Source organism: Gordonibacter pamelaeae (assembly GCF_003340385.1).
GTDB lineage: Bacteria > Actinomycetota > Coriobacteriia > Coriobacteriales > Eggerthellaceae > Gordonibacter > Gordonibacter pamelaeae.
Window position 1 is genome coordinate 229,406 of the sequence record NZ_PPTS01000006.1, and the last position, 51,455, is coordinate 280,860.

54 protein-coding genes and 2 tRNA genes (1 of these 56 cut by a window edge) are annotated in these 51,455 nt (G+C 66.5%); 20 read left to right on the forward strand and 36 right to left on the reverse strand.

Annotated elements, in window-relative coordinates; translation table 11 throughout:
* Positions 1 to 954: the 5' portion of a molybdopterin molybdotransferase MoeA gene (locus C1877_RS10855; protein ID WP_114569164.1), read on the reverse strand. Its footprint begins 303 nt before the window's first position; 954 of the gene's 1,257 nt are visible here — the first part of the coding sequence; it begins with the start codon at positions 952 to 954; its stop codon lies off the left edge, out of view.
* A 214-nt stretch (positions 955 to 1,168) separates the two neighbouring features.
* Between C1877_RS10855 and C1877_RS10860 the strand changes: the two genes are divergently transcribed.
* A complete protein-coding gene (locus C1877_RS10860) occupies positions 1,169 to 1,738 on the forward strand; it encodes a gamma carbonic anhydrase family protein (protein ID WP_015539494.1) in 570 nt (189 codons plus the stop codon).
* A gap of 41 nt (positions 1,739 to 1,779) precedes the next feature.
* On the opposite strand, the gene C1877_RS10865 is transcribed toward C1877_RS10860, so the two are convergent.
* The 5 genes from C1877_RS10865 to C1877_RS10885 all read right to left on the reverse strand — a co-directional run bounded on the left by C1877_RS10865 (position 1,780) and on the right by C1877_RS10885 (position 7,074).
* Entirely contained in the window at positions 1,780 to 2,358 is a 579-nt protein-coding gene (locus tag C1877_RS10865; RefSeq protein WP_114569165.1) for a GNAT family N-acetyltransferase, read from the reverse strand.
* Positions 2,359 to 2,455: 97 nt separating this feature from the next.
* Positions 2,456 to 3,748, reverse strand: coding sequence for a phosphopyruvate hydratase (gene eno / locus C1877_RS10870; protein WP_114569166.1), 1,293 nt, complete (start codon positions 3,746 to 3,748; stop codon positions 2,456 to 2,458).
* A 217-nt stretch (positions 3,749 to 3,965) separates the two neighbouring features.
* Positions 3,966 to 4,445 carry an SAM-dependent methyltransferase gene (locus tag C1877_RS10875; protein ID WP_015539491.1) on the reverse strand — a complete coding sequence of 160 codons (480 nt, stop codon included), beginning with the start codon at positions 4,443 to 4,445 and terminating at the stop codon, positions 3,966 to 3,968.
* 75 nt (positions 4,446 to 4,520) lie between these two features.
* Positions 4,521 to 5,369 carry a MerR family transcriptional regulator gene (locus tag C1877_RS10880; protein WP_015539490.1) on the reverse strand — a complete coding sequence of 283 codons (849 nt, stop codon included), beginning with the start codon at positions 5,367 to 5,369 and terminating at the stop codon, positions 4,521 to 4,523.
* A gap of 61 nt (positions 5,370 to 5,430) precedes the next feature.
* On the reverse strand, positions 5,431 to 7,074 hold the full coding sequence (locus C1877_RS10885; protein ID WP_181813839.1) for a response regulator transcription factor: 1,644 nt from the start codon (positions 7,072 to 7,074) through the stop codon (positions 5,431 to 5,433).
* Positions 7,075 to 7,323: 249 nt separating this feature from the next.
* On the opposite strand from C1877_RS10885, the gene C1877_RS10890 reads away from it, so the two are divergent.
* Positions 7,324 to 9,054: an FAD-dependent oxidoreductase gene (locus C1877_RS10890; protein ID WP_114569168.1), complete on the forward strand. Its 1,731-nt coding sequence runs from the start codon at positions 7,324 to 7,326 to the stop codon at positions 9,052 to 9,054.
* 129 nt (positions 9,055 to 9,183) lie between these two features.
* On the opposite strand, the gene C1877_RS10895 is transcribed toward C1877_RS10890, so the two are convergent.
* The 13 genes from C1877_RS10895 to C1877_RS10955 form a co-directional block, all read right to left on the reverse strand.
* On the reverse strand, positions 9,184 to 10,035 hold the full coding sequence (locus C1877_RS10895) for an energy-coupling factor transporter transmembrane component T family protein (protein WP_114569169.1): 852 nt from the start codon (positions 10,033 to 10,035) through the stop codon (positions 9,184 to 9,186).
* Positions 10,036 to 10,177: 142 nt separating this feature from the next.
* The gene (locus C1877_RS10900) at positions 10,178 to 11,902 is read right to left on the reverse strand and encodes an MFS transporter (RefSeq protein WP_083808978.1); all 1,725 of its coding nucleotides are present in this window, start codon (positions 11,900 to 11,902) and stop codon (positions 10,178 to 10,180) included.
* A 95-nt stretch (positions 11,903 to 11,997) separates the two neighbouring features.
* Positions 11,998 to 12,363 carry a hypothetical protein gene (locus C1877_RS10905; protein WP_015539488.1) on the reverse strand — a complete coding sequence of 122 codons (366 nt, stop codon included), beginning with the start codon at positions 12,361 to 12,363 and terminating at the stop codon, positions 11,998 to 12,000.
* Between the two features lie 118 nt (positions 12,364 to 12,481).
* Positions 12,482 to 12,733 (reverse strand): BAG1 BAG family molecular chaperone regulator 1, encoded by a 252-nt coding sequence (locus C1877_RS10910; protein ID WP_114569170.1) that lies wholly within the window; start codon positions 12,731 to 12,733, stop codon positions 12,482 to 12,484.
* 197 nt (positions 12,734 to 12,930) lie between these two features.
* Positions 12,931 to 13,209: a hypothetical protein gene (locus C1877_RS10915; RefSeq protein ID WP_015539486.1), complete on the reverse strand. Its 279-nt coding sequence runs from the start codon at positions 13,207 to 13,209 to the stop codon at positions 12,931 to 12,933.
* A gap of 211 nt (positions 13,210 to 13,420) precedes the next feature.
* Positions 13,421 to 13,990, reverse strand: a complete 570-nt coding sequence (gene rplQ, locus C1877_RS15965) for a 50S ribosomal protein L17 (protein ID WP_015539485.1) — start codon at positions 13,988 to 13,990, stop codon at positions 13,421 to 13,423.
* Between the two features lie 13 nt (positions 13,991 to 14,003).
* On the reverse strand, positions 14,004 to 14,954 hold the full coding sequence (locus C1877_RS10925) for a DNA-directed RNA polymerase subunit alpha (RefSeq protein ID WP_114569171.1): 951 nt from the start codon (positions 14,952 to 14,954) through the stop codon (positions 14,004 to 14,006).
* 29 nt (positions 14,955 to 14,983) lie between these two features.
* Complete coding sequence (gene rpsD / locus C1877_RS10930; RefSeq protein WP_041239257.1) at positions 14,984 to 15,610, reverse strand: 30S ribosomal protein S4; 627 nt, start codon at positions 15,608 to 15,610, stop codon at positions 14,984 to 14,986.
* A 19-nt stretch (positions 15,611 to 15,629) separates the two neighbouring features.
* Positions 15,630 to 16,028 (reverse strand): 30S ribosomal protein S11, encoded by a 399-nt coding sequence (gene rpsK, locus C1877_RS10935; protein ID WP_041239256.1) that lies wholly within the window; start codon positions 16,026 to 16,028, stop codon positions 15,630 to 15,632.
* A 10-nt stretch (positions 16,029 to 16,038) separates the two neighbouring features.
* The gene (gene rpsM, locus C1877_RS10940) at positions 16,039 to 16,407 is read right to left on the reverse strand and encodes a 30S ribosomal protein S13 (RefSeq protein WP_041239254.1); all 369 of its coding nucleotides are present in this window, start codon (positions 16,405 to 16,407) and stop codon (positions 16,039 to 16,041) included.
* A gap of 18 nt (positions 16,408 to 16,425) precedes the next feature.
* Positions 16,426 to 16,539: a 50S ribosomal protein L36 gene (gene rpmJ / locus C1877_RS10945; protein WP_006363204.1), complete on the reverse strand. Its 114-nt coding sequence runs from the start codon at positions 16,537 to 16,539 to the stop codon at positions 16,426 to 16,428.
* Positions 16,540 to 16,676: 137 nt separating this feature from the next.
* Positions 16,677 to 16,895 carry a translation initiation factor IF-1 gene (infA, locus tag C1877_RS10950; RefSeq protein WP_009306918.1) on the reverse strand — a complete coding sequence of 73 codons (219 nt, stop codon included), beginning with the start codon at positions 16,893 to 16,895 and terminating at the stop codon, positions 16,677 to 16,679.
* A gap of 396 nt (positions 16,896 to 17,291) precedes the next feature.
* Complete coding sequence (locus C1877_RS10955; protein WP_015539484.1) at positions 17,292 to 17,939, reverse strand: LexA family protein; 648 nt, start codon at positions 17,937 to 17,939, stop codon at positions 17,292 to 17,294.
* A 161-nt stretch (positions 17,940 to 18,100) separates the two neighbouring features.
* On the opposite strand from C1877_RS10955, the gene C1877_RS10960 reads away from it, so the two are divergent.
* The 14 genes from C1877_RS10960 to C1877_RS15190 all read left to right on the forward strand — a co-directional run bounded on the left by C1877_RS10960 (position 18,101) and on the right by C1877_RS15190 (position 28,934).
* Positions 18,101 to 18,688, forward strand: a complete 588-nt coding sequence (locus tag C1877_RS10960; protein WP_015539483.1) for a hypothetical protein — start codon at positions 18,101 to 18,103, stop codon at positions 18,686 to 18,688.
* 81 nt (positions 18,689 to 18,769) lie between these two features.
* Positions 18,770 to 19,219: a hypothetical protein gene (locus tag C1877_RS10965; RefSeq protein ID WP_147274549.1), complete on the forward strand. Its 450-nt coding sequence runs from the start codon at positions 18,770 to 18,772 to the stop codon at positions 19,217 to 19,219.
* A gap of 13 nt (positions 19,220 to 19,232) precedes the next feature.
* Entirely contained in the window at positions 19,233 to 19,730 is a 498-nt protein-coding gene (locus C1877_RS10970) for a hypothetical protein (RefSeq protein ID WP_114569172.1), read from the forward strand.
* A gap of 74 nt (positions 19,731 to 19,804) precedes the next feature.
* Positions 19,805 to 20,179, forward strand: coding sequence for a hypothetical protein (locus C1877_RS10975; protein ID WP_041239248.1), 375 nt, complete (start codon positions 19,805 to 19,807; stop codon positions 20,177 to 20,179).
* Positions 20,180 to 20,183: 4 nt separating this feature from the next.
* Complete coding sequence (locus tag C1877_RS10980; RefSeq protein ID WP_015539481.1) at positions 20,184 to 20,816, forward strand: Gp15 family bacteriophage protein; 633 nt, start codon at positions 20,184 to 20,186, stop codon at positions 20,814 to 20,816.
* Between the two features lie 180 nt (positions 20,817 to 20,996).
* Positions 20,997 to 22,829 (forward strand): phage tail protein, encoded by a 1,833-nt coding sequence (locus C1877_RS10985; RefSeq protein ID WP_041239247.1) that lies wholly within the window; start codon positions 20,997 to 20,999, stop codon positions 22,827 to 22,829.
* A gap of 1 nt (position 22,830) precedes the next feature.
* Complete coding sequence (locus tag C1877_RS10990; protein WP_015539478.1) at positions 22,831 to 23,391, forward strand: hypothetical protein; 561 nt, start codon at positions 22,831 to 22,833, stop codon at positions 23,389 to 23,391.
* An 81-nt stretch (positions 23,392 to 23,472) separates the two neighbouring features.
* A complete protein-coding gene (locus C1877_RS10995; RefSeq protein ID WP_114569173.1) occupies positions 23,473 to 25,122 on the forward strand; it encodes a hypothetical protein in 1,650 nt (549 codons plus the stop codon).
* Entirely contained in the window at positions 25,106 to 26,167 is a 1,062-nt protein-coding gene (locus C1877_RS11000) for a hypothetical protein (protein WP_049784061.1), read from the forward strand. The genes C1877_RS10995 and C1877_RS11000 overlap by 17 nt, the downstream gene beginning before the upstream one ends.
* A gap of 5 nt (positions 26,168 to 26,172) precedes the next feature.
* The gene (locus C1877_RS11005) at positions 26,173 to 26,766 is read left to right on the forward strand and encodes a hypothetical protein (protein ID WP_147274550.1); all 594 of its coding nucleotides are present in this window, start codon (positions 26,173 to 26,175) and stop codon (positions 26,764 to 26,766) included.
* Between the two features lie 22 nt (positions 26,767 to 26,788).
* Positions 26,789 to 27,067 carry a hypothetical protein gene (locus C1877_RS11010; protein ID WP_015539477.1) on the forward strand — a complete coding sequence of 93 codons (279 nt, stop codon included), beginning with the start codon at positions 26,789 to 26,791 and terminating at the stop codon, positions 27,065 to 27,067.
* Between the two features lie 9 nt (positions 27,068 to 27,076).
* Complete coding sequence (locus tag C1877_RS11015; RefSeq protein ID WP_015539476.1) at positions 27,077 to 27,313, forward strand: holin; 237 nt, start codon at positions 27,077 to 27,079, stop codon at positions 27,311 to 27,313.
* 1 nt (position 27,314) lies between these two features.
* Positions 27,315 to 28,295, forward strand: a complete 981-nt coding sequence (locus C1877_RS11020) for an endolysin-like domain-containing protein (protein WP_015539475.1) — start codon at positions 27,315 to 27,317, stop codon at positions 28,293 to 28,295.
* A 6-nt stretch (positions 28,296 to 28,301) separates the two neighbouring features.
* A complete protein-coding gene (locus tag C1877_RS15190; RefSeq protein ID WP_015539474.1) occupies positions 28,302 to 28,934 on the forward strand; it encodes a phage baseplate protein in 633 nt (210 codons plus the stop codon).
* Positions 28,935 to 28,940: 6 nt separating this feature from the next.
* Here C1877_RS15190 and C1877_RS11025 read toward each other — a convergent pair.
* The 3 genes from C1877_RS11025 to C1877_RS11035 form a co-directional block, all read right to left on the reverse strand.
* Positions 28,941 to 29,014 (reverse strand) — tRNA-Gln (locus C1877_RS11025).
* A 178-nt stretch (positions 29,015 to 29,192) separates the two neighbouring features.
* On the reverse strand, positions 29,193 to 29,651 hold the full coding sequence (locus tag C1877_RS11030; protein WP_015539473.1) for a hypothetical protein: 459 nt from the start codon (positions 29,649 to 29,651) through the stop codon (positions 29,193 to 29,195).
* A gap of 190 nt (positions 29,652 to 29,841) precedes the next feature.
* Positions 29,842 to 29,917, reverse strand: a tRNA-Lys gene (locus C1877_RS11035).
* A gap of 305 nt (positions 29,918 to 30,222) precedes the next feature.
* Here C1877_RS11035 and C1877_RS11040 point away from each other — a divergent pair.
* Together C1877_RS11040 and C1877_RS11045 are read left to right on the forward strand one after the other, a co-directional pair.
* Entirely contained in the window at positions 30,223 to 30,744 is a 522-nt protein-coding gene (locus C1877_RS11040; protein ID WP_015539472.1) for a universal stress protein, read from the forward strand.
* Position 30,745: 1 nt separating this feature from the next.
* Positions 30,746 to 32,014: an MFS transporter gene (locus C1877_RS11045; RefSeq protein WP_114569175.1), complete on the forward strand. Its 1,269-nt coding sequence runs from the start codon at positions 30,746 to 30,748 to the stop codon at positions 32,012 to 32,014.
* Between the two features lie 143 nt (positions 32,015 to 32,157).
* Here the strand turns inward: C1877_RS11045 and C1877_RS11050 are convergent, their stop codons facing one another.
* The 6 genes from C1877_RS11050 to C1877_RS11075 form a co-directional block, all read right to left on the reverse strand.
* Positions 32,158 to 32,763: an HD domain-containing protein gene (locus tag C1877_RS11050; protein ID WP_015539470.1), complete on the reverse strand. Its 606-nt coding sequence runs from the start codon at positions 32,761 to 32,763 to the stop codon at positions 32,158 to 32,160.
* A gap of 240 nt (positions 32,764 to 33,003) precedes the next feature.
* Complete coding sequence (locus C1877_RS11055; protein WP_015539469.1) at positions 33,004 to 33,885, reverse strand: putative manganese transporter; 882 nt, start codon at positions 33,883 to 33,885, stop codon at positions 33,004 to 33,006.
* A 247-nt stretch (positions 33,886 to 34,132) separates the two neighbouring features.
* Complete coding sequence (groL, locus tag C1877_RS11060) at positions 34,133 to 35,773, reverse strand: chaperonin GroEL (RefSeq protein WP_015539468.1); 1,641 nt, start codon at positions 35,771 to 35,773, stop codon at positions 34,133 to 34,135.
* 42 nt (positions 35,774 to 35,815) lie between these two features.
* The gene (locus C1877_RS11065) at positions 35,816 to 36,103 is read right to left on the reverse strand and encodes a co-chaperone GroES (RefSeq protein ID WP_041239244.1); all 288 of its coding nucleotides are present in this window, start codon (positions 36,101 to 36,103) and stop codon (positions 35,816 to 35,818) included.
* A gap of 297 nt (positions 36,104 to 36,400) precedes the next feature.
* Positions 36,401 to 37,855 carry a helix-turn-helix transcriptional regulator gene (locus tag C1877_RS11070; protein WP_147274551.1) on the reverse strand — a complete coding sequence of 485 codons (1,455 nt, stop codon included), beginning with the start codon at positions 37,853 to 37,855 and terminating at the stop codon, positions 36,401 to 36,403.
* Between the two features lie 72 nt (positions 37,856 to 37,927).
* Positions 37,928 to 39,472 (reverse strand): helix-turn-helix transcriptional regulator, encoded by a 1,545-nt coding sequence (locus C1877_RS11075; protein ID WP_244909850.1) that lies wholly within the window; start codon positions 39,470 to 39,472, stop codon positions 37,928 to 37,930.
* Positions 39,473 to 39,779: 307 nt separating this feature from the next.
* Here C1877_RS11075 and C1877_RS11080 point away from each other — a divergent pair, with 307 nt between their 5' ends.
* The gene (locus C1877_RS11080) at positions 39,780 to 41,279 is read left to right on the forward strand and encodes an FAD-dependent oxidoreductase (protein WP_114569177.1); all 1,500 of its coding nucleotides are present in this window, start codon (positions 39,780 to 39,782) and stop codon (positions 41,277 to 41,279) included.
* 97 nt (positions 41,280 to 41,376) lie between these two features.
* On the opposite strand, the gene C1877_RS11085 is transcribed toward C1877_RS11080, so the two are convergent.
* From C1877_RS11085 to C1877_RS11120, 8 genes are all read right to left on the reverse strand, one after another.
* Positions 41,377 to 42,888 (reverse strand): FAD-dependent oxidoreductase, encoded by a 1,512-nt coding sequence (locus C1877_RS11085; RefSeq protein ID WP_114569178.1) that lies wholly within the window; start codon positions 42,886 to 42,888, stop codon positions 41,377 to 41,379.
* A gap of 174 nt (positions 42,889 to 43,062) precedes the next feature.
* Entirely contained in the window at positions 43,063 to 43,881 is an 819-nt protein-coding gene (gene nadE / locus C1877_RS11090; protein ID WP_015539467.1) for an NAD(+) synthase, read from the reverse strand.
* An 80-nt stretch (positions 43,882 to 43,961) separates the two neighbouring features.
* Positions 43,962 to 44,615, reverse strand: a complete 654-nt coding sequence (hypB, locus tag C1877_RS11095) for a hydrogenase nickel incorporation protein HypB (protein WP_015539466.1) — start codon at positions 44,613 to 44,615, stop codon at positions 43,962 to 43,964.
* Between the two features lie 36 nt (positions 44,616 to 44,651).
* Positions 44,652 to 45,059, reverse strand: a complete 408-nt coding sequence (locus tag C1877_RS11100) for a hydrogenase maturation nickel metallochaperone HypA/HybF (RefSeq protein ID WP_015539465.1) — start codon at positions 45,057 to 45,059, stop codon at positions 44,652 to 44,654.
* A 59-nt stretch (positions 45,060 to 45,118) separates the two neighbouring features.
* Positions 45,119 to 45,958, reverse strand: coding sequence for a twin-arginine translocase subunit TatC (gene tatC, locus C1877_RS11105; RefSeq protein ID WP_114569179.1), 840 nt, complete (start codon positions 45,956 to 45,958; stop codon positions 45,119 to 45,121).
* 3 nt (positions 45,959 to 45,961) lie between these two features.
* Positions 45,962 to 46,765: a Sec-independent protein translocase subunit TatA/TatB gene (locus tag C1877_RS11110; RefSeq protein ID WP_114569180.1), complete on the reverse strand. Its 804-nt coding sequence runs from the start codon at positions 46,763 to 46,765 to the stop codon at positions 45,962 to 45,964.
* Between the two features lie 227 nt (positions 46,766 to 46,992).
* Positions 46,993 to 47,193, reverse strand: coding sequence for a hypothetical protein (locus tag C1877_RS11115; RefSeq protein WP_015539463.1), 201 nt, complete (start codon positions 47,191 to 47,193; stop codon positions 46,993 to 46,995).
* Between the two features lie 4 nt (positions 47,194 to 47,197).
* Positions 47,198 to 48,553, reverse strand: coding sequence for an amidohydrolase family protein (locus tag C1877_RS11120; RefSeq protein ID WP_114569181.1), 1,356 nt, complete (start codon positions 48,551 to 48,553; stop codon positions 47,198 to 47,200).
* Between the two features lie 335 nt (positions 48,554 to 48,888).
* Between C1877_RS11120 and C1877_RS11125 the strand changes: the two genes are divergently transcribed.
* Complete coding sequence (locus C1877_RS11125) at positions 48,889 to 51,147, forward strand: TIGR04190 family B12-binding domain/radical SAM domain protein (RefSeq protein ID WP_181813840.1); 2,259 nt, start codon at positions 48,889 to 48,891, stop codon at positions 51,145 to 51,147.
* Positions 51,148 to 51,455 lie beyond the last annotated feature (308 nt).

Below are 51,455 nucleotides of genomic sequence, written 5' to 3' on the forward strand. Positions count from 1 at the left end.
GATCATCTCGAAGCCCACGTAGGCGGCCGCCGGGTTGCCGGGCAGGCCGAACACGGGCGTGTCCTCCACCACGCCGAACGTCTGGGCCTTGCCGGGACGCATGTTCACGGTGGTCATGAGCAGCTCGCCCAGCTCTTCCACCACGGGCTTGATGAAGTCGAAGTCGCCGTTGGAGGCGCCGCCGCTCGTCACCACGAAGTCGTACTCGCGGGCCGCGGCGGACACGGCGGCCGCAAGGGCCTCCAGCGTGTCCTCCACGATGGGCAGGATGGTGGGCGCGGCACCCGCAGCCTGCGCGCACGCGGCCAGCGCATAGCTGTTCGAGTTGCGGATCTTGCCGGGCGTGGGAACCTCGGTGGGGTCTACCAGCTCGCTGCCGATGGAGATGATGGCCACGCGCGGGCGTCGGTGCGTGGGCACCTCCACCACGCCGCAGCCGGCCAAAAATCCGACGCCGGCCGAGCCGATAACCTCGCCGGCCTCCACCACGACCTCGCCGGCCTTGGCCTCCTCGCCCGCCTCGCGCACGTTGTTGCGCTCCTTCACGGGGGCAGTGAACGCCACGCGGCTGCCCGGCTTGCCGTCACCGTCCACCACGTCCACGATCTCGTACTTCACCACGGCATCGGCGTCGTCGGGAACCGGCGCGCCCGTCATGATGCGCACGCACTGGCCCTCCCCGATGGAGCCCTCGTACACGTCGCCGGCCGCAACCTCCGCGATCACATCCATCTCCACCGGCGCCTCGACGCTCGCGGAAGCCAGCTCGGCCGCGCGCACCGCGAAGCCGTCCATGGCCGAATGCGCGAACGGGGCGATGTCGATGTCGCTGCGCAGGTCCTCGGCTGCCACCCGGCCCACCGCCTCCAGCACCGGCACCGTCTCCTGCGGCAGCGGATCCACGTTCGCGAGTACGAGCTCGCGGGCCTCTTCGAGCGAGATCATTTCCTTCATCGGTTCGTCCCCTTCCTGAAAAAGCGCGCCCCGCCCCTCCGCCTTCGCCGACGCAGGCCGTTGCGCACCTTCGATATACCATGCCCACTATTATAGCGCTGAAAGTATAGTTGCGGACGGCGACTTTACCGGCCGCACCTGCGCCCGCCAATGCCAGCCGACAACTTCCGAGCGCCGCTATAATGGCAAGGGAAACGACTGAAAGGAACTCCTTATGACCCACGCCGAAGCCAAGCCCTCCCTCTACCGCAACGTTCGCATCCACCAAAGCGCGCGCCTCTCCCCCGCCGCCGGCATCGTGGGCGACGTGACCATCGGCCGCGACTCCTGCGTGCTGGCCGGTGCCCAGATTCGCGCCGACGACGCGCCCGTCATCATCGGCGACGAGGTGAACATCCAGGAGAACGCCGTCGTCCACGTGGATCACGATCATCCCGCCATCCTCCACGATCACTGCACCATAGGGCACGGCGCCATCATACACGGCTGCGAGATAGGGCCGAACGCGCTCGTGGGCATGGGCGCCATCGTCATGAACGGGGCGAAGGTGGGCGCGAATTGCGTGGTGGCCGCCGGCGCGCTGGTGTCCGAGGGCAAAGAGCTTCCCGCCGGCAGCCTGGTTATGGGCATGCCCGCGCGCGTGAAGCGCACGTTGTCGGATGAGGAGATCGCGCACTTGTGCACCGCGGCGGGCGACGAGTACCTGGCCGTGGGCGCCCGCATGCTGGAGGAGGGCCTGCTGCACAACCCCGAGCCGGGCACGGACGTGCATCCGAGCTTCTAGGAAAACGCCAGCGCAATACCGTCCAGGGTCTCCCTAGCCGGTTATCGGGCAGCGAGAAGCAGGTCCGCGTAGGCTGGCGCGACGTCCTCGATGCGCGCGAGCGTCTTGTCCTCGCCTTCAGGCAGCTCGTTGACCAGCGTGAGGAAACGGCCCGGATCAAAGCCCGGCCCCTTCGCGAGCACTTCGTACGCATCGCCCTCGAAGCAGTTCGCAAAGCCGGTGGGGGCGAAGCCGTTGCGCAGGTAGAAGTCGCGACGCCTCCTCCGCTGGAGGGCGTTCGACGCCGCATCGTCGAGCGGCTCGATGTCAAGCGTGATGGTTTTGCCCGGGAAGCGGCGCCCGATATCCTCGAGCATGCGGGCTCCATAGCCTCGCGACCGAGCCGCCTGGCCCACGGCGAGAAAGAGCACGTACGCCAGATCGGCGCCCTCGATCATGAAGGCGAATCCGCAGAACAGCCCTTCGTCGCGGTACGCGAGCAGCGACACTTCCTCGCGTTCGGCCTGTTCCAACAAGAATGAGAACGGCGCCTGCTCGTTCGGCGGGAAGGCGGCCTCCAGCAGCCGCTTGACCTCCCGCGCATCCTCGGTCCCCTCTTCAACGGTACATGCCGACAACATCAGCAGCCCCTCCCCTGTTAGAAGCTCTGTTTCCCCTTTTATGAAGCGGAGCCGGGCCGCCCCCTTAGACGGTCCGGCTCCGCAAAACGCGCAGTCGTTAGCGCTTGATGTTGTAGAATGCGCTCATCCCGGCGTACTGGGCGGCGGTGTCCAGCTCCTCCTCGATGCGCAGCAGCTGGTTGTACTTCGCCACGCGGTCGGAGCGGCAGGGCGCGCCGGTCTTGATCTGGCCGGTGTTGCATGCCACGGACAGGTCGGCGATGGTGGTGTCCTCGGTCTCGCCGGAACGGTGGCTCATGACGCAGGCGTAGCCGGCCTGCTTCGCCATCTCGATGGCCTCAAGCGTCTCGGTGAGGCTGCCGATCTGGTTCACCTTGATGAGGATGGCGTTCGCGCAGCTCATCTCGATGCCCTTGGCCAGGCGCTTGGAGTTCGTGGCGAACAGGTCGTCGCCCACCAGCTGCACGCGGTCGCCGATGCGCTCGGTGAGCGCCTTCCAGCCGTCCCAGTCCTCCTCGGCCATGCCGTCCTCGATGGAGATGATGGGGTACTTGTTCACGAGGGCTTCCCAGTAGTCCACCATCTCGGCGCTCGTGAGCTCGCGGCCCTCGCCGGCCAGCACGTAGCGCTGCTTGTCGGCATCGTAGAACTCGGTCGAAGCCGGGTCCATGGCGAACATGATGTCGCTGCCCGGCTTGTAGCCGGCGGCCTCGCAGGCGCGCACGATGTACTCGAGCGGCTCCTCGTTCGTGGTGAAGTTGGGGGCGAAGCCGCCCTCGTCGCCCACGCCGCCGCCCAGGCCCGCGTCGTGCAGCACCTTCTTCAGCGTGTGGTAGATCTCGGCGCACCAGCGCAGCGCCTCGGCGAAGGAGTCCGCGCCCACCGGCATGATCATGAACTCCTGGAAGTCCACGTTGTTGTCGGCATGCACGCCGCCGTTGAGGATGTTCATCATGGGCGTGGGCAGCAGGTGCGCGTTCGCGCCGCCCACGTACTTGTACAACGGCAGCTCGGCGGACTCGGCCGCAGCCTTCGCGCAGGCCAGCGACGCGCCCAGGATGGCGTTCGCGCCCAGGGCGCCCTTGTTGTCGGTGCCGTCCACCTCGAGCATGATGTCGTCGATGGTGCGCTGGTCGTCGGCCTCCAGGCCGATGAGCGCCTCGGCGATCTCCTCGTTCACGTGGGCCACCGCGTCGAGCGTGCCCTTGCCGAGGTAGCGGCCCTTGTCGCAGTCGCGCAGCTCCACGGCCTCGAACGCGCCGGTCGAAGCGCCCGACGGCACGGCGGCACGGCCGAACGCCCCGTCCTCCAGCACGACCTCCACCTCCACGGTCGGGTTGCCGCGCGAGTCCAGGATCTCGCGACCGAACACATCGATGATGACGCTCATGAATGCCTCCTCGTAAGTCTGTTCAATCCGCTTCGCCGGACCGTTCCGCCGAAGCGTGACCTTCCCGGCAATCATAGCACGTAGGAAGCGCAATCCCCCATTCTGCGAGCGTTTCCCACAACACCGGCGACGAACGGTTGACGATGGGAGGGGCCGAGGATTCGGTGCCGAAGCTCTAATTACAGCCCCATATCGTCCAAACTCACCAACGTTGCCCCTAGAAGCGGAACTCGGACGGCCAGTCGAAATCGGCGGAGGCTTCTGCGCTTTCAGGCCAGTGGGCGCACCAGGCGGGGACGATGGGGTGCTCGATGCGGTCGATGCTCGGGGTGTAGGGCTTGAGGTCGAGGACGGGGGTGCCGTCAGCCGCGTCGAGGTAGGGCGTCTCCACGAGGCCGACATCCGCGTCCACAGCAGCCAGCTCGATGACCGTGAGGGCCAGCGGGTTGGGGCGCAGCGGGCTCCGTGTGGCGAAAATGCCCAGGTCGTGGTCGAGGCGCGCATAGGGGCGCCCCGCGTCGACGAGCGCGCGCAGCTCGGGGTCGTCCACCTCGTGGGCCCACCAGGTTACGACAGCATGGCCGAAGCCCTCGAGGCCGCGCAGGCCGTCCCGGTACGCCGGGTCGATGCGCAGCTGCGCAGGTCCTTCCCCTCCCCCATTCACGACGCCGACGGGATGCACGGTAAACGTTTGCATGGATCGCTCCTCTCACGATGGCCGCCCCTGCGGCGGCACCTGGTGAGGAGCATAGGGGCTGACACCGTGGGAGGGTCAAGCGGTCTTCCGGACGGGAACCAAAAACTCCGTGAGGTAGTCCTGCGGGTCGTCCGCATTCCATGGGCCGCGGTGGGCCACCTCGCACGTAGGGCCGGCCATGCGCAGCGCGGGATGGTCCTCCAGCCACCGCGCGAACGACGCGTACACAGGCGCGATGTTCTCGTAGGGGCCGTACACCTTGATGCTCGCGGCAAGCGGCAGCGCGGCACTGCGGTAGAAACACAGCGGCCCGTCGTCCTCGCCGTGCGCGTCGGTGGCCACGGCCACCTCCACCACGACGGCCGTATCGTCTCCGGCGCGCCCGGACGAGCCGGACCCCGCCCCCTCGTTGCAGAACTCGCAGTACTCCGTGTAGGGCTCGGACGGCGTTATCCCCCGCTCCCCCATGAGCGCGCCCAGCCGCTCCCACGCCCGCCGCTCCTCGTCGTAGTCCGCCAGCTCCATGCGCAGCGCCACCACCTGATAGGGGGGAACCGACACGAGCGTCACCTCGCAGCTGACGGCCGCCCCGCCGGCCTCCACCTCCTGCCTGAAACGGCGCAGGTCGGCGAGTCGGCGCTGCTCGCGTCCGATGCCCTCCTCGAGCTCCCGTGCGCGATCGTCCAAGGCGCGCGCCAGCTCCCCGTCGTCCGCATGCGCCAGCCGCCCGATCTCCCGGATGGGGAACCCCAGGTCGCGCAAGACGGTGATGCGGTTCGCCTCCGCCAGCTGGGACACGGCGTAGCGGCGGTACCCCGTCTGGGCGTCCTGTTCGGCGGGCTTGAGCAGCCCCACCTGGTCGTAGTGGCGCAGCATGCGCACCGATATGCGCGAGAGCCGGGAGAACTCGCCTATCTGCAACATGGGAAACCTCCTTGGAGCCGGTCGGTCGACGCAGCATAGCATGGAAGGCCGCGCGAGGGCCTCACGCCTCCAACGGATGCTCGGAGCCGTCGGCGGCCAGGTCCTCCCGCTCGCGCGCCAGGTAGTCGACGAGCTCCTGCTGGGAGTGCACGGCGAGCTTGCGGTAGATGCTGCGCACGTGCGTCTTCACCGTGTCGGGCGACACGGACAGCGCCTCGCACACGGCGCGCCGCGACTTACCCTCGGCCAGCAGCAGCATGACCTCGCTCTCGCGCTGAGTGACCTCGCGCTCCGTGGCCACGAAGCGCACGACGGCGGCAAGGTCGCCGGTCGCGAGGCCGCCCTCGCCGGGGCGGACCGTCCCCCATCCGTACTTCAGGTTACTGCCGCTGCACAGGAACAGCGCAGCCGCCAGCACGATGCACGCGACGAGGCAGGCGAGCAGCGCTGGATCCTCGACCGGGGCCACGCCGACGGCCGGGACGGCAGGGCCGCCGGCAAGGAAGGCGCACGCTGCAAGGCCGCCCACCACGGCCCCGCTGAACAGCGCCGCGCCCGGACAGCTGGCGATCCACGTGGCAGGCAGGCCCATGTTCTTCATAAGGCAGGCGCCCAGACTCCACAGCACCAGGTCGAGGTAGCAGAACGCGCCGGCCAGCACGGCATCGCCCGCAGGCGTCACGCCGGCCGCTGCCACGAACGCGAACCCGGCGGCCACAAGGGGAAACGCCACCTTGTACACCAGCCGATTGAAGTCGAGGCGCAGGAACACGAGCGTGGCAAACAGCAGCGCCACGGCCGCCGCCTGGCCGAGCGAGCTCATGGCCGCGCCATCCGGCAGCCACAGGGCGCCGGCAGCCGCCGCGGCGCCGCCGGCCGAAGCTGACCCCGCAAGCCCGCCGGCAGCCTGCACGCCATGCACGAACATGCCCATGAACAGCGCGCCTGCCGCCAGGCCCTGCACGCACGACGTGGCCACGAACTTCGCGGGGAACGGCAGCGGCACGTCGCGACCGTGCCCGTAGTAGCGCGCCTTCGGGAACCCGCGCACGATGGCGCGCACGAGCGCAGCGCTCGCGAACGGTAGCACGAGGGCCGCCACCAGCAGGGGCACGCCCCGCGCCCCGAGCGCATCGCCTAAGGCCGAGCAGGCCGAGAGCAGCGCCGCCGCGGCCACGGTCCCCAGCATGACCTGGTAAAGCGTCTCCTGCGTGCCCACCCAGCCGAGCACGCGGTCCACCTCCACGCGGAAGAGCGCGCCGCCCGCACCCGTCGCCGCGCTCGCCAGCGCATAGAGCGCGAGGCGCGCGCCCGCGGGCAGCCCGACGTCGAGCGCCCACACCAGGTGCAGTGCCGAAGCGAGCGTCATGAGCGAGGCAAGGCCCAGCAGCCACGACGGAGCGCTCGGCACCTTCCTCGTGCGCCTGAACCACACGGCAATCGCGATGCTCGCCACGGCCATGCAGGCAAGCGGGCCCGTCCAGGCGGGCAGCAGCCACCCCGCGGCGCCCGAGACGGCACCCGCAGCGCCGACCCCGCCCAGCTCCACGGCCGGGCCCGAGCAGCATGCGACGATCCACGCGCTGTAGCACGCCAAGGCCAGCGCGATGCGCGGGCGCCCCGTCGCGGCGCGCGCGAAGCCCGCGCGCACGCGACGACGGTCGCCCGGCTCGTTGAACAGGTGGCGAACGTGGCTCTCCTTCATAGACCCTCCCCTCGCCATCATACCACGCGCCCGGTGCCATGGGGACGGCCGGCGGGAGGCAGAAGGCCGCCAGCCCCTCCCTCCCGCCTCACCCTACAGGGTGAAAACGCGCGATTCGGCTTTTTCCCTGCGATGGGCGAGGCGGGGAGCGCACTGCGCGTGCTAGGGTGCGGACAACGCGCGGCGCGGAGGGCGCCGGGCACGGAGCGGGTCGCGCTGGCCGCACCCGCTGGAGGGAAGGGGTTCCATATGAATAACGAGAAGACGAGCATGGACCGCCGCAGCTTCCTCAAGGGCGCGTTCGCCACGGGCGCCGTGGCCACTGCCGCCGTCACGGGCGTGGGGACGCTCGCCGGCTGCGCCGCGCAGCCGAAAGAGGGCAAGGCGGGCGCATCGGCCTCCGACAGCAAGGCCGCGGGCGGCGCCTACGAATTCGAGACGGCGCCCGATCCTATCCCCGAGGGCGACATCAAGGAGACGGTGGACGCCGACGTCGTGGTCATCGGCGCCGGTTTCTCCGGCCTGTGCTGCGCGCTCGCAGCCGCCGAGAACGGCGCGAACGTAGTCATGCTCGAGCGCATGGACCACGTCATCGGGCGCGGCGGCTCCATCTATGCCATGAACTCGAAGCTCACGAAGGAGAAGGGCTACGAGTGCTCCGTCGAGGAGGTGGCCCAGCGCTACAAGCGCATGATGGGCTACCACTCCTACCGCGTGGACGGCCGGAAATGGATGCTGCACTTCAACCGCTCGGGCGAGGCCATGGACTGGCTCATCGACCGCATGACCACGGCCAGCTCCGTGGGCGGCGACGACCTCACCCCCGTCATGGAGCACTGGTACGAAGACCCGGAGAACATCAACGGCGAGTTCCCCGGCACGCACGAGTTCCTCGACGGCCCCAACGGCAAGGGCCCCGACGACAACCCGCAGCAGGACGTGTGCGCGAACATGGCGCTGTACTGCGAGAAAGCCGGCGTGGACATCCGCTACGAGACCGAGGCGCAGCAGCTCGCGAAGGACGGCGACAAGGTGGTGGGCGTCGTGGCGAAGGGTAAGGACGGCTACGTGCGGTTCAACGGAAAGAACGGCGTGGTCATCGCCACAGGCGACTTCGGCCAGGACAAGGACATGCTGGAGAAGTTCATCCCCTGGGCGGCGCACCAGACCGAGTTCGGCGGCATCTGGAACGGCTCAGGCCACAAGATGGCGTACTGGGCCGGCGCTGCCGTCGACAAGAGCGAGACGCCCGCGCCCATGATCTTCTGCTTCCAGTGGCGCTCCATCACGCGCCAGGTGCGCGCATTCCAGGGCCTCATGGTGAACGAGGACGGCCGCCGCTACGACAACGAGGACAACGTCATCTCGCACGGCGGCTTGGCGCTCATGCACCAGAAGGGCAATCACGCGTTCGCCATCTGGGATGACGACTACGCGAACGAGCCGGGCTGGCAGAATCACCGCTACGTGGACGGCCCGAAGGTGTTCGACACGCCCGATGACGTGCGCGCCTACTGGCAGACCGTGGTGGACGGACCCGGCACCATCAACATGAACGGCTCGGGCGACATCCCGGTGAAGATGATCAAGGCCGACACCGTGGAGGAGCTCGTGGAGAAGCTCGGCCTGCCGAGGGACGAGACGCTCAAGACCATCGAGGCGTACAACGGCTACTGCGACGCAGGCGTCGACGAGGAGTTCGGCAAGCGCAAGGAGCTGCTGCCCATCAAGAAGGGTCCGTTCTACGGCATAGAGTGCACGCCGTGGTTCCTGTCCACCACCGGCGGCATCCGCTGCAACGAGGATCTGCAGGTCATGAACGCCGACGACGAGGTCATCGACGGCCTGTACTGTCTGGGCTCCACGGTGGGCGATATGTACACCAACTGCTACTCCACGCACTTCCCCGGCCATAACCTGGGCGGCACGTGCCTCACGTTCGGCTACGTGACCGGCCGCAAGCTGGCCGGCGCCGAGTAGGCCGGCCCGTTCGGCCCGGACGCCCCCTCCCTCCCCGGCGTCCGGGCCCTCGAAAACGAGGGATGCAGCCGCACGACGGCCGCATCCTTCGTTTTTTTTGGCGGCGAACGCTCTTGGAGGCAGCTCCCTCTACAGCGCCACGGCTACCGCCGCGCACAACGCGAGGCCGGCAGCGAGCACGGCCAGGCTGGGACCCGCAAGGCGGCGGTCGTGCAGAGAGGTGCGACGCGGCTCGGCGCCGTAGCAGCGGGCGTCCATGGCCACGGCCAGCGCGTCGGCGCGGCGGAACAGGCCCACGAACAGGGGGATGAGCACGGTCTGCCACGCGCGCAGGCGCTCCCACAGGCCGCCCTCGGAAAACGACGCGCCGCGCGCCTGCTGCGCGTCGTGCACGCGCCCGAGCTCCTCGGCCGTGACCGGGATGAAGCGCAGCGCCAGCGAGAACACCATGGCGATGTCGTCCACCGGCACGCGCAGCCGTCGCAGCGGGCGCAGGAAGCCCGAAAGCGCATCGGTGAGCGCGGTGGACGTGGTGGTGTACGTGACCACGAGGCTGGCCGTTACCAGCAGCACGATGCGCGCCGCGAAGAAGCACCCGCGCGCGAGGCCTGCGGGCACGAGACCGAACGACCCGACGAGCGCCACCGGCGGCAGGCTGCCGAAGGGCCCCGGCTCGTGTCCCAGCAAGGGCGGCGGCGCCCCCGGAGCCGCCTGGCCCACATCGAAGGCGAACCCGTTGAACACGACCGCGAACGCCGCGAGCACGTACACGGGCACGAGCAGCGCGAAGAACCGCCGCAGGGGAATGCCCGACGAAGCCGCTGCCGACGCGAACAGCGCGGCGCACAGCACCAGCCCCGCCCATGTGTCCACGAGGAACAGCGTGACCGAGTACGCCGCGAGCAGCACGATCTTCACGCGCGCATCGCACGCGTGGACAACAGAGGTTCCGGGGATGTAGGAGCTGACGTTGATGCGCATGCTGGCAGTATGCCACAAGTGCCGGCCGCCCGCCGCGCATGGGGTGACAATTCCGCGCGTTCAACGGAAGGCGCCGTCAGCAGCCGCGTCGCTCCTCCGCACGCTCGCCGCTCCCGCGCCCGCTCCCGCGCCCATGCCCGCGCTAACCGCGGTCCTCCCGATAGAGCGCGAGCAGCGCCAAGCCAACCAGCGAGCACGCTCCCACCAGCAGAAACGCCCCGCGGAATCCCTCGTCCAGCGTGCTCTGGAACGTGTCCTCGATGGTCCCCGCCCGCTCGTCGATGGCGGCAAGGTACTGGTCCTCGGCGGCATCGACCGCCTCGGACGGCATCCCGGCGGCCGTCGCCTCCTGCTCGATCTCGGTCTTCGCCAGCGTCTTCACGTTGCCGACGATCGTCGTCACGTCCGAATTCTCCATCAGCTGCTGCAGGTCGGCCGGCAGTCCCGCTCCCCCGCCCTCCCCGCTGGCCAACTGCGCCATCGAGGGCCCGTTCGGCACGTCGGGCAGCACGCCCATGATGCGGTCGGGCACCGCCATGCCCGCATGCGCGATGAACGCCACCAACACCGCAGGCGCCACCGCCGTCCCCACCGAGCGCACGAGCGACAGAGTTGCGAGCGCCGAGTTCGACTCGCTCTCCTTCGTCTTCGCCAACATCATGTAGTTGAGCGGCGTGCCGATGGTGAACCCCATCCCGATGCCGATGGCCACCAGGCTGACGATAAGCGTCACCAGGTTCGCGAACCGCGTGGCCACGAGCGCCAGGAACAGCGCGACGGCGGCCGAGGCGGCAAGCCCGAAGGCCAGGACCGCCTTCACGCCGAACCGATCGATGAGCTTGCCCGATACCGGGGCTCCCACGCCCGCGAACGCCGCGAGGACGATCACCACGTAGCCGCCGCTGCCCGAGGGCAGCTTCAGCACGTTCTCGGCGAACTGGGGGATGAAGATGATCCCCATCAGGATGACGCCCGTGATCACCGACAGCACGAGCGTGACGAGGATGTCGCGGTTCCGGAAGTACGACAGGTTCAGCACCGGGTCGGCCGCCCTCCGCTCGATGAGCACGAACAGCGGCAGCAACACGACGAAGGCCAGCAGGAACGGCCATACGTCCGTCGACGCGACGGAAGCGCCCACGTCGAAGAAATCGAGGTTCTTCAGGCCGTACAGCAGCGCGAGCACCATCGTCACGAGCACCGCGATGCCAAAGCCGTCGATGGGCTTCACCTCCTCGGCACGCGTGTTCGGCAGCACGAACACCCCCACGGCGACGATGGCCGCGCAGATGGGAACGTTCACGTAGAAGATGAACTGCCAGTTCGTCTGGCCGAACAGCGAGAGCATCAAGCTGCCGGCCGATGCGCCGAAGATGTTGGCGATGCCGTAGACGCCGCCCACCAGGCCCAGCGCCAACCCGCGCTTCTCGGGAGGGAACGTGGTTCCGAACTCCGCGGTGGCCACCGGCACGATGCCGCCTCCGCCGACCGCCTGCACGGCTCGCGCGCCCAACAGCATCCAGAAGCTTCCCACGTCCTGCGCAAGGCCGCACAAAAGCGACCCCGCACCGAACAGCGCGATGCTGACCAGGTATATGCGCTTGCGCCCCGAGCGGTCGGCCAGCTTGCCCATCACCGGGATGGCCGCGGCGTAAGCCAGCGTGTAGACGGTGATGATCCACACGCTCATCTGGTCGGTGATGCCGAGGTCGCCCTGGATGACGGTGCGCGCGGGCGTGACGATGCCGGTGTCGAGCGCGCCGATGAACAGGCCCAGCAGGTACACGACGGCGATCAGGACGAATCCCTTGCCATGCCCGGCCCGAACGGCCCGGCTCGGGGAGGGAGATGCAGCGGAAGAACCCATGGAACTGCCTTTCAGACGGTGCGGCCGAACGGATGGAAAAGAGAAGCCCGCAGCTCATGCTACGGGCTTCGGAGGGGCAAGGGCGCGCGTGGGCGCTACATGCGTTCCTTCATGTTCTCGGCACCCTGCTTCACGTTGTCCTTGGCGTCGACGGCAGCCTCCTTGATGGCCTCGCCGGCCTTGCCGAGCGATTCCTTGACGGACTCCATGAAGCCCTCGGACTTCTGGTCCTTGCGGTTCTCGTGCTGCTGCGCGCGAATGGCGCCGTCGGTGCTGCCCGTCTGCTGCGCCACCTGGTGCTCGCGGTCGGCGGCGGCGTCCTCGGCGCGGCGCTCGTTCACGCCCGCCTTCGCCTCGTGGAAGGCATCCTTCACGTTGTTCTTCACGTCGTGGGCCATGTCCTTCGCACCGTTCTTCATATCGACGGACGCGTCGCCCGTCTTGTAAGCCTGATCGACCATGTTGGTCTCCTTTCGGGAAGGTTCTGTGTCATCCCCATTCTAGGGATGGGATGCGCGGCGTCGGCTTCCGGGGGAAAACGGCGCCGCAACAGTTCGCGCACAGAGGTGCCGGCTCCCCCTAGTCGCGCTCGGACGCGTCGTTGGCCAGGCGCTCCGTCTCGCCTTCGGCCTCGTCGAAGTCGAACGCGGTGGCGGCGGCCTCCACGGACTCCTTCTCGTTGCCGTCGCCATCGACGGCCTCGACGTACTCCTCGGCCTCCTGCTTGACGGCACGCTCGATGCTCTCGAGGTCGTCGGCCGCCTCGCGGTTCAGCTCGTCCGCTTCGTCCGCGTCGATGCGGATATCCTCTTTCGTCGTGGTCTCGGCCATGGTACGGCTCCTTTCGTCGGGAATCCCGCCAGGGGAAGATTAGCTGTCCAGCCTATTGTAGCCACCGCCCCGACAGGGCCGGTTTCCGCGCGCTGACGAACGCGCAACGCTTGGATTCGTGGCAAGAGACGGCGTCCGATGCATCGGCTGGGCAGCGGTGCGGCGCTACCGAGGCACGCCAGCGGGCGGCAAGCCCGTCACTTCCGCGTCGCGCCGTGGCGCACGTTGCCGAACAGGTTGATCACGGTATCCCTCACGTGCTCGATGAGCACGGGTATCTCATGGCGCACTTCGACCGCAGCCTGCTGGGAGTGGTGCGCCACCTCGCCGGCAAGCCCCTGCGCATGGTCGCCCACGTCGCTGAACGCGTCCTGCGTGTGCTGCTGCAGTTCGCCCGCCATGTCCTTCATGTGCCATGCCACGTTCATCTTGCCGTCGGTTGCCGGTTTCCCGTCTGCGGTTCCACGGTCTTCCATAAGAGCCTCTTTCCTTGCTGCGGATTACCGGCGGGCCGAGTCGCATGCCCGCTCCCCCTATGGTAGTCCAGTGCGCGGAACCGCCGTGCAACCGCGGGAAAACGCGTCCTTGACGCGTTGGTGGCGGCGCTTGCCCAAGCGCCGCCACATGCAAAACGGGAGCCCGTGGGCTCCCGTTCGAATACGTGCTTATGTGCAGGTTGGGGAAAGGCTACTCGGCCTTCTCCTTCTCCACAGCCTCGGCCTCGGCGGCCTCCGCGTTCTCGGCGGCGGCTTCCTCGGCCTGGTCGGCAGCCTCCTCGGCTTCGACCTTGGTCTCCTCGGCCTTCGCCTCGTCGTCGGCCTTCTCGACCTTCTTCGGGGCGGCCTTCTTCACAGCCTTCTTGGCGGCGGGCTTGGCCTCGTCCTTCTTCGCCTTCACCGGCTCGGTCACCAACTCCATGATGACCATGGGGGCGTCGTCGCCCTTGCGGGGGCCCAGCTTCATGATGCGGGTGTAGCCGCCCTGGCGGTCCTGGAACATGCCCTGCGCGACCTTCTCGAAGATCTCGCGCACGAGTTCCTTGTCGCCCAGCGCCGCGATGGCAAGGCGGCGGGAATGCAGGTCGCCGCGCTTGGCCCACGTGATGATCTTGTCAACGTCGGGGCGGATCTCCTTGGCGCGCGAGTCGATCGTCTTGATGCGGTCGTTCGCCAGCAGCGCGCACACCAGGCTCTTCTTCATGGCCTTGGTATGGCTGGTGTCGGTGCCCAGCTTGCGCCCCTTCTTGTAGTGTCTCATGATCTCGTATCTCCTAAAGCTTCAAATTGAGGTCCATGGAAATGAGCTTGTCCTTCACTTCCTCGATGGACTTCGCACCAAAGTTCCTAATGTTCAGCAAGTCGTTTTCGGAGAACTCGACGAGCTGGCGGACGGAATGGATGCCGGCGCGCTTCAGGCAGTTGTAGGAGCGGACGGAAAGGTCCAGGTCCTCGATCTGCTTGTCCAGCTCGGCATTGGACTCCTGCCCCTCGGGAGCGAAGATGGAAGGAACCTCGCCTTCCTCCTCGTCCACGATGTCGGACAGGCCCAAAAACGCCCCCATGTACTGGTTGATGATGTTGGCGGCACGGCACACGGCCTCGGAAGGCGCGATGGAGCCGTCGGTCTCAACCTCCAGCACGAGCTTGTCGTAGTCGGTGCGCTGACCCACACGGGTGTCGGTGACGTTCAGCGTGCACCGGCGGACCGGCGAGAACAACGAGTCAACGTGGATGACGCCGATGGGGTCCTCGGTGCGCTTGTTGCGCTCCGCGGACACGTAGCCGCGACCCACCCCGATGCGGATCGTCATGTCCAGCTGGCCGCCATCGGCGACCGTGGCAATGACGTGCTCGGGGTTCACCAGCGTGAACTCGGTGGGGATGTCCAGGTCGGCACCCGTCACCGTGCAGGGACCCTCGGCGGACACATGGGCCGTGGCCTCCTCGATATCCTCGCTGAGTGCCGAGAACACGAGGCCCTTCACGTTCAAGACGATGTCCGTGATGTCCTCGATGACGCCCTCGGCCGTCGTGAACTCATGCTGCACGCCCTCGATCTGGATAGCGGTGGCTTTCGCCCCGTCCAGCGACGAGAGCAGCACGCGGCGCATGCAGTTGCCCAGCGTGTAGCCGTACCCACGCTCGAGCGGTTCCACGACGAAACGCGCGACAGTTTCGTTGACTTCTTCCGTTGTTACCGTAGGCCTCATGAACTCTGTCATGTTGTGTAAGCCTCCTTACTATGCCGCGATTATTTCGAGTAAAGTTCGACGATGAGCTGTTCGCGAATGTCCAGATCGATTTGATCGCGTTGCGGGAGAGCAAGCACGTTGCCTTGCAGTTTCTCGATGTCGACCTCGAGCCAGGCCGGCACCTGCACGCGCTCGTTGGAGATGAGCGCGCTCTTGATGACCAGCAGGTCCTTGGCCTTGGGGGCCACGGCCACCAGGTCGCCCGCCTTCACGCGGAACGACGGGATGTCCACGCGGCGGCCGTTCACGGTGATATGGCCGTGACGCACCTGCTGACGAGCCTCGGCGCGCGACTTCGCGAAGCCAAGACGGTACACCACGTTGTCCAGACGGCTCTCGAGGATGCGCAGCAGGTTCTCGCCCGTGACGCCCTGCTGGCGGCCGGCGATCTCGTAGTAGTGATGGAACTGCTTCTCCAGAACGCCGTAGATGCGCTTGGTCTTCTGCTTCTCACGCAGCTGCAGACGGTATTCGCTTTCCTTGATACGCTTCTTGCCGGCCTCGCCGGGCGCGTAGTTGCGGCGCTCGATCGCGCACTTGTCCGTGTAGCAGCGGTCGCCCTTCAGGAAGAGCTTCGCACCTTCACGACGGCACAAACGGCAGTCCGCTCCAGTATAACGAGCCATAATACTTCGATCCTTTCAGTTACACGCGACGACGCTTGCGCGGACGGCAACCGTTGTGCGGAATGGGTGTGCAATCCTGAATGCTGGAGACTTCCAGGCCGGCGGCCTGCAGCGAGCGGATGGCCGTCTCGCGACCCGAACCCGGGCCCTTGACGAACACCGCCACCTTGCGCAGGCCATGCTCCATGGCCGTCTTCGCGGCGGCCTCGGCGGCCATCTGCGCGGCGAACGGCGTGGACTTGCGGGAGCCCTTGAAGCCAACCGTGCCGGCGGACTGCCAGGAGATCACATTGCCCTGGGGATCGGTGATGCTCACAATGGTGTTGTTGAACGTAGACTTGATGTGCGCGGCGCCCACGGCGATGTTCTTACGCTCGGAACGCTTGATGCGCGTGCGCACGTTTTTCTTTGCTGCCACTTAAGCTACCTCACTTCTTCTTTCCGCCGATTTGCTTACGAGGACCCTTGCGGGTACGCGCGTTCGTGTGCGTGCGCTGTCCGCGAACGGGCAGGCCGCGACGATGGCGCAGGCCACGATAGCAACCGATCTCCATGAGGCGCTTGACGTTCTGGGAAACCTCGCGGTGCAGGTCGCCCTCCACCTTGATGTTCTCCTGGATGTAGTCGCGCAGCTTGGTCAGATCGTCCTCCGTGAGGTCCTTGATGCGGACGTCGGGATCCACGCCGGTTTCGGCGAGTATCTTTTTGGAGGTGGTCAGACCGATGCCGTAGATGTAGGTCAAGCCGATTTCAACGCGCTTGTCGCGAGGAAGGTCGACACCAACAAGACGAGCCATAGATGATTCTCCTCTTTCCTAGCCCTGACGCTGCTTGTGGCGCGGGTTCTCGCAGATGACGAGCACCTTGCCATGGCGTCGGATGATCTTGCATTTGTCGCACATTTTCTTGACCGAAGGACGTACCTTCATAATCAATTCCTTTCGGTTTATGTGTACCTTAGTCTATTCATACGCCCAGCCGCAGGCGGTTGTTTTCGTGCTTGTTGTGTGCCGCATGGCACACAAAATGCGCACACCTGGTTCACAGGCCGTGCAGATTTGCGCGCTTACTTGAAGCGGTACGTGATGCGCCCGCGGTTCAAGTCGTAGACGGACAGCTCCACCGTCACCTTGTCCCCCGGGAGGATCTTGATGTAGTGCATACGCATCTTGCCGGAGATATGGGCCAATATCTTGTGGCCATTTTCGAGCTCCACCCTAAACATAGCGTTCGGCAACGCCTCCAGGACGGTCCCCTCGAGCTCGATAACATCTTCTTTGGTCAAAAGTGCTCCTTCAAGCAAATCGTCACTAAACAGCAACCATAGATGATACCAAAAGTTCCAGGGAAAGGGAGAAGAAAAATAAACGAGCGCACAACACCAACAAACCCGCTGGTTCGAAGTCACCTGCTTGCCAGGCGTGCGGTTCGATGCCGCGCGATCCTCGCCCAAGAAACGGGACCGCCAGGTATTCGCGCTACGCGCAGCCGCCTTGTCGGCTTGGGGGAAACGGGCCGCCGTGCGACGCCGCTGTCGATGGCACTATTGTAAGGGTTTCCGGCGCCCGGTCAAGCGGCGGGCGGAAAAGACCACGCGCCGCAGGCGACGACCTTGCAGCGCCGCCTGCGAAGCGGACGGACAGCCGGCGTGCGCCCCGGCGGGTTTCCGCGACGAAGCCTTTTACAGCCGCTCGTCGTTCACCAGGTAGTGCCACACGGCCTTGCCGAGGATCCTCACCTGGGGCGCATCGGGGTCGCTCGCGTCGATCGAGCGGTCGCGGTGGGAGGGGTTGTTGCTCTCGGGGTGGAGCACGATAGTGTCGCCTGCGAAGAAGATGCGCTTCATGGTGGCGTCATCGCCGTTCACCGTGACCGCCACGATATCGCCGCTGCGCACCTCGGCGCTCTTGTCGAAATAGACGAGCGAGCCGTTCGGCATGATCTTGTCCATGGAGTCGCCCGACACCGTGAGGAAGAAGCCGTCCGGATGGCTCTCGGCGACAGGCGGGATGACGTAGGCCTCCTCGGTCACGGGGAGCATCTCGAGCGCGTCGCCTGCCGATATCCGCCCGTACACGGGGGCGGTGAGCGACGTGACCTCGTAATGGACGGAGCCTGCCACGAAGCCATCCGCCGCGTTGTCGATGAGGGAGCTCTTGCTGATGCCGAAATAGTCGGCCATGCGCTGTATCGCGCCCATACGCGGGACGGCCCGGCCGTTCTCCCATTGGGAGACCGCCATCGGGGAAACGCCGGCGATCTTCCCCAGCTCCCCCTGCGTCAAGCAGTGCTCGACCCGCAAGCGCTTTATATTGCTGCCCAATTCCATGACGTCCACTTTCTTCCACAGGGTTCCTTTCGACTATATTCTACAATATTTTAACTTTACTTTTAGTATAAGTTTAATTATAGTTTCCGCAGCACGCAACTATAATTCTTACGCTCAACGTCGTGCCCCTTTCGATTCCTGACCAGCAGAAAGGACTGCGCATGAACGTAACGGCAGCAGTGGGCGAGCAGGATGACGCCCTGCGCCCTTGGACCGAGGCCGAGGAGACGTACCTGGCAAACGCTGCGGGAATCCTCTCCCCCGAGAACCTGGGCCGGGCGCTCGGCCGCACGGAGGCCTCGGTGGAGGAGGCGGCCGGGCGGCTCGGGCTCGACGTGCGGTGCGACGGGTCTTCCTTCGTCTGGTGCGACCACTGCGCTACGTGGAGAACCCGCTTGAACAGCCGCACCGGATGGTGTCGCATCTGCACGATGCGCGAGCAGCTGCGGGGGCGCGAGCGGGCCTGTGCCGAGGCCCTTGCCGCCATGGCGCCCTCCGAGCGCGCCGTCTACGAGAAGACGGAGGCCGAGCGCCAGTCCAAGCGCCTGCCGCCCCACCCCGTCAAGCGGCTCGTCTCCGCCACACCGGACGGCAAGCCGCGCATCGAGGAGGCGCGCTACCTCGCGGAAGTGGAGGAATGGGAGTACCGCGTGCTCAAGCTGCGCTACGACGCCGCCAAAACCCGCCTTAGGCGCATGCGTGAGAAGACGGGTGCGAACCCCCGGAAGGCAGGCCGGCGAAACGGGTGACACCTCCGGCATCCTATGACCACCGCGAGCGCCCACCCGGCGAGCGCGCAACAAGCGAAACGCGATACCCCCGGAAAGGAGGTGACTGGATTGACGGACTCCCGCACGGCCCAGGCCGATGTCGCCACCTGCGTGTTCAGTGTGCTGAAGACGATTGTAGAAGGCGATCCCGGCGTGGCTTCCTGCACCTACGAGCAGACGCCCACGGATGCCCAGGGGCTTCCCTGCATCACGATGCAAACCCTCGACGGCACTCCCGTGGAGCGCCGCTACTTGGACGGAGGCCGCGTGGAGAACTACCGCTTCGCCCTGCTGCTGCGTCGGCAGGCCCTGGAGGACCAGGACCGGCTCGACGCCCGCGCCCTGCTCGAACGCCTGGCATCGTCGCTCGCGGAAGCAGACGTCGAACTGGGCGAGGGCCGCACAGCTTGGGACCTGTCCCTGGACACGCTGCCCTACCGCGCCGAGTCGGCGGCCGACTATGCCGACTGGAAGGCGGAACTGACCTTGAAGTACCAGACAAACCGATGAAAGGAACCGAACTATGAGCGAGAACGCCGCACCCATCTGGGGCAACGAACTGGAGTACTACATCAACACGGGCACGAACGAGGCAGCGGCCTGGACGAAGGTGACGGAGCTCCTGACGTGGGAGCCCAGCGCCGAGCCCAAGACCTACGAGCCCGCCTGGCTCGACCGCAAGGTCTCCCCTGTGTTCGTGCAGGGACGCACCTGCTCGATCAACTGGACGAAGGACACGGTGAAGAACGGCGCCCTGGAGGCATGGGTCATGGAGCACCGCAACGAGACCGACGTGGCGTGCGAGGTGTGCCGCGTGTTCACGTGGCTGGGCACGGCTGCGGCGCAGACCGCCGACATGGCCTCCTTCCTGTTCAACCCCGCCGATCCCAGCAACGCCAACGGCGGCCAGCCGGTGGTGACGGGCGGCACGCTGAACATGGCCGACGACGGTTGGACCGAGGGCACGTGGAACCCCTCGACCAAGGCCTTCGCGGCGGGCAGCGCACCGGCCCAGGCGTAGCGCGGCAGCACGACCAGACGAATGCAACGGGCGGCCGCCCAGCCGCGGCCGCCCGAACGACGAAGGAGGATCTTGTGGGATTCGAGTTTTCGAGCCATACCGTTACCGTGGAGATAGGCGGCAAGCCCTACGTCATCAACATGGGCGATGCGGACATGCTGGACAAGGTGGAGCATTGGAGCGACAAGCTCGCCGGCACCGATTACCGGGGATTGAGCGAGGGGCGCCTGAACGCGCTCTCCGCCGACGTGCGCAACTACCTGATGGCACTGCTCGGCAAAGAGCAGTTCGAGCAGGTGTTCGAGAACCGCCCGTTCGACTTCATCGACGGCTTGGAGCTGTTCGCCTTCCTGTACGCCGAGATCGCGAAGAGCCGCGTGGACGCCTCGTTCAAGGCCACGCTGGGCAAGTACCTGCCCGACCTGGACTGGCACGACGCCGAAGCATAGGGCCATGGAGCCGAACATCCTGCTCGAACGGGCGCCGTCGGCCGTGCCGGTCGGCAACGCATGCGTCCCTCTCAACACGTCCCACCGTACCGGCATCCAAGCCATGCGCCTCGCCGACGACCCCTTCGTGGGCGACGAGGAGAAGGCCCGCGCGCTGCTGTTCCTTTACTTCGGACGGCCCGACGGTCGCACGGGGCGGCTCGCCCTCCCCGACGCCGTGGCCGAGAACCCGCAGCTGGGCGTGGAGGCCGCGCTCGCGTTCTTCAACCTGAACGAGCCGAGGCCGCCCGAGGTTCCCGGCACGCGACCTGCCGCCGGCACGCGGGTGTTCGACCGGGATTGGGACGCGGGGCGTGTGGCCGCCGACTTCCAACGCGAGTACGGCCTCGATCTGACCGACCGCGGCTTGCGGCTGCACTGGTGGCGCTTCTGGTCGCTGCTGCGCAACCTGAGCGAGTCATCGCTCACCATGCAGGCCGTCGGCGTGCGCGGCACCGTGCCCGACGAGAAGAAGATGGGCCGCGAGGCGGTGGAGAGCCTCATGAGGCGCAAGGCCGCCCTCATGCTCCCCGCCCGCACCGAGGAGGAGGCCCTGCAGCTGACCCACCTGAGGTACCGGTGGGCGCTGGAGGTGTGACAACCGCGCAAAACAAGCCAGAGTAAAACCAATAGGAACCAAGCTGGAAAGGAGACGAGCCTTGGATACTGTGCGCGAAAAAACAAGGGCACCGGCGCGTATGCATAACGAAATTCTCGCAAACGATGCGAGTGGAGCCAAAAGCCTCGAAAGAAAAAACCGCAGGAAAGGGGGCGTCCCATGTCGGACATCAGCGTTGCCATCGGAGTGACCATAAACGCATCCCGTTACGAAGCAGCCCTCGCGTCCATCGCCACCGCCACAAATCGGCAGATCGGAGCTCTCGCATCAGCCTTTGCGGCGCTTAACGGCGTTGCCGGTGCCGCCGAAGCCGTCAGGAATGCCGCTTCGCAGATCACCTCCTCCTTTGGAGAAATCGGAAATGCAGCATCGAAATCACTCGACACGGCGAGCGGCGCTATCGCCAAAACCGCCGACGATGGAAGCAAAGCGTTGTCCGTGTTCGATACCATCGGGAAAACCGCAAGCGCAATGGCGAAGGGCTTGGGAAAAGCAGCCGGCACCGTTAAAGCAGCATCGAAAGAACTGCTCTCGCTTGGCACGTCCGCTTTGCAGGGAAACGACGGAATCCAGGAAATGGCGAGCGGCGTAATCGCCAACATGGGCACGCTCACCGCCTCGCTGCCCTTGTTGGCCTCGCAAGCAACCGCTGTCCTGCCAGCATTCGCAGCCCAGGTTGCAGATGCCGCGCCAGGACTTATCGATGCCCTCGTCGGTGCTTTCAACCAAGTGGCTACCGCCCTTCCCGAAATCATTCCCCAGCTTGTGGAGGGAATAGCCAGCATAGCGGCCCCGATGGCGGAGGCACTTGTCGAGCTGGCCCCGGTATTGGTAGCTGCCGGAATCGAGCTTTTTGCAGGGCTGGTTGAGAGCCTCGCCGAAGTCGTGCCCTTGCTCGTCGAGCAGCTGCCGGTGTTCATCGAAGGCATTTGCACCGCCCTAATCGAGAGCATGCCGATCCTCCTCGAAGCAGGCCTTCAATTCTTCATGGCGCTTGGACAGGCGCTCATCGAGGTATTGCCGCTGCTTCTTGAGCAACTCCCCGACTTCATTGCGGGCTTCATCGAAATGCTCGTCACCTTTTTGCCACAGCTCATAGAGGGTGCCATGCAATTGTTCACCGCTTTCGTAGAAGCGCTGCCGCTCGTTATCCCCGCCCTTGTCGAGGCCATCCCGACGGTTATCCAGGCAGTGTGCGACATGCTCCCAACGCTCTTCCCCCTTATCCTGTTCGCCGCCGTGCAGCTCTTCCTTGCCATCGCGCAGGCGGTTCCCCAGATCCTCGAGGCACTTATCCCGGCAATAGGAGCGCTTATCCAGGCAGGCATCGACCATCTGCCCACCTTTTTGGAGAACATGGGGAATGCAGCGAAGGAGCTGTTCCGCAAGATCGCCGATGCGGTTCCCAAGGTGCTGAACGACCTGAAAAACGCTCTTGGCGAGCTGATCTTGGCCGGAGCTGCCAAAGTTGGCGAGTTCGCCAACGACATGATAGCCGCAGGCGAGAACCTCGTGCACGGCATCGTCGACGGCATCGGAAATGCAGCCCGCAGCGTCATCGATGCCATCGGAGGCGTCATCAACGATGCCATAGGGTGGGCGAAATCGCTTCTCGGCATCGCCTCCCCTTCGAAGGTGTTTCGCTCTATCGGCGGGTACGTTTCGGAGGGCTTCGCCGACGGCATCGCGGCCAAGGCGGGCGAGGCAGTGGGCGCCATGAAGGCGCTGGCCGACGACGTGGTCGACGCGGCCAAGGCCGACCTTCCGGCCATCGAGGTGCCGGTGGGCTTCAACGTGCGGAAGCTCTCGGCGGGATCGCTCGGCGGGTTCGGCTTCGCCGCCGCCTTCGCCGCGGCGCCTGCAGGCGGACAAACCACGAACAACTACTACACGATCGAGAAGGTGGACCTTTCGGGCGATCCTGCCGCAGTGAAGGCGGCGGGCACGCTTTGGAACGGCGTTCGCCGGCAGATGAGAATGGGGGCGATATAACATGGCAACCTGGTCGGGATGGAGCAAGCCTTACGGCGACAGCCGCGCCATGGCCGTGGGCGTGGACGCATGGATCAGCTCGTCGAGCGACACCGAGGTGTACATCACCGTCAGCGCATTGGCCAAGTCGGGCGATGCGGGTACCTGGGAGGCGGCCTACCAGTACGGCGTGATGACGCAGGACGGCCACGCGACCGCCGGCAACCGCGGCGCCGAGTGGAACGAGGCGGGCCGCGGCGTGCTGAACGCAGGCAACGGGGTGGCGCAGGGCCAGCACACCTACGGACCCTTCACGCGCGAGACATCCGCCTATAACGTGACCTGCTGGGGCAAGGCGTGGGGCGAGACGGTGAACGGCTACGGGGCCTGGGCCGGAAGCGCCGAGGTCTACACCACCGTCACCGTGCCCGCGCGGCCGGTGTACGCGCCGCCCGCGGCAACGGGCGTGACGAACACCCGGCAAGACGACAGCCGCAACGTGGTGGCCTGGGCGAACCACAGCGATACCACCCACCCCTACGACTCCATCAAGGTGGAGCGGTCAATCGACGGGGGCAGCTGATCCCAGATTGCCAGCATCTCGGGAGCCGCAACCTCGTACGTCGACGCCTCGACCGCGGCGAACCACGCCTACGCCTATCGCGTGCGCGCCCAGAACGCCGCCGGCTTCAGCGCCTACGCGACGAGCGGAACCACGTACAACACCCCGGCGGCACCCCGTGGCATCGTTGCCTCGCGCTCGGCCGTGAACACCGTGATGCTCACCATCGACAACCCCGCCCTCACCGCCACGGCGCTGGAGCTCCAGCGCTCGGCCAGCGGCACGGACGGATGGGCTGCCGTGAAGACCGTTCCCGGCTCCCCCGTCGCCGAGGCGGAGGACGAGCCAGGCGGCGGCACGTTCTACTACCGCGCGCGCAACACCCGCGCATCGCTCGCCTCCGATTGGTCGGCCGCCTCCAACAAGGTGGTGACCATCGTCGCGCCGGCGGCGCCGAGCCTCATCGCGCCGGCCTCGGGCGTGACCCTGCCCAAAACGCAACCGACCGTGTCGTTCTCCTGGAAGCACAACCCCATCGACGGGTCGGAGCAGAGTGCGGCCCAGCTGCAGCACAGCGTGAACGGCGGGTCGACGTGGACGGCAGTGCAGGTGACGGGCGATGATCAGGAAACGGCCGTCGCCAACAGCTGGGAGAAGAACGCCATTGTGACCTGGCGCGTGCGCACGAAGGGCGCCCATGCCGACTACGGTCCCTGGTCATCCGTGCAGGCGTTCAAGGTATGCCAGGTACCCAGCGTGGCCATTTCCTCGCCGGCGGCCGACGGAACCGTGCTGAACGACGTGCCCTTGAACGTGGCCTGGACCTATACGGACGAATCCGGTACGCAGCAGCGCGCCGCCCTCTCCATCGCCGACTCCCAGGAGCGCGAGCTTTGGAGCACCGTCGTGCAGGGCCCGACCGCCTCGCTTTCCATCCCATCGTCGGAGCTGCTGCCGGAGAACCACGGGAGCTTCCGCATCGCGCTCACCGCGTACTCCACGTCCGGGCTGGCGGCTTCGGCCTCGCGCACGTTCTCGACCGATTACGAGGAGCCGGCCGAGCCGGGCCTGCAGGTTGAGGTGGACCCGGTGCGCGGCAGCGTTGCAGCCACCGTGTTCGAGGGCGCAGCCGCGACCGGCGTGCCGCGCACGGCCTCGCTCGGCCTGTTCCGCGCACGGCCGGACGGCACGCTGCTGTGCCTGGCCGACGGCGTTGCGTCGGGCACCGGCGTGACCGACCTGTATCCTCCGCTCGATTGCGACCTTTGCTACCTCGCCGTCGCCTACACCGAGAACGGGCTCACCGCGCGCACCGAGCGGGCCGCCCGCGTGCCCTCGGGCGGCGCCGTGTTCTTCAACTTCGGAGACCACGGCTACGCCGACGTGGCGAAGGTGGCTATGGACGTGGAATGGAGCACGTCGGTGGCAACCGACAGCGAGGTGATCGACACGGCGGGAGCGGAGGACCCGCTGGTGTTCTTCGGCACGGCCAAGTCGGTGGAAGGCGGCGTGTCGGGCGACGTATGGCGCAACGCGGCCAACGCGCCCGCCCGATGGAGCGACGAGGCTTGCCGCGCGGAGGCGTTCGAGCGACTTGCGGCCGATACCGGCATCAAGATCGTGCGCTACCCGAGCGGTTCCGTCATGCCGGCGCATACCTCCTGCAAGACGGCGACGTCGGCCGCCAACGGCCTGGTGTCGTCCGTAGAGGTAACGGCAAGGAAGGTGAGGGCAGATGAACTGGTTCTCTAGCGGACGCGTGGACACCTTCCGCTTCGTGCGGGTGCGCTGGGGCACCTGGACGGAGACGGAGGAGCTGGAAGGCATCATCGGCGGCACGCTCGAGCGGAACGACTCCACCGCCATCAAGGCCTCGGGATCGCTCGACTATATCCTTGAGCCCGCCTTGGGCAGCGACCTCGTGCGCGTCTACTCCGACAGCTACTACCCGCCCACGGGCGAGCGCACGAGCATCGCCCAGGGAACGTATTTGGCGTCCACGCCGTCGAGCACCTACCGGGGCGCCATCGAGGAGGGAACGGCCGACCTGTACGGTGTGCTGCACGTGCTGGCCGAGGATTCCTTCGCCGAGCCGCTCGTCGTGCCGGCCGGCACGCGGGCGGTCGACAAGGCAGCGGAGATCGTGCGCGAGGCAGGGCTGCCGGTCGTCGCATCTGAGTCCCCCGCCACGCTCGGGTCGCCGGCGGTGTTCGACGACAAGGACACGAGCAAGCTGGACGCGGTGAACTGGCTTCTGGACTTCGCCGGTTTCGCCAGCGCGGGCTGCGACGGCTACGGCACGGTGCTGATGCAGCCCTACCAGGATCCCTCCCTGCGGCTGCCCGTCCTGGCCTTGGAAGACGACGGGGCGTGCATCTTCCGCAGCGGCGTGGTGCGCGAGTACGACACGTTCGACGTTCCCAACGTGGTGGTGGTCGTCTGCTCGAACGCGCAAGCCGGCTCGATGACGGCCAAAGCCGTGAACGACGACCCGCAAAGCGCCTTCTCCACCGTCGCCCGCGGACGCGAGATCGTGCGCAAGGAAACCGTCTCGGACATCGCCAGCCAAGAAGCCCTGCAGGCCAAAGCGGAGGCGTTGCTGGCCGCAAAGACGTCGATGGTCGAAGGGTTCGAGATAACCCACGCGTTCGTCCCGCTGGAAATGGGCGATGTCTGCTCCCTCACGTACCGCAAGGCCGGCGTGCACCGCGACGACCTCGTGGCCGTGCGCCAATCCCTGAAGCTGAAGCCCGGCATGGAGTGCACCACGCGCTTCCGCCGCTTCCCGAGGAGCTGATGGCCATGGATGCTTTCGACATCGCCCTGCTCATGGCGAACCAGCATGCCGACAGCCCGGTGAGGATGCGCTACGGCACCGTCGTCGGGGCGTGCGACGAGAGCGTGCTCTCGGTGGTTCCCGACGGTCAGGAGTCGCCCGTGCCCGCCGTGAAGTGCTGCCTCCCCGTGGAGGGGAGCCGCGTGGTGCTGCTGGTTAACGGCACCGAGTGGCTGGCGGCAGCCGTCGTAGGAGGCGATTGTCCCTATGGCGTAGGGGACCTGTGGATCACCCTCTCAAGCGACGATCCTCGCAATCGCTGGCGTGGGACCGCCTGGGAGCGCGTGCTCGACCGCATGCTGCTTGCGAGCGGCAAGAGAGACGTCGCAGAAACGGGAGGCGAGGAGGAGCACACTCACTGGCTGCCCATCGGCGACGAACCAGGATTGGGATACCTATCTGCAACAACCAGCCTGCACCATCGAGACGTAAACGTGCCTCATCAGATACACGCAGAAAACAGCTGGATCGAAGCAGGAATAACGAGTCAAACCTGCTCGTATGAAGCATCGAGCATGCCTCCCTACTTGGTTGCGCATATGTGGAAGAGAATTGCTTGACGTAAAGGAGGACTCCCTACCCATGGACAAATGCCCCGAGCACAGCGCTCATGACCAGCATCTCGATCGGCTCGATGCGCGCGTCCTCGAGCTTGAGGACGCGAACAAGGAGCTATCGCGGTTCACCGAGCGCATCACGGTGCTCGTGGACAAATACGACGAGACGCTCGACGACCACGCCGCGCGCCTCGCCGCCCTCGAATCGATCCCGGCGAGGCGGTGGGAGCAGATCGCCAACTACACGCTGACCGCCGCGCTCGGCGCTGCCGCCGGGATCGTACTCGCCCACTTCGGACTCTAAGGAGCCTACATGAACGACAATGCGAAACAATGGCTGCGGGCCGCAGCCATCCGCGCCGCCAAGACGGCTGCGCAAGCTGCCATCGGCACCATCGGGGCCTCGACGGCACTCGGTGCCGTGGACTGGCCGCTGGCCGCATCGGCAGCGGCTCTCGCTGCAATTGCCTCCCTGCTGACCAGTATCGGAGGCCTTCCTGAAGTAGACGGGGGATCAACCCTTCCGTCGCTCGCGAAAGGAGGCGAGTGACATGGCCGCGTCGAACGAGGTGGCCGCGCACATCATGGAGCACCTGGTGGCCCATGACGGCGACGGCGGCCACGGGTACAGCCAAGGGTCGAACCGCTGGGGCAACGGCGTACTGGAAACACTGGAGATCGACGGTCACGCCTATCGCTTCGCGGGGGGCGACCGCGATTGCTCCTCCGGCGTTATCAGCGCCTACGAGGCGGCCGGAGTGGATTGCGGGGGCGCCACTTACACCGGCAATATGCGCGTTCGCCTGTGCAGCACGGGCAACTTCGAGTGGAAGCCGATGAGCTACACCGCGCAAAGAGGCGACATCTACTTGAACGAGCGGAGCCACACCGCACTATGCAAGTCGGCCGTACCCGACATGCTCATGCAGTTCAGCATCGACGAGAACGGCGGCATCATTGGCGGCCGCGAGGGCGACCAAACCGGAAGCGAGTCTAACACGCGACCCTACTACGACTACCCTTGGGACGGCATACTGCGCTTCGTTGGGGAAGGAGGCGCGCCTGCGCAGGGATCTCAGAGCAGCACGATACCGGACATTCGCTACCGTGCCTGCTCGCAAGCCCAAGGTTGGCTTCCGGAAATGGTAAACCACTTCGACCCCTCGGGCTCGGGCGACGACTACGCCGGCGACGGTTCCCCCATCGTGTACCTGGCGGTGGACATGCCGGGTTGGTACCAGGCGCGCACGCAGTCGTCTGGCTGGCTCCCACCCGTACGCGGCTACGACGCCGATGACCTGGAGTACGGCTGCGCGGGAGACGGAACGCCCATCACCGGCATCCGCTGCTACTATGAAACTCAAAACCCCGCGGCCACCGGCTGGCTCGCCATCGAGTACGCCGTTGCGAACGTCGGCTGCGGGTTCCTGCCGAGCATGCGCGACTTGGCGGACACGGGCGGGTCGACCGACGACTACGCGGGCAACGGTGGCGTTATCAGCGCCTTCAGGGCCAGAATCGTCCGAGTGTAGGCCCTTATGGACGCCTACGATATCGCCTTGCTCATGGCCAACCAAGACCCCAGCAGGCCTTTGAAGATGCGCTATGGGACGGTGGCCGACAACACAGGAAGCCTGCTGCAGGTCGTCCCCGACGGGCAGACCGAAACGACGCCTGTGGTGAAATGCTGCCATCCCTTGAAGGGCGACCGTGTGATCCTGCTGGTAAACGGCACCGAATGGCTCGCCATTTCCGTAATCGGTGGCGAAAGCGCCCCGCCCCGCGTGGGACAGCCGTTTATTACCGCCGCAAGCGAGGACCCTCACATTGTTTGGCCGAATACCAGATGGCGCAAGCTGGAAGACAGGTTCATCCTAGCGTCCGGGATGCATTCCCGAGGAACAACCGGAGGCGAAGCCGCCCATACGTTAAGTTTGGCTGAAGTGCCTGCTCACGACCACAAGCCAAACGTTTGGGATGCTGTCATTGCACCCGGTTACTGGCAAGGAACCATTTCTGCGAGTACCGTTACAACAGGAGGAAATCTAGAAGCCTACAACAATATCAACAGGAATACCCAAGACTACCCGACGACTTCCTCAGGAGGGAGCCAGCCTCACAACAACATGCCGCCTTACGAGGTATTCGATATCTGGATTCGCATTGAATGATCAAACTGGCTGGGCCACCAGGATTCGAACCTGGATAGCTGGTACCAAAAACCAGAGTCCTGCCGTTGGACGATGGCCCAGTCTCGGAAACGCCCGCCGCAACCCGGAGCAGATGGCGGGCACGCGCCGATGCTTTCAGCCGGCATCGGCAAGTCACAAGCGCGTCTGGTGATTTTACCTGTTAAGCAAAGGCTTGGCAATGGCCGGTTATCCGGCCATTGCCAAGCTGCAGCCTCGAGTCAGCGAGCGCACTGAAGATTACTGGCGCTCCATCTTCACGGTAGTCGTCGTTCCCAGGGCCGATGCCTCGTAGCTGAGGATGCCGTTCTCGTACGTGAACGTCTTGGTCTCGTCTCCCGAGGCGAGCAGGGCGTTCGCGGTCTTGGAGGTATCGTTGACAGAATCCCACGTGTAGCTCTCCGTCGCCTCGGTCGGCGCCTCGTACGTGCCTGACCAGTAGAGCGACTTCGTATCTCCGCCATCGCTCACCCAGTTGATCTCGATAACGTTGTCCTGAATGGTAGCCTCCTGGTAGCTGTCCTCGGACTTGGAGTTGACCTGCTTCCACTCGCCGCTCAGGTCGAGCGGCTTCTTCTGCTCTTCCTGCTGGGGCGCATCGGACGTCGAGCCGTCGGATCCGCCCGAGGCTCCTCCCCCGCATCCGAACAGGAACAAAGCCAATGTTCCGCACAGCGCCACCATGAGCATTTTCTTCATCGGTGCCTCCTTCGGGATCGTTTGCGATCTCAAGCGCCCTCGCGCTCGGTTCCAGCTTAACGTGCAAGGAGGCTGTTGCACAATACTTTGGCTGCAAGGATTTAGGTAACGTCTTGCGAAGCGGGCAAGCGGCAAAACCTGCCCTTTTGTAACAAAGGCCAGCCGATTGCCGGCTGGCCTGCTGTTTCCATGGTGGGCCGTGAGGGAGTCGAACCCGCGACCTTGGGATTAAAAGTCCCCTGCTCTACCAGCTGAGCTAACGGCCCACGTCTGCAATGCGCGAGTATCTATTCTAGCCGGGGCGGGTGAGACGGTCAATGAAAATGTTGGCAACGCCCACCTGCGCACGAGAAGAGCGCAGTCTGCGGCACCACAAAAGGGTGCCCCGGCAAAATGCTGAACGGGGCGCGCCGGCCAAGGTGCCCATTCCGCCCCCCGGTTGAAACGAAGCCGTAACATGCGCGCCGGCTCGGCGGTACTACAATCGAATGGCATGCATAACCTGCGACGCTTCCGCGCGGTATCCCCGCCGTCGCCCGCCAGCCCGCCCTCCTGAAAGGCCGTGATAGCCATGTGGTGCTCGAAAGTGCTCGTTGCCTACGACGGATCGACCCCTTCCGCGAAAGCCCTCGACCTCGCGCAGTCCATCGGCGCACAGGATGAGCGCATCGAGCTGGTGTTCGCGCACGTGCTGAAGCTGTTCGCCCTGGGCACCGGGGCCGAGGGTCCGCTTATCGAGGAGGCGAACCGCGTGCACGCCGCACTCCAGCAGCTGGCCGAGCGCGTGCCGAACAAGGCCCATGCGCACCTGCTGAAGGGCACGTCGCCGGCCGATCTGCTGCTGAAATGCGCCGAGGACGAGGGCTGCGACCTCATCGTCATGGGCAGCCGCGGCAAGGGCGGCGTGAAGGGGTACCTGGGCAGCGTGAGCTACGCCGTGGTGCAGGGCTCCCCCGTGGCCGTGCTCATCGCAAAGGATGCGCCCGGCGCAGGAGCGGTCAGCGCGTCCACGACACCCGCGGCGGAAACCCCGCGCACGGGCCCCCAGGGCGCGAACCCGTCCGGCACATCGGCCGACCAGGCGGCACGCTAGTATGTCGACCGCAGCGCAGGCTCGGCTCTGGACGAAGGACTTCACGCTGGGCACAGCCGTGAACTTCCTGCTCATGGTGAACTACTACGGCCTCATGGTCGTGGTGGCCGACTACGCCATGAAAACCTACGACGCCCCCGCCGCCACGGCAGGCCTGGCCGCGAGCATCTTCATCATCGGCGCCCTCGCCGCGCGTCTCGTGAGCGGGCGCATCATGGACAAGGTGGGCCGCAAGCGCCTGCTGGTCGCGGGCGCGATCGGCGAGGTGGTGTTCTCGGTGCTCTACCTGGCGGGGCTCGGGCTCGCCCCCCTGTTCGCCATCCGCCTGCTGCACGGCTTCGCCTACGGGGTGTGCTCCACCACCATCGGCACCATCGTGACGGCGCTCGTGCCGGACAGCCGCAAGGGCGAGGGCGTGGGCTACTACATGCTGTCCGTGACGCTGGGCGCGGCCATCGGCCCCTTCCTGGGCATGTTCCTGTCGCAGAACGCCGGCTTCTTCCCCCTGTTCGTGACCACGGCCGTCGTGGCAGGCTTGAGCCTTTTGGCCGCCGCACAGCTGAAGGTGCCCGAGGCGGCGCAGGAAAGCGACGAGGACATCGAGGAGGCCGCGGAGGAGATCGCGCGCGACGAGCGTGACGAGCGCGCCGGCGACTTCCGCGTGCCGCGCTTCGATCTGGGGAACTACCTGGAGTCCAGCGTACTGCCCATCGGCGCCGTGTGCGCGCTGCTGTTCTTCTGCTACTCCAGCCTGCTGGCGTTCCTCACGCCCTTCGCCGCCGAGAGCGGGCTCGCGCAGCCCGCGAGCTTCTTCTTCGTAGTGTACGCCGTGGCCACGTTCGTCACGCGGCCCTTCACGGGGAAGCTGTTCGACCGCAAGGGCGACCGCGTGGTCATGGTGCCGGCGTTCGTCGCATTCATCGTCGGGATGGGCCTGTTGGCAACCGTGTACCGACCTGCAGCTATGCTCATAGCGGCAGCGCTTTTGGGCTTCGGCGTGGGCACCGTGCAGGCGAGCGGGCTGGCGCTGGCCGTGCGCATCGCCCCCGACGAGCGGCTGGGCCTGGCCAACTCCACGTTCTACATCCTGCTGGACGTGGGCGTGGGCTTGGGCCCGCTGCTGCTGGGGCTGGTGCAGCCGGTGCTGGGCTTCCGCGGCCTGTTCGAGGCCATGTCGCTGGTGGCCATCGTCGCGCTGGCAGCGTACCTGTTCGTCAGCCGCAAGCGCGGCACCATGCGACGCCGGCTGAAAGAAGCGGACGAACCGTAGGGCCCGCTGAAGACTTAGGAGACCTTCGACCGTGAGTCTTGTCGACCGCGCTCCCGCCCGAGTGCGCGGCCGGGCGCAAAACGTGCGCCCTCCTGCGGCAGGCGCGGCAGGAGGGCGCACGGACAGGCGTGGGAGGATGCCCCCTACCCCTCGGCGGGGACGAACGTGTCCTTGTCGGGGGCGAAGGACTGCATGGCCTCGATGGTGCGGGCGAACAGCTCGTCCAACTCCCAGCCCAGCATCTCGGCGCCGGAGCGGATGACGTCGCGGCTGACGCCGGCGGCGAAGCGCTTGTCCTTGAACTTCTTCTTGAGCGACTTCACCTCGAAGTCCATGACGCTCTTGCTGGGACGCATGACGATGGCCGCGCCGATGAGGCCCGTGAGCTCCTCGGTGGCGAACAGGATCTTCTCCATCTGCAGCTCGGGCTTGGGAAGCTCCGGGTTGAAGTCCGACGTGTGGCTCTGGATGGCGCGGATGAGCTCGGGCGTGCCGCCGGCGGCCTCGATATCCTTGGCCGCGTAGATGGTGTGCAGCTCCGGCTCGTCGTCGTGCTCCTCCCAATCCAGGTCGTGCAGCAGGCCCACGAGACCCCAGAACTCAACGTTGTCGGGGTCGTACTCGCGCGCGAAGTAGCGCATGGTCTGCTCCACCGTCTCGGCGTGCTCGATATGGAACGGGTCCTTGTTGTGCTCCTGCAGCAGCGCGAACGCCTCGTCGCGCGTCATGCCGGCTTCAAGCGTGGACATGGGATGCTCCTCTCGTTTTGCGGTCTGGTCATACTATAGCGGTGAGGGCGCTTCGAAGGCCAGAGGCCTATCGGCAATCTTCTTCGGAATCCGAAGGAGATCTGGCCCGGATGTAATATTCCGGTCATTTCTGTGCATTTCCTTTTACGTGTTTTGAACTGGGCTTATACGTCATTTTACCTGATCAAAAGCTTGCACAGAAATGACCGGAATACTACCTTTGCCACCGCATCCGCGGCCCTAGAACACGATGCCGAGCGCGTTCGCGATGAGGCCCCAGAACACGCCCATCGCATACAGGCCGACGATGATGGCAACGTTCTGCTTCCAGTGGCGGTTCGTGCGCACGAGCACCAGCAGGCCCACGCCCGCGCTCACCAGCAAGCCGGCCAGCATCGCGCCCGAGCCCAGCACGCCGCTCACGTACAGCTGCGCGATGACCACGCTGGCCGCGCAGTTGGGCACAAGGCCCACCAGCGCCGATCCGAACACCGAGAGCACCGGGTTCGCGCTCAGGAACTCGCCGAGCGCGTCCTCGCCCACCACCTCCAGCACGCCGTTCAGCACGATGGTGATAACGAAGATGAACACCGTGACCTGCAGCGTGTGCTTGAGCGCGCTCTTGAGGATGCCGCCCTCGCCGTCATGGCAGTGGCAGTGGTCGCGCTCGCACAGGTCGTGGATGTGCAGCGGCGCGTCGATGCGGCGCGCGAGGCGCATGCCGGCGTCCACCACGAAGCCCATGACCATGCCGACGACGATCTTCGCGCCGAGGATCTTGAGGATCACGATGAGCGGCACCTGCTCGGCGATGAAGATGGGCAGCATCTCGTCGGACGTGGACAGGAACACCGCGAACAGCGTGCCCAGCGTGATGACGCGCCCGGCCCAGAGCGTGGCCGCCACGGCCGAGAAGCCGCACTGCGGCACCACGCCCACCACCGCGCCCACGATGGGCCCCGCAGCTCCCGCGCGCTGCACGGCCGCCTGCGCCTTGCCACCGGTCTTGTGCTCGAGCCACTCCATCACCAGGTAGGTGACGAAGAGGAACGGGATAAGGTAGAGGGTGTCGGCAACCGAATGCTCCAGGACGTGCCCGGCTATGTGCGTGAATTCTTCCATAGGTTCGTATTGTAGTCCAACGAGGGCGCCGGAGGCACGGCGTAGCCGAACGGTCACATGGAACCAGCGCGGACGGATCTCATCCTGCCGATTTCTGCCAGCAAGAGGCGAGGGTCGAGCGGAACGAAGGGAGGCGGCCCATCGGCCGCCTCGCTTTCCGAGTTAGGGATACGCCGGCCGGGCGCGTTTGCGCCCGGCCGGCGTCAGGTGGTTCCGGCGGCCGGGTGGCGGCCGGAACCGGGGGGTCTTACATCATGCCGCCCATACCGCCGCCGGCACCGGCCATGGCAGCCAGGGCCGCCGGATCCGGGTCCTTCGGGATGTCGTTGATGGTGGCCTCGGTGATGAGGATGAGGGCCGCCACGGAAGCAGCGGACTGCAGCGCGGTGCGCGTGACCTTGACGGGATCGTTCACGCCCATCTCGATCATGTTGCCGTACTCGCCGTTGGCGCAGTTCAGGCCTTCGCCCTTGCCCATGCCCTTCACGCGCTCCACCACGACGCTGCCCTCGAAGCCCGCGTTCTGGGCGATGGCGCGCATCGGAGCCTCCAGCGCCTTGCGGATGATGGCCACGCCGACTTCCTCGTCCTTGTCGACCGACGAGATGTTGTCGAGCGCGGGCAGCGCGTCCACGAGCGCCACGCCGCCGCCGGCGACGATGCCCTCTTCCACGGCCGCGCGGGTCGCCTGCAGGGCGTCCTCGATGCGGGACTTCTTCTCCTTGAGCTCGGACTCGGTCGCGGCGCCCACCTTGAGCACGGCCACGCCACCGGACAGCTTCGCCAGGCGCTCCTGCAGCTTCTCGCGGTCGAAGTCGGAGTCGACGCGCTCGAGCTCGGCGCGGATCTGATGGATGCGGTCCTCGATGTTCTTCTTGTCGCCGGCGCCGTCCACGATGAGGGCGGTGTCCTTCGTGACCTTGACCGTCTTGGCATGGCCCATCATGTCGATGGTGGCGTCGGCCATGGTCATGCCGAAGTCCTTGTCGATGACCTGCGCGCCCGTGACGGCCGCGATGTCCTCGAGGATGCGCTTGCGGCGGTCGCCGAAACCGGGGGCCTTGATGGCGACGCAGTTGAACGTGCCGCGCAGCTTGTTCAGCAGGATGGTGGCCAGGGCCTCGCCCTCCACGTCCTCGGCGACGATGAACAGCGGACGGCCGGAGCGCATGACCTCCTCCAGCAGCGGGACCATGTCCTGGATGCTGGTGATCTTCTGGTCGGTGAGCAGGATGTAGGGGTCGGAGAGGACGGCTTCCATCTTCTCCATGTCGGTAGCCATGTACGGCGAGATGTAGCCACGGTCGTACTGCATGCCCTCGACGATGTCGAGCTCCAGGTCGAACGAGGCGGCGTTCTCCTCCACGGAGATGGCGCCGTCGTTGCCCACGGCGTCCATGGCCTCGGCAATCTTCTCGCCGATCTCGGCGTCGCCGGCGGAGATGGTGCCGACGTTCGCGATCTGCTCCTTGGTGGACACGGGCGTCGCGTCGGCCTTGATGGCGTCGACGATGGCGTCGGTGGCCTTCTGGATGCCGCGGCGGATGCCCAGCGCGTCGGCGCCGGCCGTGACGTTGCGCAGGCCCTCGGACACGATGACGTCGGCCAGCAGCGTGGCGGTGGTGGTGCCGTCGCCGGCCACGTCGTTCGTCTTCACGGCAACTTCGCGGACCAGCTGGGCGCCCATGTTCTCGATCGGGTCCTCCAGCTCCACTTCCTTGGCCACGGTCACGCCGTCGTTCGTGATGGTGGGGGCGCCGTAGGACTTCTCGAGCGCCACGTAGCGACCCTTGGGGCCGAGCGTCACCTTGACGGCGTTGGACAGCTTGTTGACGCCGGCCGCGAGCGCGCTGCGCGCGTCGGCCTCGAACTTGATCTCTTTAGCCATAGTGTGCCTATCCTTTCAGCGTTAGCTTGGGGCTGCTTCGGTTTACGCGAACACCGCGTACAGGTCGTCGGCGCGCAGGATCATGACGTCCTCGCCGTCGACGGTGATCTCGGTTCCGCCGTACTTGCCGTACAGGACTTTGTCGCCCTCTTTGACCGGCACGGGGATGAGCTTGCCGTCCTTGTCGAGCTTGCCCTCGCCCACGGCCAGAACGGTGCCCGTCTGGGGCTTCTCCTTCGCTTCGGTAGCGAGATACAGACCGGATGCCGTCGTCTCCTCAGCCTCGTCCTGCTTGATGATGACGCGATCACCCAATGGTTTCAAGTTCATAACGTAGCCTTCCTTTCGTCCGTCTCTTGTCCGAAACTGGTTGTAGCACGTTTGCTATTTAACCACTCCGTTGCGGTGACTGCTAGCACTCATAGGTAACGAGTGCTAAACATTGCGTTATCATAGCAGCCTCGTTAGCGAATGCAAGCGAAATTGAGGAAATCTCAGTGCCCTCGACTGAGGTTTTGCACAATCGCCACAATTCGTTCGATGGACTTCGAATAATTTTTGTGCTTTTGCACAAAACTGCCCGCGGGGGGCCGGCGAAATGGTTGGGCGAGGTTGGGCGAGCGGGCCCTACCCCCGCGCCCCCGGCCTCACGAGGCCGCCCTCGTAGGCGCGCACCACCAGCTGCGCGCGGTCGTGGGCGCCCAGCTTCGCCATGACGCGGGCGAGATGCGTCTTCACCGTGGCAGGAGAGATGAACAGCTCGGCGCCTATCTCGTCGTTCGTCATGCCGCGGGCCACCAGCACCAGTATCTCGCGCTCGCGCTCGGTGAGCGCAGAGAACGCGCCGGCGCCCCCTCCCCCGGCCGCTCCGGCGCCCACCGCAGGGCGCGTGCGCACGAACGTCTCCACCAGCCGCCGCATCACCGAGGGCTGGATGAGCGCATCGCCGGCTGCCACCACGCGCACGGCGGCAGCGATGCCGTGGCCATGCCCGTCCGTCTCGGCCGCCGCGCCCCGGCCGTCGTCCTCCACCGTCAGGCACGCTCCCGACGGCCCCGTGAACAGGCGCATCGTTGCCGAGCGCGCGCCGGCATGCCGCACGATGTTCGTGGCGGCCTCGCGCGCGATGCCGTAGAGCGCCACATCCACGAACGCCGGCACGGCGGCGCGGTCGTACCCGCCCGCATCCAGCGCCACGTCCACGCCGGCACGGCGCAGGTAGGCCGCAAGGTCGTCCAAACGCTCGGTGCCGGCCGTGGGCTCCGTCTCGGCCGCGGGGTCGCCGGCGCGCAGCACGCCTATCATGCCGCGGATCTCCTCGAGGGCGTCCTTCGCCGTCGTGCGCGCGGTGGCTATGGCCTTCTTCGCCGCTGCAGGGTCGCGGTCGACCAGGCGCTCGGCCGCAGCCGCCTGGATGCTCACCGCGGAGAGCGAGTGCGCCGTGATGTCGTGCACCTCGCGGGCGATGCGCACGCGCTCCTCCTCCACGCGTCGGGCCGCCTCCTCCTCGCGCGAGCGCTCCGCCTCGAGCGCGCGCCGCTCCGTCTCCGCCACGTAGGCGCGGTGCGTGCGGTACGCATAGCCCGCGAGCGCCGCGGCCGCCAGCAGCGCGACGTTCTGGAAGCGCGTGAAGAAGGCGAGGCTCGCCGTGCGCGAGGGGGCGTCGGCGAACAGCACGCCCGCCACGGCCAGGGCGACGGCGACGGCTGCCTCCGTGCGCCCGCGCTCGCAAGCGATGGTGTACAGCGCCACCACGGGGCCCACCACCGTGAGCGAGAAGCCCCGGAACGCGCCCTGCAGCCCCAGGAACGTGATGAGCACGAACAGGAACACGGGCCACGGGAACCGCCGCCGCGCCGCGAGCGGCAGCGTGGTCAGCGCCAGCGCCACGAACACCGACGTGTCGGGCACGACGTTCACGATGCCCAGATACTGGCGCAGCTCAAGGTCGGGGATCACGATGGACGAGGCCGTGAGCATGAGCTGCCCGCAGCCGAACAGGAACGCCGCCAGCATCACGGCGACGTCGACCGCCCAGTCCTTGGGCGCCATCGGGCGGTTGTTCACAAGGAAGTTCTCCATGCCTGCCATGGTACGCGACCCGGCCGCCCCGCGCCATACACCAGCCGAGGTAATTGGAGTATCCGAACGCGCCTACCGGCAGCCGGGAGCCTCGCCGCCGCCGTCCGCGCCGCGCTCTTCCTCCACGAGGTCGATGAGCTGCTGGCGGGTGTGGACCTCGAGCTTGGCATAGATGTTGCGCACATGGCTGCGCACGGTGTTCTCGCTCACGAACAGCACGCCGGCAATGTGGGCTTTCGTGCGGCCGCGCGCCAGATAGCGCATGATCTCGGCCTCGCGCTCGGTGAGGCCGCCCGCTGCGGCCACGGCCGCGCACCGAGCATCGAACGCGTCGTCGCCCTCCGCCACGGCGCCTGCCGGCAAAGGCGCCGCCTCCGCCGCACCCGCCGGGGCCGCCGCAGCAGCCGAGGACCCCGCATCCGCGTCGCCCCGGCGTCGGTGGCGCCGGTCGCGCGACACGAGCACGGCCGCCAGCGACAGCGCGTAGATCACGGCCATGATAACCACCAGATAGCGCATGATGTGCTCGCTCTCGCCGAACAGGCCGCCCGGCAGCGAGCCGATGGCGTGCCCGCCCAAGAGCGCCGCGGCCAAGCAGACGCGCGCGAGGCACGCGGCCGCGCCCATGAGCACGTAGGGCGACAGGTTCCGCACGTGCGCCGTCTCGGCCACCACGTACGTGATGAGCAGCGCGATGAAGTAGTAGCCGCCCAAGAGCACCGTGCTGAAGAACAGGTTGAACTGCTCGCCCAGAAACGGCAGGAACACCAAAAGCGAGGCGATGATGGGCATGATCACGCGGAACGCCGTGGACACCCGCGGGATGCGCTGCACCACGAACACGACGACGCAGAACGCCAGGATGCCGATGAGCATGCCCGCACCCGACACCGAGCCGGACCCGGCGAACGTCACAGACCCGGCCAGCATGAAGCTGTTGAGCAGCCCGATCACGGCCTCCATGACGCAGAACGCCACGAGCGAGTCTCCCAGCTCCAGGAACGCGTCGCGGTACGATCCGCGCGGCGCGTCCTTCCGACGCCCGCCCGCCCCCGTGCCCGCCACACCCGCACGCAGCGCGCGCCGCACGTACCGCGCGCACAGCACCATGACGACCAGGGCCGCGCAGCTTGCAACCGCCCGCGCGCCCCCGGACAGGCCCGAGAGCACCGACGACGTCACCATGTTCACCAGCATGCTGAGCGCGATCTGCGTGACGATGGCGCGCGGCTCCTGGCAGGCCAGCACCTCCACCCACACGAGCGACAGCATGACCGACGCCACCCCGAGCAGCACGCCCGGCACGATGAGCGCCAGATCGGACGGCATCCACGAGAACACGCCGAACAGGGCGCACAGGTTCGCCGCCACGAACAGCGCCGCGGGCGCCACGTAGGGCATGGACAGCGGCCCCAGCCGCCCGCGCAGCGTGAGCGCGATGACGGTGACGGAGCACACGACCACCGAGCAGGCCACCACCACGTTGAAGAACAGATCGGGAACGAACAGGAACGGCGCCTCCACCGAGGCGAACGCCGACAGGTAGGAGTTGGCGTTCACGCCACGGAACAGCCCGTAGCCCACGATCACCACGAGCGAGAATAACCGCGGGTCCACCGCGCGCGGCGACGCGGCCGGCGCTGCGCGCCCCGGCCCCTCTGCGCTCGACGCGTGCCCTGCGGCGCGCTTTCCCCTCCCCGCATTCATCATGCGCCCATGATACCGGAAACGCCTGCGCGTACGCGAGACGAAACCGCAGGATAACGGCGGCAGAAGGCAATATAGCCCGAAACGGACGGTGACGGGGGCGGCCCGCGGACCTAGAGTGGGGGCATCGTCGCGAGGGCGACCGACAGGGATTCCGCCTCACGCCCGGCAGCGGCCGGCGCGAGGCGGACAAGAAGAGGGAACAGGGAGGATTATTATGGAGAACAGCATGAACCGACGCAACTTCCTCAAGGCAGCCGTGGCTTCGGGTGCCGTGCTCGTGGCCGGCGGCGCGCTGGCCGGCTGCGCGCCCAACGGCGGCGGCAAGGGCGGCAGCGCGAGCGAGGGCGACACCGTGGTGGGAACCTCGCCGGTGAGCTTCACCGAGGAAACCGACGTGCTCATCCTGGGCACGGGCATCGCCGGCATGTCGGCGGCCATGGACCCGGTGGAGGCGGGCCACAAGGTCATGCTCGTGGACAAGCTCGACCGCGTGGGCGGCGAGAGCTTCATCGCCTGCGGCGTCATGAACGTGGCGGGCTCAAAGATGCAGAAGGATGCCGGCATCGAAGGAGACCCCGAGACGAAGTGGCAGGCCTACGCCCCCATTCTGGAGAAGAAGGGCGAGACCGACGACATGGACTACAAGCACAACGTCTACCTCTACCAGACCGAATGGGCCGACCGCGTGGCGACCGACTACGGCGCGGTGTTCCAGCCCATCACCGACTACATGAACACGGGCGCGCCCACGTCCATGCTGCTGCCCGGCAACGGTATCGGCGACATGCAGGCCGTGCTCACGCCGCTGCAGAAGGGCCTGGAGAAGAAGGGCGCCACGTACAAGCTGAACCTGCGCGCCACGAACTTCATCGTGGACGGCGAGGGCACCCCCATCGGCGTGCGCTTCAACGACGAGAAGAACAACAAGCCCGTCGACATCAAGGCGCAGAAGATCATCGTGGCCACGGGCGGCTTCTCGTGCAACCAGGAGATGGTGTCCGCCTACCTGCCCAGCCAGCAGCGCCTCGGGCCGCTCACCGTGCACTCCATGGGCGAAGGCCACCAGATGTGCCGGGCGCTGGGCGGCGTGTACACGCACATGGACATGGAGGCCAACCGCATGAGCGACCTGGCCCAGGTTACGGTGTGGGGCTACTTCTCGCCGCAGGTGCAGGTGACGCCGCAGGGCCGTCGCTTCATCAAGGAGGACCAAAGCCACGACTCTCCCGACAAGGCCGCCGAGCTGGAGCTGGGATTCTGGTGGACCATCTTCGACGACCAGACCATCAACGGCAGCCAGAAGTGGAACGTCGAGCTGAACATGAAGGGCAGCCCCGACCGCCTCGTGGGCCCGTGCAACTCGCTCGACGAGCTGGCCGCGGCCATGGACGTGCCCGCCGGCACGCTCAAGGAGACGTTCGAGAAGTACGACGCCATGGTGGCCGCCGGCGAGGACACCGAGTTCGGCAAGAAGCTGTTCCTGAAGTCGCTCGCCGCGCCGTACTACGCCATGAAGCATTTCCCGTTCCGCTACAAGACGCACGGCGGCATGAAGATCACCACGGAAAGCCAGCTTGCGGACAAGGACGGCAACCCCATCCCCAACGTGTACTGCTGCGGCTCCACCGTCGCCGACAGCGGCAGCGACCTTAGCCCCAACGCCGGCAGCGGCCTGGTCAGCGGCAAGGCCGTCGTCGAGGCGCTGAAGGCGTAACCGAAGCGACCCTCCACCCCTCCCCGGGCGAGGCCCCGGCCGTTTCGGCCAGGGCCTCGCCCTCCTTCTCCCTGCCGACCGTGCTTCAAGCCGAAAGCTACTTCCCCGCGTCCCCCGCATCGAGCGCCTTCGCCACCGCCCGCCCCACGATCAACCCGAACGCCCCGTTCGTCGCCAACCCCTCCACGCTGCCGGCTGCCACCGAGCCGCAGGCGTACACGTTCGCGATGGCCGAGCCCGCCGCGTTCAGCAGCCGGCCGTCGGCATCGGTGCGCACGCCGCCGCGCGTCTTGTAGCGCACAGGGAGCTGCTTGAGCGCGTAGTACGGCGGCTCGATCTCCTGAAGGAACGCTGTGCGGCCGAACGCATCGTCCTTGCCGGCGTCAACCGCCTCGCCGTAGCCGTCGAACACCGCCTTGAGCGCGTCGGACGCGATGCCCAGGCCGCCCGCCAGCGCCTCCACGTCGTCGAAGGGTCCCGCCAGGCGCTTCGCGTTCTTCGTCGTAACCTGCGCAATGCTGCGCGCCTGGGCGCCGCTGGACAGCTTCTTGCCGAAGATCGTCCACCAGTACCCGCGGTCGCCGACCACGCAGGCGTCGGCCGCAGCGTTCGGGTCGTCCTCGCGCGCGAACCGGCGCCCGAGCGCGTCCACGACGAGCACGGGGCCGAACAGGCCCCAGGCCGCAGCCTCGGGCAGGTCGCTCGTCAGGGGCGCGGCCTTGCCCATATCGTCCAGCTGGCCTCCCAGGTGCGCGCACAGCAGCTGGCCCTCGCCCATCGAGGCGGTGGTGTAGCAGCCGATGCGCTCCTGGGCGGGCACGTTGGCGTGCACGAGCGGCTGGCTCGAGGCGAACCCGCCGGTGGCCATGACCACGGCGCGCGCCCGCACGTCGGTGGCGGCGCCCGTCTTCGCGTCGCGCAGGCGCATGCCGCACACGGTACCGGACGCATCCACCACGAACGCCGAGGCGCGCAGCCCGGTGGCGAACGCAGCGCCCTTCGACGACAGCCCATCGCGCAGCGGCGTCATGATGCTCTCCATGTCGCCCAGCCCGCGCTTCGGCAGCAGGATGCGCTCCGACGCGCCCGCCTTCACGTGGTCGGCGGGGTTCTCGAACTGGGCGCCGTACTCGTCCACCAGCTGGTCAACCCACTCGGGCGCGGTCACGAACAACCGCTTGGCGAAGTCGAGGTCGGTGATGCCGGCGTCGGCGAACTCCTGGCGGCGCGTGTCCCACGCCTGCTCGGCCGTGGTTTCGATGCCGGCCTGCTTCTGCAGCGCGCTGCCGGATACGTGCATGACGCCGGTGGACGAGTAGCTCTCGCCGCCCAGCAGCTCCAGCTTCTCCGCGATCATGACCGAGCGTCCCGCCTCGAGCGGCGCCATGGCCGCGGACAGCCCGGCGATGCCGCTGCCCACCACGAGCACGTCCACATCGGACGAGAAGCTGACGTCGGGGCTCTCGAAAACGCGCGGCCCCTCCTCCTCGGTCGGGGCGGCAGGGGCGAGCGGCGACGGCACCGCGCCCGACGAGCAGGCGGCCAAGCCCCCGCCCGCCGCGACGACGGCGCCTGCGCCTACAAGTTTGAAGAATGCCCGACGTTCCATGAGGCGGCGGCTCCTTTGACGGGGAATGCACGTTGATTACCGGATGCGCCGAGTATAGTGACCGCGCAGGCGGGCGCGGCAGGGCGACAGCGGGTTGTCACGCAATCTTCGCATGGGGAGAGGGGCGCCGTCCGGCCTGCGGCGTGTGCGAGATGGGGGGGCGCCCCCTCACCTCTACGCGTAGAACGGCGCCTGGGGATACGGGGGCTCCAGCGCGCGCTTGAAGGCGGTGGCGCGCACGGTGGACAGCACGCGCTCGACCTGTGCCGCGTCGAAGCCTTCCGCCACCAGCGCATCGGCGCCCAGGCCGCGCTCCACGTGGGCCTGCAGCAGCGCATCGAGCGTGGGATAGTCTATGCCCATGCTCTTCTCGTCCTCCTGGTTGGGCGAGAGCTCGGCGCTGGGCGGCTTCGCGAACACGCGCTCGGGCACGGGCGGCACGGCGCCCGCAGCCTCGGCCTGGGCGTTCCGCCAACGGGCCACGGCATACACGTCGGTCTTGTACAGGCCGCCGAGGGGGGCGAAGGCGCCGGCCGTATCGCCGTAGAGCGTGGAGTAGCCCATCATGGCCTCGCTCTTGTTGCCCGTGTTCACCAGCATCCAGCCGTACGCGTTCGAAAGCGCCATCAGGCACACCATGCGGCAGCGCGCCTGCGTGTTCTCGGCCGCCAACCCCGCGAGCTCGCCGCCGCACGCGCGCGCCAGCACGCGCTCGAACGCCTCGTACGGCTCGCAGACGGACACGACCTGCGCCTCGATGCCCAGGTTGCCCGCCAGCTCCCGCGCATCCTCCACCGAGTGCTCGCTCGAGTACGGCCCCGGCAGCAGCACGCCGTGCACATGGTCGGCGCCGAACGCATCCACGCACATCACCGCCACGATGCTGGAGTCCATGCCCCCCGACAGCCCGATGACCGCGTCGGAGAACCCGGCGCCCTCCGCAAAGCCCCGCAGCGCCTCGACGCAGAGGCGGTACCGCTCGCTCGTATCCATATGCCAGCCTTTCGCTCGCGCCTGCCGTTGCGGCCAGTATGGGCGCCGATTGTTTCTACTTGGTTGCGGGCGCTCCCCCGTTACTGGATCTCCCGGATGCGGTCGGCCAGCCACTCCGCCCAGGCCTCCACGCCGTCGCCCTTCGTGGCGGCGATGGGGAAGATGGGGGCCTGCGGATTCAGCTGGCGCACGGCGCTCTCGAACGCCTCGCGATCGAAGTTGAACACGGGCAGGGTGTCCACCTTGTTCAGCACCACGGCCTCGGCCACCTGGAACACCCCGGGGTACTTGAGGGGCTTGTCATCGCCCTCGGGCACGGACAGGATCATGACCTTGGCGTTCTCGCCCAGGTCGAAGTCCGTGGGGCACACGAGGTTGCCCACGTTCTCCACGATGATGAGGTCCAGGCGCGCCAGGTCCAGCACGTCCACGGCGCGCTTGAGCATGGCGCTCTCCAGGTGGCACGCGCCGCCCGTGTTTATTTGTACGGCGGGGATGCCCTGCGCCTTGATCTTCTCAGCGTCCACGTTGCTGGCGATGTCGCCCTCGATGACGGCGATGTTGAACTCGTCGCGCAGCGCGTCGATGGTGGCCAGGATGGTGGACGTCTTGCCCGAGCCGGGGCTGGCCAGAAGATCCAGCACGAACACCTTGTTCTCGGCGAACCGCGCGCGCAGCTCCGAGGCCAGCTGATCGTTCTTGTCGAGGATGGGCTGCTTCATATCTATCTGCATGATGGCTCCTTATCAGTCGCGCCCAGCATAGCAAACTTATGCGTCGGCAGAGCCGGGTTCCGCGGCGACGGCCCCTTCTTCCTCGTCGTCGGGGATATCCACCTCTATCGAGTCGATCTGCAGCTCGCGGCCGGCGATGAGCTCCGTGGCGAAGCTGCCGCACTCGGGGCACAGCATGTGGAAGCGGTCGTGGTCGTACTCGGCGCCGCACTCCAGGCAGCGGCTGCGCGGGCATACCATGGTTATGTCGAGCTCGGCGCCGGCGCACAGCGCAAACTCGCGCTGCTCCGACAGCGCCTCGAAGGCGAAGCGCAGCGCATCCTCGATGGCCTCGGTCATCTCGCCCACCGACAGGCTCACCTTGAGCACCCGGTCGGCGCCGGCCTGCTTCGCGGACGTTTGCACGGCGTCCAGGACGCCCGTCATGATGCCCAGTTCGTGCATGATGCGCTCCTTAACGAAAAGGCCCGCCGATCAAGCGGCGGGCCTGATTGTCGGCACGGTTATTTCTTCGCTGCCTTGGCCTTCTTTCTGGCCAGCATCTCCTGCTTCAGCTCCTCTTCCTCGGCCTCTTCGCGCGCAAGCTCCTCGTTCTGCTTCTTGATGCGCTTGCCCAGCACGATGCGCGAGATGAGCAGGCTGCCCTCGTACAGCACCAGCAGCGCCGCGAACATGAGCAGCATGGTGACGGGCGAGGCATCCGGCGTGACCATGGCCGAGATGACCATGAGCGCCACGTACACGGTGCGCCACGCGCCGCGCAGCTTCTTATACGGAACGATATCGAAGATCACCAGATAGAACACCACCAACGGCAGCTCGAAGGCGAAGCCGAAGCCTATCTCGAACTTGATGATCATGTCGATGTAGGACGACATGCGCGGGGCTATCTCGCCCAGGCCGGCCGCCTGGTCGGTGAGCCACTCGAACGCCGGGTTCAGGATGATCAGATAGCAGAACACCGTTCCGAACACGAACAGGGCGACAGCCGCGCCGAACGTGGGAACGAACCACTTGCGCTCTTTGGGCTTGAGCGCCGGCAGGAAGAACGCGAGGATCTGCCAGAGGATAACCGGCGAGCAGGCCACGATAGACGCCCAGATGGATATCTTGAAGCGCGTGGCGAACGACTCGAACGGGTCGAGCGCGATCAGCGCCAGCGAGCCGTCGGCATTCTTGGGCAGGAAGTCGAAGATGGGCTGGAGCAGGAACTGGCCCATCGTGGGCGTGGCCATGTAGAACACCACCACGGCGATGGCGAGGCACGCCACGATGCGCACGAGGCGCATGCGCAGCTCGCCCAGATGGTCGAACAGGGGCATACGTGCCGGTCCGATAGGCATGGCTTATTCCCCCTTCTCGTTCGTCGTCGTGGACGCGACCTTGGCGGCCTCCTCGGCCGCCTTCTTCTTCGCGGCGCGCGTCGCCGCAGCCTTCTTCGCGGCAGCCGAGCGGGCCGCCGCCTTCTCGGCCTCCGTCTTCGCGGGCTTCGCCGCCGAGGTTTTCCTCGCCGTGGTCGCGGAGGTTTTCTTCTCCCCCGAAGCAGCTGCGGACTTCGTCGCGGGCTTCGCGGCCGGCTTCTTCGCGGCCGGCTTCGTGCCGTACAGCTCGTCGGCCGAGGGCTTCGCCTTCGGCTCGGTCACCGGTTTCGCGGCCTCGGCCTTCGCCGGGGACGCCCCGGCCGCCGCCGTCGAGACAGGCTTCGCCTCCTCGGGCTTCGCGAACGAGCCGTCGGGCCGCGCGACCGGCTTCGCCGCCGCAGCCGTGGCGGTGCCGGCGGCGGCAGCCGTCGCGGCAGCCGTGGCCTGCTTCGCCTCCTCGGCCTTCTTGGCGGCGCGCTCCTTGTCATAGCGGGCCTTGCGCTCGGAGAAGCTCTCCTGCTTGCCGGAGACAGCAGGCGCCTCCTTCTTGTCGTCCTTGCCGATCTCTCCCACCTTCGCCAAGGCGTCGAGCGGGTTCTTGAACGGCTCGTCGGAGTTTGGGTCGTAGACTTCCGTCTTGATGACCTTGTTCATCTCCTCCTGGGCGTCCTTGAATTTCGCGATGGCCTTCCCCAGCGTCTTAGCCATGGCCGGCAGCTTGTCGGGCCCGAAGATGAGGAACCCGAACAGCAGGATGAGAAAAAGCTCGAATCCACCAATACCAAACAAAGCAAACCCCTTTGCGCGGTGTCTCTCAACGTATCAGCCGCGCCCCGCGCGGCAACGATTCATAGTATCACAAACGCGTTCGGCCAACGCATCTGCGGATGCTCTACAGAAAAAACAAGAGGCCGGACGGCGCGCAGGGAGAAGGAAATGCGCAAAGAGGGGCGACGCCGGAGCTCCCGCCTTCTTAGAACCGCCCTTCAACCCCCCTGCTGAGGCGCGAGAGCCCTCTACGACCCGCCGCCCATGACCATGAGGGCCATGGTGGGAATGCCCAGCGCCAGCACGAGGATCACGCAGATGACCACGGTGAATATCCGCTTCGTTTTCTCCGCGCGCCTGCGTTGCTCCTGCGCTTTCCGTTCGCGCTCCTGCGCGGCCTTGATGCGCTCGCTCTTCTGCTTCGCCGTGAGCTTCTGTTGCTTCGCCATGCTGCTACATCCTCAGTTTCCCGCGGATCTCGATGACGCGGGCGATGTTCTTCGCCACCTCCACGTCAACATGCCATTTGTTCTTCTCGTACAGCTGCACGCCGTCCACCATGGTCATGAGCACGTCGGCGCCGCTGCACGTGTTCACCACGGCCGACACGGGGTCGGTGGTGGGCGTCTGGTGCGAGCCGGACAGGTCCACGGCCACGAGGTCGGCGCGCTTGCCGATGTCCAGCGAGCCTATCTTGTCGTCCAGCTTGAGCGCGCGGGCGCCGCCGATGGTGGCCATCTCCAGCATGGTGGCCGAATCGAGGAACTGGCCCACGTTCACGGCGCGCTGCACCAGCATGCCGATGCGCATCTCGGTGAGCAGGTCGGTGGAGTCCGTGGCGGCCGGCGAGTCGGTGCCGATGCCGGTGCGCAGGCCGGAGCGCAAGAACTCCGTGAGCGGGGCCACGCCCATGCCCAGCTGCGCGTTGCAGCGCGGGCACACGGCCACGGCCACGTCGTACTCCTTGAGCTTCTTCACGTCCTCGTCGTCCACATGCACGCAGTGAATGGCCAGCACGTTGTCGGATTCGAACGCGCCCCAGTTCAGCGCATAGCGCACGGGCGTCGTGCCGGTGGGCAACCACGGCGGGACCTCCACGTAGCCGCGCTTCTGGTCCATGGTGTGCACCGAGAACGGCGACGAACCGTACTTGATGAAGTTGAACTCCTCGCGGTTGCCGGCCATATGCATGGCCACGGGCACGTTCTCGCGGCGCGCGAAGTCGGACACCTTGCCGAACATGGAGGGATGGCACACGTACATAGCCGCCGGGGCGATGCCGATGGTGATGCGGGAGGAGTCGACCTCTTCGCGCCAGTGCATGATGTCGTTCTCGGCCACGCGCATGGCGTAGTCCACGCGGCGCTTGTCCATGGCGCCCACCTCGCGGTAGATGACCGAGCGCATGCCGAGCTTCTGCGTGGCCGTGCAGGCCGCGCCCGTCGCGGTGATGTCGGCAACGCAGGTGATGCCGCTGGAGAGCGCCTCGAGGCCGCCCAGGATGGCCGAGTCGTACCAGTCGCCCACGTCCATCTTCGCGCTCTTCTCCAGCATGGACGTGATCCAGGTGGTGTAGGGCACGTCGTGCACGATACCGCGCATGACGGAGTTCTCCAGGTGGGTGTGCAGGTCGACCAGGCCCGGCATGAGCGCGGCCAGGCCGTAGTCGACGATCTCCTCGTCGGGGTAGCGGAGCTTCAACATGTCGGTGGTGCCGATGTCGCAGATGCGGCCGTCGCGCACGAGCACGGCGCCGTTCTGGAACGGTTCTGAAGTGATGGGGAGAATATATTGTGCGCACAACAGCATGACGGCCCACCAATCTCTAAGAATAATCGTGTGCTGCGTATCATAGCATTGCCGATGCGCTCTCCGGCGAAAGCACACAGGGCAATCGGCCGGGGGAGGAGGCGCGGCGGGAGGCGATGCGTACGCCCCAGGTTGGCGCAGTAAGTCAGCGAGAAGCCCCCTCGTGCCCGAGATTCGCGGGATCGCGGGGGCGAAGCGTACTTCGGTACGCGAGTCCGCGGGATCGCGCGAAGATCGGGTGCGAGGGGGCTTCGCAGCGTCGAGTTGTTCCGTCGGCCGCAAGGCCGACGGAACATAAGAGTGCTATACTTCATGGCCGCATGCAAACACTAGACATGACATACATCCACGCGCCCGCCACCTACGACTTCCGCGAGCGCTCCATCATGTACGGGCCCGTGTCCGACATGGTGCCCTCCACGCCCATCTTCGAGATGTACCCGCTGGGGCTCACGACGCTTTGCGAGTACCTGGAGCGCCACGGGCTGCGCTCGCGCATCTACAACCTGGCGTCGATGATGCTGCACAAGAAGAACTTCGACGTGGAGAAGAACCTCGCGCGCCTGGACTCGCACCTGTTCGGCATCGACCTGCACTGGATGCCGCACTGCCACGGCTCCATCGAGGTGGCGAAGATCTTGAAGCGCCTGCACCCGCACGTGCCGGTGTCGTTCGGCGGGCTGTCGTCGTCGATCTTCCACGAGGACCTGATCAAGTACGACTGCATCGACTACGTGTTCCGCGGCGACTCCACCGAGGAGCCCATGCGCATGCTCATCGAGCGCGTGGCGCGGGCGGCCAAGACGCACACGCCGGTGGGCGACCTGTCGGACATCCCGAACCTCACCTGGAAGGACGACTCGGGGGCAATCCGCATCAACCCGCTGTCGTGGGTGCCCGACGACATGAACGCCATCTCGCTCGATTACGCCTACCCCATGAAGGGCGTGCTGCGCCACCACGACATGACCAGCTACCTGCCCATGAAGGGGTGGCTCTCGTATCCCGTGACGGCCAGCCTCACCTGCCGCGGCTGCGCGCGCAACTGCGCCACCTGCGGCGGCAGCGCCTACGCGTTCAAGAACCACTTCGGCCGCCGGCGCGTGGCGTGGCGCGACCCGAAGCTTTTGATCCGCGACATCGAGAACGTGCAGAACCACGTGTGGGGCCCCATCTTCGTGCTGAACGACTTTTTGCAGGCCGGCGAGGCGTACACGCACGAGTTCATCACCGGGCTCAAGGGCAAGGTGCACAACCCCATCGGCTTCGAGTTCTTCGGCCCGCCGCCGGGGGGCGACGAGTTCTACCAGCTGCTCGATAACAACCTGGGCAACTGGTCGGTGGAGATCTCGGCCGAGAGCCACGACGACGACGTGCGCAAGGCGTTCGGCAAGGGCCATTACACGATGGCCGAGCTGGAGGACACCATCGTCGACGCGCTGTCGCACCCCAACTGCGAGCGGTTCGACCTGTACTTCATGACGGGCATCCCCAAGCAGACCGCCGCCAGCGTGCGCGAGACGGGGGCCTACGTGCAGCATCTGTACGAGCGTGTGAATTACGACCCGCGTCTCGTGGTGCTGACCTCGCCGATGGCGCCGTTTCTGGACGTGGGGTCCATCGCGTTCGACAACCCGGAGAAGTACGGCTACAAGCTGCGTGCCCGCACGTTCGAGGAACATCGCGAGCGCATGATCCTGCCCTCGTGGAAGCACATCATGAACTACGAGAGCACCTACATGAGCGTGGACGAGATGGTGGACGCCACCTACGACGCGGCGCTCGACCTGAACCGGATCAAGGGCGAGCACGGCATCCTGGACGCCGGGATGGCCGCCGCCACCGACAAGCGCATCCGCGAGGCGCGCGAGCAGATGAACCGCCTGGACGATGTGCTGTACAACGGCACCGGCCGCATCGACGCGCGCCTGGGGGCCTTGAAGGCCGAGTTCGAGCGTCTGTCCGAGAACACCGTGGCCGAGAAGTCGGAGCTGAACTGGGCCTTCGATGTGAAGCCCGTGCATGCGAAGCATTTGGCGAAGCTGTGGTTCACGAACGAGCCGGCGAACTTCGCGGCGAAGCTGACCGGGAAGTGGCGGCCCGCGCAGAGCGACTTCGACTATCCCGACCAGACCACCGGCGAGCTCTCCCCGGCTTGGAACGCCGACGGCACGCCCAACTGCACGTTCAAGGGCCTGGCCGTGGACGGCATGGGCGACGGCCGCGCGCTCGCCGACGAGTCCGGCGCGCAGGTGGCCGCGTTCGGCAGCGTGGTGGCGCCCGGGTTCTCCGAGACGAACACGAACGAGGCCTTCGACGCCGCGAATGCGAGCTTGGAGGCCGGGCGCGCCGGCACGGGCGTGGAGGCCGGGCGCTACGCCGCCATCCGCGCCGAGGCCGCGCGCACGGTGGAGCGCGACCCGCTGCTCGAGCAGATGATGGCCGAGGAGCGCGAGCGCGAAGTGGCGCTGGCCCGCGGCGAGGTGGCCCGCACCGTGCCGCGCGACGCCGGCGGCCTGCAGGGGGCCGGCGGCGCGAAGGGCGCCCGCGAGGCCCGCAAGCTGGGAGAGCTGCGGGACCGCAAGGAAAAGTAGGAGAGCGCGGCTGCCTTCCCCCGGCAACCGCGCTTTTTTATATAACCGATAGCATCATGGACAAAACGGGGGGATTTGGGGGCCTCCACGTTCGCCCGATTCGTCACGGACTATTGCGACCTGCGGTTTTGTGCTTTCACGTAAGCAGCGCACTCCCGCAACCCGCGTTCCCTTGCCATAGCGGGAGCGCGGCGGTTTCTTGGACCGTGGGGGCATGCCACCACGGCGAACATAAGTTCTTATCCAAGGAAGGAGCCGAGATGTACTCGAAAGAGGACAGGGAGAGGATCCTGGCCGACCTGGGCGCA

Excerpts from the sequence above, each read along its gene's own strand:
- C1877_RS10880 (WP_015539490.1), bottom strand. The coding sequence starts at position 5,369 with ATGTTGCAGATAGGCGAGTTCTCCCGGCTCTCGCGCATATCGGTGCGC.
- eno (WP_114569166.1), bottom strand. The coding sequence starts at position 3,748 with ATGAGCGTCATCATCGATGTGTTCGGTCGCGAGATCCTGGACTCGCGC.
- nadE (WP_015539467.1), bottom strand. The coding sequence starts at position 43,881 with ATGGATACGAGCGAGCGGTACCGCCTCTGCGTCGAGGCGCTGCGGGGC.
- C1877_RS10990 (WP_015539478.1), top strand. The coding sequence starts at position 22,831 with ATGGCAACCTGGTCGGGATGGAGCAAGCCTTACGGCGACAGCCGCGCC.
- C1877_RS11000 (WP_049784061.1), top strand. The coding sequence starts at position 25,106 with ATGAACTGGTTCTCTAGCGGACGCGTGGACACCTTCCGCTTCGTGCGG.
- C1877_RS11085 (WP_114569178.1), bottom strand. The coding sequence starts at position 42,888 with ATGGAACGTCGGGCATTCTTCAAACTTGTAGGCGCAGGCGCCGTCGTC.
- C1877_RS11115 (WP_015539463.1), bottom strand. The coding sequence starts at position 47,193 with ATGGCGAAGCAACAGAAGCTCACGGCGAAGCAGAAGAGCGAGCGCATC.
- C1877_RS11050 (WP_015539470.1), bottom strand. The coding sequence starts at position 32,763 with ATGTCCACGCTTGAAGCCGGCATGACGCGCGACGAGGCGTTCGCGCTG.
- rplQ (WP_015539485.1), bottom strand. The coding sequence starts at position 13,990 with ATGAGACACTACAAGAAGGGGCGCAAGCTGGGCACCGACACCAGCCAT.
- C1877_RS10865 (WP_114569165.1), bottom strand. The coding sequence starts at position 2,358 with ATGTTGTCGGCATGTACCGTTGAAGAGGGGACCGAGGATGCGCGGGAG.
- C1877_RS10925 (WP_114569171.1), bottom strand. The coding sequence starts at position 14,954 with ATGACAGAGTTCATGAGGCCTACGGTAACAACGGAAGAAGTCAACGAA.
- C1877_RS15190 (WP_015539474.1), top strand. The coding sequence starts at position 28,302 with ATGGACGCCTACGATATCGCCTTGCTCATGGCCAACCAAGACCCCAGC.
- C1877_RS10910 (WP_114569170.1), bottom strand. The coding sequence starts at position 12,733 with ATGGCCGAGACCACGACGAAAGAGGATATCCGCATCGACGCGGACGAA.
- C1877_RS10915 (WP_015539486.1), bottom strand. The coding sequence starts at position 13,209 with ATGGAAGACCGTGGAACCGCAGACGGGAAACCGGCAACCGACGGCAAG.
- C1877_RS11015 (WP_015539476.1), top strand. The coding sequence starts at position 27,077 with ATGAACGACAATGCGAAACAATGGCTGCGGGCCGCAGCCATCCGCGCC.
- C1877_RS10905 (WP_015539488.1), bottom strand. The coding sequence starts at position 12,363 with ATGGTCGATCAGGCTTACAAGACGGGCGACGCGTCCGTCGATATGAAG.
- rpmJ (WP_006363204.1), bottom strand. The coding sequence starts at position 16,539 with ATGAAGGTACGTCCTTCGGTCAAGAAAATGTGCGACAAATGCAAGATC.
- C1877_RS11055 (WP_015539469.1), bottom strand. The coding sequence starts at position 33,885 with ATGGAAGAATTCACGCACATAGCCGGGCACGTCCTGGAGCATTCGGTT.
- C1877_RS10960 (WP_015539483.1), top strand. The coding sequence starts at position 18,101 with ATGAACGTAACGGCAGCAGTGGGCGAGCAGGATGACGCCCTGCGCCCT.
- C1877_RS10885 (WP_181813839.1), bottom strand. The coding sequence starts at position 7,074 with ATGAAGGAGAGCCACGTTCGCCACCTGTTCAACGAGCCGGGCGACCGT.
- C1877_RS10980 (WP_015539481.1), top strand. The coding sequence starts at position 20,184 with ATGGAGCCGAACATCCTGCTCGAACGGGCGCCGTCGGCCGTGCCGGTC.
- C1877_RS11065 (WP_041239244.1), bottom strand. The coding sequence starts at position 36,103 with ATGAACTTGAAACCATTGGGTGATCGCGTCATCATCAAGCAGGACGAG.
- C1877_RS10860 (WP_015539494.1), top strand. The coding sequence starts at position 1,169 with ATGACCCACGCCGAAGCCAAGCCCTCCCTCTACCGCAACGTTCGCATC.
- rpsD (WP_041239257.1), bottom strand. The coding sequence starts at position 15,610 with ATGGCTCGTTATACTGGAGCGGACTGCCGTTTGTGCCGTCGTGAAGGT.
- C1877_RS11120 (WP_114569181.1), bottom strand. The coding sequence starts at position 48,553 with ATGCTGTTGTGCGCACAATATATTCTCCCCATCACTTCAGAACCGTTC.
- C1877_RS11080 (WP_114569177.1), top strand. The coding sequence starts at position 39,780 with ATGGAGAACAGCATGAACCGACGCAACTTCCTCAAGGCAGCCGTGGCT.
- C1877_RS11070 (WP_147274551.1), bottom strand. The coding sequence starts at position 37,855 with ATGGAGAACTTCCTTGTGAACAACCGCCCGATGGCGCCCAAGGACTGG.
- C1877_RS11030 (WP_015539473.1), bottom strand. The coding sequence starts at position 29,651 with ATGAAGAAAATGCTCATGGTGGCGCTGTGCGGAACATTGGCTTTGTTC.
- C1877_RS10890 (WP_114569168.1), top strand. The coding sequence starts at position 7,324 with ATGAATAACGAGAAGACGAGCATGGACCGCCGCAGCTTCCTCAAGGGC.
- hypB (WP_015539466.1), bottom strand. The coding sequence starts at position 44,615 with ATGCAGATAGATATGAAGCAGCCCATCCTCGACAAGAACGATCAGCTG.
- C1877_RS11020 (WP_015539475.1), top strand. The coding sequence starts at position 27,315 with ATGGCCGCGTCGAACGAGGTGGCCGCGCACATCATGGAGCACCTGGTG.
- groL (WP_015539468.1), bottom strand. The coding sequence starts at position 35,773 with ATGGCTAAAGAGATCAAGTTCGAGGCCGACGCGCGCAGCGCGCTCGCG.
- C1877_RS11045 (WP_114569175.1), top strand. The coding sequence starts at position 30,746 with ATGTCGACCGCAGCGCAGGCTCGGCTCTGGACGAAGGACTTCACGCTG.
- C1877_RS10895 (WP_114569169.1), bottom strand. The coding sequence starts at position 10,035 with ATGCGCATCAACGTCAGCTCCTACATCCCCGGAACCTCTGTTGTCCAC.
- C1877_RS10955 (WP_015539484.1), bottom strand. The coding sequence starts at position 17,939 with ATGGAATTGGGCAGCAATATAAAGCGCTTGCGGGTCGAGCACTGCTTG.
- tatC (WP_114569179.1), bottom strand. The coding sequence starts at position 45,958 with ATGCCTATCGGACCGGCACGTATGCCCCTGTTCGACCATCTGGGCGAG.
- rpsM (WP_041239254.1), bottom strand. The coding sequence starts at position 16,407 with ATGGCTCGTCTTGTTGGTGTCGACCTTCCTCGCGACAAGCGCGTTGAA.
- C1877_RS10970 (WP_114569172.1), top strand. The coding sequence starts at position 19,233 with ATGAGCGAGAACGCCGCACCCATCTGGGGCAACGAACTGGAGTACTAC.
- C1877_RS10985 (WP_041239247.1), top strand. The coding sequence starts at position 20,997 with ATGTCGGACATCAGCGTTGCCATCGGAGTGACCATAAACGCATCCCGT.
- C1877_RS11100 (WP_015539465.1), bottom strand. The coding sequence starts at position 45,059 with ATGCACGAACTGGGCATCATGACGGGCGTCCTGGACGCCGTGCAAACG.
- C1877_RS11005 (WP_147274550.1), top strand. The coding sequence starts at position 26,173 with ATGGATGCTTTCGACATCGCCCTGCTCATGGCGAACCAGCATGCCGAC.
- C1877_RS10900 (WP_083808978.1), bottom strand. The coding sequence starts at position 11,902 with ATGGGTTCTTCCGCTGCATCTCCCTCCCCGAGCCGGGCCGTTCGGGCC.
- C1877_RS11010 (WP_015539477.1), top strand. The coding sequence starts at position 26,789 with ATGGACAAATGCCCCGAGCACAGCGCTCATGACCAGCATCTCGATCGG.
- C1877_RS11040 (WP_015539472.1), top strand. The coding sequence starts at position 30,223 with ATGTGGTGCTCGAAAGTGCTCGTTGCCTACGACGGATCGACCCCTTCC.
- C1877_RS10875 (WP_015539491.1), bottom strand. The coding sequence starts at position 4,445 with ATGCAAACGTTTACCGTGCATCCCGTCGGCGTCGTGAATGGGGGAGGG.
- C1877_RS11125 (WP_181813840.1), top strand. The coding sequence starts at position 48,889 with ATGACATACATCCACGCGCCCGCCACCTACGACTTCCGCGAGCGCTCC.